Here is a 57671-nt window from a genome sequence, read left to right on the forward strand (position 1 = left end):
GCCACAGCCTGAGAAACCAGCGGGCGGCAAAGTGGTATATGTGGTGAAAAAAGGCGATAACTTGTACCGCATAGGTTTGAAATATGGTGTAGACTGGCGCAAGCTTGCGACAGCTAACCAAATCTCAAATGTGCATAACCTGAAAGTTGGACAGAAAATCGTGATTCCCGCTTCTTAAAGTTTAATAAGTTGAGGGAGACCGACAGTCATCAGACTGTCGGTCTTTTTTTCTGCAAATTTGAATATATTTGTTCCAAGAACCGTCATACAGGAAGTCATCAAAACAGTAGAGATTAATTTTAAGACCCATGATATAATATTTACAAACTTTGGGTATATACAAGTGAACATTAATGGACATGGAATCTAAATTGGCAAGGGGGGTCCTACATGAATTGCAGTGGCTGCAGTCCAATCTATCCTATAGAGGGCCAAGGTACCTTGTACTTGCGTCCCATTTCCCCCGCTTTGCTGGAAGCGCTACAAACGCCGGGAAGACTTATCGAGACGTCGGATGACATGATGTGGATGGATTTTTCGAATCTTGAGACGGTTCAGAATTTAATAAAAGAGATCGGCGAAATTGATCCGACATTACGTGATTCCCTAACCGTTCAGATTCTGCCTATTTACGAACAGGCTAATGAAGAAAGCTGGATTAGTCTAACCATGCAGGAGTCCCGTTTCAAACATGCGGAGCTTGTTTCCATTATTCTGGAGCATCAATTCAGCAGTCATATGCAACCCATCGTTGATGCATCGGAGCAGATTATCGGATATGAGTTTTTGCTTCGTCCTGCTGAGAATGGAAAATCCTTCAGTTCCTATGAATTATTTGAAGTTGCGCGTGAGACCGGACTACATTCTTTTCTGGATCGATTGGCGCGTATTACTGCTATTGAGACCAGTGCCCTTTTTCTGCCGCATGGTGTCAAACGCTTCGTAAATTTCCTGCCTTCCTCCATATACAATCCCGAATATTGTCTGACACATACGTTTGAAGCGATTGAACGCCTTTCGCTGGACCCTAAAGATTTTGTGTTTGAAGTCGTGGAAACAGAGCAGATTCAGCATATGCCTATCTTGCAGCAAATCTTTGAGGTATATCGTTCCCGTGGAATGTCGGTTGCACTGGATGATGTGGGTGCCGGATATTCGACAATAGAGTTGATGAATCGGTTAGAACCGGATTTTGTCAAAATAGATCGAAGTCTTATTGATCGTTGTGATCAGGATTCGACCAAACAAGAGAAAATTCTTCACATTGTTGAGATGTCGAGTCGATTTGGAGGGCAAGTCCTTGCCGAGGGGATCGAACGAATGGAAGAGTTTGAATTCTGTCGTTCCATAGGTATTGAGCTTGCACAGGGCTACTATTTTGGTAAACCCTCTGCGCACCCCCCAGCCGGTCCTTACTCTAATACTTCATCTAATTCATGGAATAATTAGTAACCTGTACCTTGTACAAGTCGCTTCTGATCAGAGGTGGCTTGTTTGGCGTGCCTGCACATTTTTCTCTCAAATAAATACCCTCATTTAGCCGATATATAAGATAAGCCTTTTAGATTGATCCATACATACAAAGAAAGAGGGCATTTTTACATTTTGAGGGGGAGAAAGACATGAGTGAAACTCAGGATAATAAACCAATGAAAGCAGCGAAACCTATCAAACCAAAACATAGTCAAAATAAAAAGAAGAAAAAGAAAGGTTTTGTCTGGAATATAAGGAACAAACTATTGGTCTCCTTCCTGGCTGTTCTACTCCTGCCAAGCTTGGCAGTCGGCTTAATCACACTAACGATGGCTGAAGATGGCGTACAAGGACAATTAGTGGATAGTGCCATGCAAAGTGTGAGCACTGCCAATACCATTGTAGAAAGCCAAGTGAATTACAAGATTCATGACATTAACTATTTCGCGGATGCTCTTGATCCGACCCTGATCAAAGGGGAGAACGATAGTCCCGAGCTTCAGTTGAAACTGGAGCAATATCTGGGCTTGCATCCCGATGCCATGAATATTTTTGTAGGAACAACAGACGGAGTCATGGTTCGAGGTAAACCAACAGCGAGCAGCACACGGGGAGATGCTTTTGACCCTAGAGAGCGGGAATGGTACAAACTAGCGATGGAAAAGCCAGGTACAGCTGTTGTATCAGCTGTATCTGTTAATACCGATGGTGTTGCAGTTGTGTTTATCTCCAAAACATTAAAGGATCAATCCGGTGTCATCGGTTTATCTCTGGACCTGACAGACCTGCAAGAGCAGACATCCATTAAGGTGGGCAAAGAAGGCTACGTCATTATTATGGATGCAAACAAAAACTATGTCGTATCCCCTGTAGCAGATGCAGGTACGCCGGAAACGAGTGGCTTGCTGGATGAGATGTATGAAGGTCCAGAAGGTCAATTCGATTACGTGTTCAACGATCAGCCGAAGATGATGATTTTTTCAACAAATGAAGCAACAGGCTGGAAAATTGCAGGCACGATGCTCAAGAGTGAAGTAACTAATGCAAGTAAGGATATTCGCATGGCCACATTTATTGTTATTCTGGCGGCTACGTTCCTTACACTCCTCTTTATTATATGGTTTACACGCTCCATGCTGCGTCCAATTAAACGACTGCAGGAATCTGCCAGAGCCGTGAGTAAAGGTGACTTGACCGTGAAAATGGAAACAGGGCGTAAAGATGAAGTCGGAGAACTAGCGAAGTATTTTGAACGTATGGTCGATAACCTGCGGATGATGATTCTGGGCGTACAGGAAACGACAGAGCAGGTATCTGCTTCTTCTCAAGAATTGTCTGCCAGTGCAGAACAAACTACCAAAGCGATTGAACATTCAACACTGGCCATTCAGGAACTGGCTGAAGGTGCAGAGCAGCAGGTAAACAGCGTGAAAGACGGATCGGGACAGATGAGCCGAATGGCAGAAGATGTTCGAATGATGTCGGAGCGTGTACAATCGATTACGGCAAATATGCGGCATACGTCCGGAGCGGCTTCATCTGGGAATGAGGCAGCAGGACAGGCTGTGGAGCAGATGAACAGTATCCAGGAAACGGTGGAGCAGCTGGGAACGGTGGTTCAATCTCTGAATGCCCGTTCCGTTGAGATTGGTAGCATGGTTGATGTTATTGCATCCATCTCCAAACAAACAAACTTGCTCGCATTAAATGCTTCTATTGAAGCAGCAAGAGCGGGGGATGCGGGGCGTGGGTTTGCAGTTGTAGCTGGTGAGGTACGCAAACTGGCAGAAGAATCCGGAAGTTCGGCAGCGCAGATTGGTGAGGTGGTTCATAATATCCGTCAGGACATGGATGCCGCTCTAATCGCTATGAATGCAGCTCAGACTCGGGTAGGAGAAGGAATTCAGGCCGTGAATACGTCAGGACAATCCTTTGCTCAGATTCGGGAGGCGGTGGAAGATGCTGTTCATACATTGGATGACTTGTCCGCAACAACGAAGCAACTGGAGAGCGGTGCATCGCACGTTGCCAAGGCGATGAGTGATATTTCGAATGTGACCCAGGAATCGGCTGCGAATACAGAATCCGTGTCGGCATCTTCGCAAGAACAACTGGCATCGGTAGAAGAGATTGCATCATCCTCGGCACATCTGAATAGCATGGCAGAACAATTACAAGGACTGCTTGGCATGTTCAAGATGGTGGAGGATACACCGAAGGATAAGGGTAAAGAATAAATTCTAAAATTAGGAACACCATAACTTACCACACATTTTATATTAAAAGAAAATAAAGATAGACAATATTCCTGTTGCCCTGTATAAATATATCGTCTGGTCATTCCGCGCATAGAGCGGTGTAATCTTACAGTATAAGATTGAATTAACGAAATAATATATTGATACAGGGTACAGCAGGAGGCTCTATGGTATACGTAGCAATACTGATTTTTGTAGTAACGATCACCTTGGTGATCTGGCAACCTCGTGGATTGGGTATCGGTTGGACTGCCTCTGGTGGGGCATTGCTTGCTCTGCTGTGTGGAGTTGTCAGCTTAAACGATGCCTCGGATGTAGCATCCATTGTATGGAATGCAACGCTGGCCTTTGTCGGCATTATTATGATTTCTCTCATTCTCGACGAGACGGGTTTCTTCGAATGGGCTGCCCTTCATATGGCTAGGCTGGCTGGAGGAGACGGTCGCAGACTGTTCTTCTACTCCATTCTTCTGGGAGCCGCGGTATCTGCCTTGTTCGCGAATGACGGTGCCGCGCTCATTCTGACGCCAATTGTGCTGGCAATGGTGCGTGCATTGAAGTTTGATGAGCGCATGGTGTTGGCTTTTGTGATGGCGAGTGGGTTTATTGCCGATACAACGTCGTTACCGCTGGTCGTCAGCAATCTGGTTAACATTGTTTCGGCCGATTTCTTTGGCATTACATTTGTGGAGTATGCTGTACGCATGGTTGTGCCCAATCTGTTCTCAATCGTAGCGAGTACGGGGATGTTGTTTTTGTTTTATCGCAAAAGCATACCCCTTCGCTACGACATCTCCGCGGCACGTGACCCGAAGGAAGCGATACGTGATCCACGGATGTTCCGAATCGCCTGGTTCATGCTTGGGCTGTTATTGGTTGCCTATGCATCCAGTGAGTTTCTGCCGATTCCCGTGTCGGTTATCGTTGGCTCTGTTGCGTTGCTGTTCGCTTTGTTGGCACGCAAGAGCGAGGCTGTTGATCTGAAACGGGTAATTAAGGAAGCGCCATGGTCGATTGTGGTGTTCTCGGTGGGCATGTATATCGTCGTATATGGACTGCGGAATGCAGGGTTAACGGATCATCTGAGCCGCTGGCTGGATGCCATAGCAGAGCATGGTCTGCTGGCTGCTTCGCTCGGGATGGGCATTATCGCTGCTGTATTATCATCGGTGATGAACAATCTGCCGACCGTGTTGATTAACCTGCTAGCCATCCAGGGCGCACATACTGAAGGTATCATTCAAGAAGCATTGATCTATGCCAATGTCATTGGTTCCGACCTGGGTCCCAAAATGACCCCGATTGGATCACTTGCCACATTGCTGTGGCTGCATGTGTTATCCCGTAAAGGTGTGAAGATCACATGGGGGTATTATTTCAAAGCAGGTATCATCCTGACGATCCCGACACTTTTGATCACGTTGGCCGGATTGGCGCTATGGCTATGGATTATAGGTTAGTACAATCGTAATTACATTTGGAACCAGAACAAACCGTTAAGGGCCTAGTGTAGGTAGTGTTGTAAGGATCGCGCTTATGTCATGGATGTAGTGGTACTATACACACAAACCAACCTTTTTAGAAGGTTGGTTTTTTTGTTCTGTTTTCCTTCCCAAACGATTCTTAAATAGAATACTAACTTAGAATTTAAAAAAAGTGGGTATCATAAACGAATACACGATCACTTCCTAACTATTAGGAAAGAGTATAGGCTTGGTGGATATAAAGCGCTTGCATTAGTATGTGTGTAAGGAGGAAAGCCAAATGAGAAAACGTTACATTAAGCTATTAGAGCATTTAAAACAATCTGAGCATGATTTTGTGAGTGGAAGCGAATTAGCTAATCTATTTAATGTAACGACTAGAACGATTCGCAATGACATCAAAGAAATAAATGAAAATTATTTAGATAAAGCAATGGTTATTGGCAATACTCGCAAAGGATACAAATTAGTCGGGGATTTATCCAGCCTGTATAAAAATGAAGATGATGACGAAGAAAGAGCATTTCATATTATCAAAGCACTGTTATCGCAGACTGATTTTATTACGTACGAGGATCTGGCTAGAACGCTTTATTTTTCGACTCAAACGATCCGTAAAGACGTGCAAAAATTAGTGCAAACGATTCAAGCAGAAAAGCAGAACATCGAAATTGAAGCGATTATCTTCCAAGGTATCCGGCTTAAAGGAAGCGAAGTTGAGAAACGGATTTTACTCAAAAAACTAGTCACTACCGATTGTCTCAAACACATGCCGATAGACGAAGCACTGCAATACTATTTTGGCGATTGGTTCAACGAATCTTCTATTCATTTTATCTACGCTTGTATTGAAGAAGAGGTTGCCAAGTATAATTTATTGCTAAGTTTTCAAGAATTATTCTCGATCTGTGTGAATGTTTTGATCAGTCTTAAACGAGTAAGTCTTGCACAAAAAATAACTGAACAGGATATGAGGTTGGATCATACAAGCTTTGAAGAATTAAAAATAGCCCAATCTATTCTGATCCGTCTGGCTCAAGAAATGGATATCCCTTTTGATGAATATGAGTATCAGTATTTAGGTTACCTGCTGATCGCATTGCAGATCTTACCTAAAAAAAATGAAGAAATCGGGCATGAACACGTGAATGAAATGGAACAAAAAATCAAATCAGTGATCCAAAAAGTTGGAGAGCAATATGGATTCATTAGCTACAAAAACCAAGAGTTACTTGATCGATTATTAGCTCATATTACCAAATCATTATACCCATTAAAGTATTATTTCCCTGTCGAAAATCCTTTTATTGCTCAAATAAAATCAGAATATACCAATGCTTATAATGTCGCAGTTGTGTTGGCAAAAGAATTGCAATTTTGCTTAAATATCAAAATACCCGAAAATGAAATCGGTTACTTGACGTTACACATTATGGGCATTATTGAGAACTCTCAAGATAACAGAAAACGGATTGCAATTATTTATGGCAAAAATCTATTAGTCGGCAAGCTATTGGAGCGTAAGATTAATCTCTATTTTCCGAATATTAGAATCGATAGTCTATTAGCTAATCATGAAATACATCTTCTTCCCGAAGGAATTGAAACGATTATCACAACGAGCGAGATTGCGGAACAACAGCAGTTAAATGTACAAAATATCATTCTGGTAAGTGAAATGATTACAAGTGATGATATGAAGAATATTTCGATTCAGTTAAATCGTGGACTACTCAAATATTATTTATCACCAGATGATGTTTTTTTCCTAAATGAAGACAATCCAATTGATTTGTTAAAAAAACTTACAGAACTAGGCGATATTCAGCATTTATATACCAGTATTGTGGAAAGAGAAAAAATGTCGAGTACCAATATTGGGAATTTGGTCGCGATGCCCCATCCATTTGATTGTGGAGATAACAAAAAACTACGTGTACTGGTAGCGATTAATAAGCAGAAAATGCTATGGGGTGATCAGATGGCGCAGATCATTTTTCTGTTTATTCCGCCGAAAAATCAGAAGGTGAATAACACCAAATTTTTCGAAGAAATTTACGATGTGTTTAAACAGACCAATATGACAGAAAAACTACTCCATATCACCAATTACGATGAATTTTTGGAAGTCTGGTCTTCCAAATAAATCTAGGAGGAATTCAAATGTTAATTAATATGAAAGATTTACTTAAAGTAGCGTATGAAAATAAATTTGCAGTCGGATCATTTAATGTAGCCAATAGCGAGTTCGTCAAAGTGGTCATTACAGCCGCAGAGGAGCAGAATTCGCCTGCAATTATGCAGATTCACCCGAATGAAATTGATCTAGTCACTGATGGGTTTATAGCCTATGTGCGAGAAGCGGCATCCAAGTCCAAAGTACCGTTTGTTATTCATCTGGATCATGGAGCGACGATCAAAGATATTACGCGTTCGATTCGCAATGGGTATACATCAGTCATGATGGATGCATCTCATTTACCTTTTGAGGAGAATATTGCGGCAACCAAGGAAGCGGTTGAACTGGCTCATCTGGTCGATGTATCTGTAGAAGGTGAACTAGGTACGATTGGGAGTAATGAAGGCAGCTCGGAAGGTGGGGCTGACGAGATTTTGTATACGAATCCAGAAGAAGCGGCGATTTTTGTAGAACAAACAGGTATCGATACACTTGCTGTCGCTGTAGGTACTTCACATGGTATTTATCCTCAATCCAAAGATCATTCGATCAAAATCGATCGTTTGAAACAAATTCATGAAAAAGTAAAAATTCCGTTAGTGCTGCATGGTGGATCAGATAATCCTGATGAAGAGATTAGAGAAGCAGTAAAGCATGGGATAGCGAAGATCAATTTATCAACCGATATGAAGCGAGCATTCTACAACCAATTAAGAGCGACACTCGATGCGAATCCGAAAGCATATGAACCGGATCAACTGATGCCTGAGGCGACCAAAGCGGCAACAGAACTGGTGAAGAAAAAAATGGATCTGTTCGGTTCTACAGGTAAAGCATCCCTTTATAAACTGGGAGAAATTTAAGAGGAGAGATCCATCATGAAGATTTCTAATGTCTTAAAACCAGAAAATATCATATTAGATGTCACCGCTACGACCAAAGCCGAATTAATAGATGAATTGTCGCAAAAGTTAAACGATAACGGCTATTTAAGCGATATTGAGCAATTTAAAAAAGATATCTGGGCACGTGAAGAACAGGTTCCTACAGAAGTGGGATTTGGAATAGCCATTCCACATGCCAAGTCTACTGGAGTACAGTCCCCTGCCATTATTATGGGCAGATCATTAAGCGGTATTGAATATAGTACCGAATCATGTAATTTATTTTTTATGATCGCAGTCGATCAAAGCTCTTCATCAGAGCATTTGCAAACATTATCCAAAATTTCGACCTTTTTGATGGATGAACTATTTAGAGCGAAACTTATCCTTGCTCGAGATCAAGAAGAGATTGTCCGTTTATTTGAACAGGCAGAAGAGCAAGATGCGCAGGCACTTCAACGTCCTAAAAAGTATGCTGGCAAAAAAGTGGTTGGAGTTACAGGCTGTCCTACAGGAATTGCCCATACGTTTATGGCCGCGGAAGCATTGAAAAATGCGGCCAAGGAACTCGGTGTACACATTAAAGTGCAAACCAATGGATCAACAGGTGTTGGAAATCAATTGACTCCTGAAGATATTGCTGAAGCTGATGGTATTATTGTGGCGGCAGATGTCAAAGTCGATATGGATGTTTTTGGCGATCGTCCAGTGATCAAAACCTCTGTCAAAAATGGAGTCCATCATGCACAAGAGTTAATTGAAGATGCGATTGCTGGAAAAGGTGTCGTTTTGAATCAAGGCAACAGTAATCTTAAAGAAGCAAAAGAAAAAACACGTTTAAAGCAGCCTAAAATATACAGCCATATTATGAATGGTGTATCCTTTATGATTCCTTTTGTAGTGGCAGGCGGTATATTGATTGCGCTTTCGTTTATGTTTGGTATTCATGCGGCTGACCCAAATAGCCCGGACTATAATGCTTTCGCCGCTTTTTTAAGTACAGCAGGGGGTAGTGCTGCTTTTGCATTGATGGTTCCTGTATTAGCAGGGTATATTGCGTATAGTATTGCTGACCGTCCAGGATTGGCACCTGGTATGATTGGAGGTATGCTGGCGACTATTGGAGGTTCCGGCTTTTTGGGAGGTATGCTGGCTGGATTTATCGCCGGTTATACGATCATAGCTCTGAAAAAATTAGTCAAAGGCATTCCTGACTCACTGCAAAGCCTGTCACCTGTGCTGATCTTGCCATTAGTAGGTTCATTTATAACCGCCTTGATTATGTATTTTGTCATCAACAGTCCGATGGCTTGGATCAATGAGTCGTTACAAGGTTGGCTAAATGGTTTAACAGGTTCTAATGCTATTTTATTAGGAGCACTTCTGGCAGGAATGATGGCATCTGATATGGGAGGGCCGATTAACAAAACAGCATCTGCATTTGGACTGGCGATGTTCGCCAATCAAATCTTTGAACCTTCTGCTGCTCTGATGGTTGGAGGTATGGTTCCGCCACTGGGTATTGCATTAGCTACAACATTATTTAAGAATAAATTTTCAATCGAAGAACGTAATGCAGGCAAAGCCGCTTATATTATGGGTGCATCGTTTATTACAGAAGCCGCGATTCCGTTTGCCGCAAATGATCCCTTGCGAGTTATTCCATCCAATATTGTAGGTGCAGCGATTGGTGGAGGAATGTGCATGGCTCTAGGCATTTCGTTACAAGCTCCTCACGGTGGAATCTTTGTTATTCCCATTGCGGCAAGTAATCCATTATTGTATATTGTCTGTATTTTAGTTGGTTCCATCATTACAGCTTGTATGATTGGATTGTTAAAGAAACCTGTATATCAACCAAAAAGTAATTCAAGCGACCCGTCAGATAAAAAAGCCTTAACAACTATGAAATCTGCATAAATTCTCTAACCACCTGGTGCCATGCACTGGCTGTGAGGCAGTTGATTGTTCTATATAACGGATTGATTCAATATCTACATTAAGTATTTACACAAGGCCAGCCTTTTATAGGGCTGGCCTTTTTGCCTACTTCCCAGGCAGGAGATTGAAATGCCTGAGATCCAACGAGCGCTGACACAGCGAAGGGAACGGAACGATTGTGGAAAAGCGAAGCGTTCGCCTTTATCCCCGGATGTATTCCATAGAAAAAGTAAATCATATAAATCCGGGGATAACAGCGATTGTAACAACGTCCGTTCCCGAAGTGGCACTTCAGCGCAATTTGTCTCAGATGATTTTCAATATACAGCCGATATTTTTAACATTGCGTTTACAAAACACTGATTTTAAGATGACATACCGAAACTACAATGAGTAAAGAGTTGATGGTGAACAAACAAATTCACAAAACGCCATCACTACATTGGGGGAGGAAAACAAAACATGTTTAAAAAGTTGCCGTTTATTTTGATGACCTTAACGTTCGTACTGGTACTCGCAGCATGCGGATCGAAAAATGACGCTGGTACAGAGGGTGCCGCAAGCAATGGATCAGGAGAAGCTGCTACTGAGCTTAGCGGTAACATTCTGGCAGTCGGATCGACAGCATTGCTACCTCTGGTAGAACAAGCTGGACAGAAATTTATGGCAGTTGATGAATATAAGAACGTAACGGTTCAAGTTCAAGGTGGCGGTAGTGGTACTGGTTTGACACAAGTATCTGACGGACAAGCTACAATCGGTAACTCTGATGTATTTGCAGAAGAGAAACTGGAGGACGAAGCCAAAGTAAAAGAATTGGTTGACCATCAAGTAGCAGTAGTAGCTATGGCGCCAGTTAGCAACAAAGATGCAGGTGTAGAAGATTTGACGAAGCAACAACTGATCGACATCTTCTCCGGTAAAGTAACAAACTGGAAAGACGTTGGCGGCGCGGATAAAGCAATTGTTATTGTAAACCGTCCGAGCAGTTCCGGTACTCGTGCAACTTTTGAGAAGTATGCATTGGGTGCAAAAATGGGTGATATCCAAGGTTCGATTCAAGAAGATTCTTCTGGTAACGTAAAAAAATTGGTATCTGAAACGCCAGGTGCTATTGGTTACCTCGCCTTGTCTTACTTGGATGACAGCTTGCAAGTGTTGAAATACGAAGGTGTAGAAGCAACAGTTGAGAACGTAGAAGCAGGAACTTATCCAGTATGGGCTTACGAGCACATGTACACAAAAGGTAAGCCAGATGCAGCAACACAAGCATTCCTGGACTACATCTTGAGTGACGAAATTCAACAAAACGACGTGACAGAACTGGGATACATTCCAATGTCAGGTATGAAAGTAAAACGCGATGCAGCAGGTAATGTGGTTGAGTAATCTTTGAACTTGCGCATACAGCGAAAGAGGCGGACTTAGGTCCCGCCTCTTTACGCGGTTTGCTCTAAAATAATCCCATATTTTGCATTAATTCTACTATAGAAGGATGGTTGTTATGGAACAGACCGAAGGGGGAACGGTAATGAATAACAAGTTGAAACCGCGCCGGCCCTTAAAAGAGAAACATTATTGGGAAGAGTGGACGGGACGGATCTATACGTCGATTTGTGTCGTTTTCCTGATCGTTGTCATGTTTTCCATTGTTTATTTTGTAGCGTCCAAGGGACTGTCCACATTTTTCCAAAATGGAATAAGCATCAGCGAATTCCTTGGTGGAAAAACGTGGAATCCGACCGGAGAACCTGCGTTCTACGGGGCATTACCGTTCATCACAGGTTCTTTCATTACAACCTTGCTTGCAGCATTGATCGCAAGTCCGCTTGGCCTGTGTGCAGCGCTCTTCATGACAGAGATTGTCCCGGGTAAAGGCAAAAAGATCTTGCAGCCTGCGATTGAACTCTTGTCCGGAATTCCATCCGTTGTATACGGATTTATCGGTCTGAGCGTCATCGTACCTTTGTTGCGCAGTATCTTTGGTGGAACAGGCGTCGGGATTGCAGCCGGATGTCTTGTTCTCGCGGTAATGATTCTTCCTACGGTAACAAGTATTATGGCAGATGCATTGTCCGCGTTGCCAAAAGGATTGCGTGAATCCTCCTATGCACTCGGTGCCACTCGCTGGCAAACCATCTACCGTGTCATTATTCCAACAACTTTGCCAGCTTTGTTGACAGGTGTCGTTTTGGGTATGGCCCGTGCTTTTGGTGAGGCACTTGCTGTGCAGATGGTTATTGGTAATGCACCGCATGTTCCAACATCCTTGCTCGAATCAGCTTCAACATTAACAAGTGTAATTACACTCAGCATGGGTAACACCACGATGGGTTCTGTTCATAACAATGCACTGTGGAGTATGGCGCTTGTCCTGTTGGTGATGACATTTGTCTTCGTCATTCTGGTTCGCCTGCTTGAAAGGAGAAACCGGGTATGAAAATGAAGGCAAAGACGGTAGATAAAATTGCAACATCCGTTATCGTTGTACTAGCCCTGTTCATTGTTATTCTATTGCTCGGTCTGCTTGGCTTCATCATGTATAGAGGCATTGGACATATTAGTTGGAACTTCCTTACAAGTGCACCACAGTTGCTTAAGGGTGGCGGCGGGATTGGTCCACAGCTCTTCAACTCCGTATTCTTGCTTGTTCTGACCTTGCTTGTTACCATTCCACTCGGATGGGGCGGCGGGATTTACATGGCGGAATACGCCAAACCAGGCAAGATTACCAGCTTCATTCGTCTGGTCGTTGAAGTATTGTCATCATTCCCATCCATCGTTATCGGTTTGTTTGGTCTCTTGCTGCTAGTAAATCAATTTGGTCTTGGTTTCTCCCTGATCTCGGGTGCCTTGGCTCTGGCGATCTTTAACTTGCCACTGATGGTGCGGACTACGGAGCAGGCCTTCCGTGCCGTTCCGAAGGAACAGAAAGAAGCAGGTCTGGCGCTTGGACTGTCCAAGTGGAAGATTATCACTTCGATTCTGCTACCTGTGGCATTGCCGAGTTTGATTACGGGTACGATCCTGGCATCGGGCCGGATCTTCGGTGAAGCAGCCGCGCTGATGTTCACCGCAGGTATGAGTAGTCCACCATTGGACTTTACAGATTGGAATCCGACGAGTCCACGATCACCGCTTAATCCTTTCCGTCCGGCAGAGACACTTGCTGTCCATATCTGGAAAGTAAATAGTGAAGGTATTGGGCCAGATTCCAAAGAAGTGGCAGCAGGGGCATCCGCCGTGCTTGTCATTCTCGTGCTGGCGTTCAATCTAAGTGCACGCTGGATCGGTCGGGTTGTATTCCGCCGCATGACAGCTTCGAAATAAGGAGGAACCAACATGGCCATACCTTTTGGTACGGAACAGTTAAGCATATATTATGGACATTTCCAGGCGGTCAAGCAGATTAGCCTGACGTTTCCTGAAGCAAGCGTAACGGCTCTTATTGGGCCGTCTGGTTGCGGTAAATCCACGTTCCTCCGTTCGCTGAACCGGATGAACGACGAGATTGCCGGTTCCCGTACAGAGGGACATATCTGGATGGACGGTAACGATCTGAATGAGCCTGGAACCGATGTAATCAAGCTTCGCCAGAAGATTGGCATGGTGTGGCAGAAGCCAAATCCTTTTCATAAGTCCATCTACAACAATATCGCGTTTGGCCCCCGCTACCGCGGTACGAAGAGTAAGAAGGCACTGGATGAAATTGTGGAAAAAAGCTTGCGCCGTGCTGCGCTCTGGGACGAAGTGAAAGACAGACTGCATGAGTCAGCTCTGTCTCTCTCTGGCGGACAACAGCAGCGCCTGTGTATCGCTCGCGCTTTGTCTGTTGAACCACAGATTCTGCTGCTCGATGAGCCGGCATCTGCACTTGACCCGGTATCTACGGGTAAAGTTGAAGAGTTGATTACCGAGCTCAAGAAGGAGCTGCGGATTGTTATTGTTACCCATAACATGCAGCAGGCGGCACGCATCTCGGATTATACAGCTTATTTCTATCTGGGAAGCATGATTGAGCACGGGGATACAGAGCATATTTTCACGAACCCGGACAATCGTCTGACGCAAGAATATATTATGGGTCGTTTCGGTTAATTGGATCATGGAGTGTCACATAGAGCAACAGATAGAGAGATTAAGAGATAAATAGAGATTAAAAGAAAGCACAATGCCTGGACGGTTGTTCGGGGGTTGTGCTTTTTTAATTTATAATTTTAGTGGGATTTTCTGTATGCGGGATAAACATTATGCTACGATATTTAGTGTGAAGAGAACGTTTACATGACTTCGAAGGAGATGTTGATAATCACTACGGATCAGATGTCTTACGACCATATGGCAGCTCAGATTATACAGAACTACACTATTGAGAAACCTGTCGTTTCATATATTCGTCATAATGAGAATCTGACATATCATGTCGTTGATGAAGCAAGCGGGCAGAAGTATCTGCTACGTATCCATCAAGCCGCATATGCAAGTATGACCGGCATTCAGCATACGCTTCCTGCGCTGGAGGCAGAGATGAATCTGCTTCATGAGTTAAATGCAACGACAGCATTGCGCGTGCAACATCCGGTACGCAATGCATCGGGTGAATGGGTCACGCTATGGACAAGTGAGGCAGGGAAAGAGATTTGTTGTACGGTACTGGAGTGGATTGAGGGAAGGGACATCCAGCAGGGAGAACGCCTGACAACAGAGCAGATCTATGATCTTGGGGCACAACTGCAGATGCTTCATCAATATGGGCGTGAGCAGAATCAGACAGATCGAACAAAGGTGCGTCCGGCATATGGCAATAGCCATGAGAACTTGGTCATGCTCGGGCAGCTAGAAGAAGGCGTCCGACTGGGGATTTTTACAACGGAAGACTTCGATCTGCTTCGTGAGACGTTTGAGAACATTAATGAGCAGTTAGAAACATACCCGCAGCACGCAGGGACATGGGGGATCATTCATGGGGATATTACTCGCAACAATCTGCTGATAACGGAGCAGGGGATTTCCATGATTGATTTTTGTCTACACGGTTATGGTTATTATCTTTTTGATGCCGGAGGGGCAGCACTTATGTTCAATCGGGAGGAACGTGACATATTTTTATCCGGTTATACCCAACAGATCGCACCACTGACGGATCGTGATATCCGGTTAATGGAAGGGTTTATGTTGATCTTTACACTGGGTTATTATGCCTTTCAGATGGCGAATGAGTCGAGGCACGAATGGATGAAAGATCGCATGCCGAAGCTATGCAGCAAGTATTGTAGACCCTATGTACAGAACGAGAGCATCTTCTATGAGTTATGAGGTGTTTCCTTTTCTAGGAGCTATAACTTAGGATTAAGATTGTGAATATTACCTGGGCGTCCTGAACAATCGGGGTGCTCTTTTTGCATGCATTAGATAACGATCTTAATGGACATTTATGAAGAAAGTATAAACTCTGAGGAGAGTCAACTTTTCTTAGCTACAATATAGTCATGGGAGGATGAAGCAGCGATGAGAGACAGCGAGAATATATTGCTGGTGGAGGATGATCCGGAGATTGCCCGTATTTTGAGAGATCATCTACGTCATGAGGGTTATGGGGTAACTTGGGCATCAAGCGGTTTGGAGAGCTGGGAAGACTTTAGGGAGGGAACCTATCAATTAGTCTTGTTGGATCTGATGCTACCGGAAATGGATGGGTTCACGGTATGCAAAAACATTAGACTGATCAGCGATGTTCCGCTGCTCATGATGAGTGCTCGAATCGAGGAAGAGAGCAAAGTCAGGGGGCTTGGGCTGGGAGCTGACGATTATATTACGAAGCCCTTCAGTCTAACGGAACTTACAGCTCGCATTAAATCTCATCTGAATAGGTACCGCAGATATCAGGGCGTAGAGCCGGATTCGACAGATAGACAGTATAACGATGGGTTATCGATTGATTATTTGAATCAGCGCGCACAGGTTCATGGAGAACATGTGGCACTAACCAACAAGGAATGGGCTTTGCTCATACTGCTTGCTTCTCATCCTGGCCGGGTGTTTACCAAGGCGGAATTGTATGAACATGTCTGGAGTCAGCCAGAGGCGGGGAACTCGAGTACCGTCACAGTTCATGTGAAGAGTCTTCGGGCCAAGCTTGGTGACGAGCCCCATCATCCACGCTGGATTCAGACGGTGTGGGGCAGTGGTTACCGGTTCGTGGGGGAGCCTGAGGAATGAAGTTGAAGTACTGGTTAATGCTTGCCTTCCTCATTGTAATGCTGCTGCCTGTCGCTGCTGGGTGGGCGCTGTACTCCCTGTATAACTATTACAATGATCAGCGTGCCGTAACGGAATATGTAGAGTTGTCCGGACAATTGGCTCCTATTGAACTGGCTTTATCTGACCCGGGACTGTACCAGCTGCAATCGCCTGATGCTTTCGCTGCACTCTCTGAATTGGAGAATGGTCGGGTGAACTTTGCTCTGTATTTACCAACAGGGATCCGGGTGTACACATCAGAGGGGAGTACATGGTCTGCTGGAGCTTACACCGTTGGGGGGGCGGAGCTGTATCGTAATTTGTACAACTTACAGATTCGTCATCGTACATTCTCGTTGAAGAAACCCGTATGGGAAAAAGGTGAGTTGGTAGGCATTTACGAAATCGTCATGCTGCGTGGAGATTGGCTGGAAGGCATTTCCTTGCGGACAACCTGGGTCATGGGTCTCACTGCTACTTTCTTTATCCTGTTATACGGAACAGTGCTGTGGTTGCTATCCCGAAAGCTCTTTCGGCCGATGAAATATCTCATAGAACGAATGGATGCTTTTGCACGGGGAGAGGCTGCTACGGATGTGGTACCTGTTCGTCATGATGAAATGGGCATTTTGCTCCAACAGTTCGATGCAATGCAAGACAAGATCAGACATACTCAGGCCGATGTGGAGAGGGAGCAAAAAGAAAAAGAGCTCATGATCGCCTCGTTATCCCATGATCTGAAAACACCGTTGATGTCCATTAGTGCCTATACGGAAGTACTTAACGGTGATCGTCAACTGAACCGCCTTGAAAGGCAGGAATATCAGGATGTGCTGTTCGGAAATGTGGAGCGGATGAAACAGATGATTAGTGAACTTGAGATGTATACGGCGCTGGGTTCCAATGAATCGGAGATGGCCATGGTTAAGGTGGAAGGTGGAGAGTTTTTTGATATGCTGCTTGGGAGCTATGAGGGACTTGCCGAGCGTGGCCAGATTGACGTGAAGATGGATGTCCGCACAGATCAACTGTACCGAGTTCATCCGGAACAACTGATGCGCCTGACAGATAATCTGATAAATAATGCACTACGCCACACAAGGACGAACGGTGTAATGGGACTAGGGGTTATTGCTTCAGATTGGGAGCTTCCTGAATGGATTATTCCTTCGCTTAGAGCTGAATTGGATAACTACAGGGCGGGAGCAACATTGATCATAGTACAAAACGAAGGTCCTGCTATTCCTGAAGAACAGCTCATTCGTATCTTCGAACCCTATGTTCAACACCAGAATCAGGAGGAGAAGACATATGCAGGTGGTTCGGGATTGGGATTGAGTATAGCCAAACGGGTTGCAATAAAGCACGGAGGGGATATGCGCATGTGGTCATACGAAGGATATGGAACGCTGGCAGTATGCCGATTGCCTGAACATGGAGAATGTAAACGCAGAGAGTGTGGATAAGATGATGAAAAAAGGATGGATGATGCTGGGTACTGCTGTGTTGGCAGGCGCCCTGCTTGGAGGTTGCGCGGAGAAGGATATGCTGTCTATGTCAGGAGATGAGATGATTGAGAAGGTTGTCTCAGCAGAAACAGAACCCGCCTCGTATTATGCGGAAGGTGTGATGAAGATATGGGCGGATGACAAGCTGACTAACACGATGCAAATTAAGGAATGGGTAGATGGTGAAACCGGACGAAAGCGCACGGAAACATCAGAGAATGGCAATGTCAGTTACGCAGTTAATGATGGAAAGAAGATCATCATATATGAAAAAGAAACAGGGGCAGCATATTCCATGGATGCATCATCCGTGTCACAACAACCTAATCAAACCCAGAAGCAAATATTGCTCGATCAACTAGAGCGGTTACGTACTACGCATGATGTGAATATGATGGGACAGGAGAAACTTCATGGACAGGACGTCATTCATATTGAATTGACACCAAAAGAAGAAGGCGCATTCTCCATATCTTCAGAGTATTGGGTAGATCCCAAAACGTGGATGATTGTCAAAGTAAACAGCGCGTATGGGGATGGAAAATCAGAAATGGTCTATGATCCGATTCAGTATGACCCTGAATTCACAAAGGATACTTTCGTGATTGATATCCCTAAGGAGGTCGATGTGAAGGACTTGAACGATATGATGCAGAATTCCGAAGTGACCCTAGATGAAGCGGAAAAAGCGTTGGAACAGCCGTTCCTACAGGACATGAGTGGAGAATTCGAACTATCACGGATCGAAATGTCTACATCGCGCGGTGAGCTGAGCAGAGATGAAGTAACCTTGTATTATGTAAGTAACGACAAGGTAGAAGTCAGCCTGACGGTATTCAAGATGCCGGAAGAAAATGTGGACGATACACTAATACCGGATGAAGCCGAGATTAAGGTTCGTAACACCGAGGGTTCATATATGAAGAGCATTCGGAACATATCATGGAGTGAGAATGGCTTACGGTACTCCATCATGGGTGAAAACGAAGGATGGACAAAGGCAAAGCTGCAAGCTTGGGCGGAAGAACTGACCCTTCCCAATCCGTCTAGATGAGCTAAAGAATAATAATAAGGTTGCCGCAGAAACGAAGCGGCAGCTTTTTTTGTATATTCTCCTTTTGGTGTGGTGGATATCTATTCGATCTCCTTTCAGTCCATTCCAAAAAGGCAAGAGGGCAACTTCACGTTTACAGTTCAATATGCATATTTATAGGAGACAATCTTGATTTGGTGATGGAGGCAGGAGAAGGGGGCATCGCAGGATGGCTGTTTTATCAACAGGGCCAATTGAAAATAATATAGTGGTGGGAAGCGGCGAGCGTCCTACACAGAGAATTACAGTGAAATTAGACAATCGGAGTCTCACTAGTTTCTCTACCGTTCTGGTTCAAGGCTATTATTTGAATGGCGTTCGCACACTATACGTTGAGGAATTGTTTAATGTTTTGCCTAACCAGGTTATAACAAAAGACTATTATGCAGATTTGGATGCATTTGAGTTTATATTTACCACAGGTGATGATGCGGAGGATGAAGTTCAGATTTCCGTATGGGGGAAAAACGAGAACGGTCAACTGGTAACGGCACATCGTTTGGTGTCTGAGGAATTGTTAGGAGCGAACCCCGGTCTAGTCGGGGTAACGGGTGCGACTGGAGCTACAGGGACAGCAGGGGTTGCGGGAACAACTGGTCCTACAGGGGCTACAGGTGTTACAGGACTGACAGGAGTTACTGGTCCTCCTGGAGGAACTACGGGATCGACGGGAGAGACCGGTGTCACTGGGACCACGGGGGAGACAGGATCTACCGGAGTGACAGGAGTCACGGGCGCTACTGGAAGTACGGGGACCACAGGAGAGACAGGGCTTACCGGAGTGACGGGTGTTACTGGGAGCACGGGAGAAACAGGAACGACTGGGGCTACAGGTGCGACAGGCGTAACGGGGGCGACCGGAGTTACTGGAGATACGGGAGCGACAGGACTGACGGGAACGACCGGAGTCACTGGTGTTACAGGTGCAACGGGAGTAACAGGGGTGACCGGAGTCACTGGTGTTACAGGTGCAACGGGAGTAACAGGAACGACAGGAGCCACTGGTGTTACAGGTGCGACAGGAACGACAGGAGCCACTGGTGTTACAGGTGCGACAGGGACGACCGGAGTTACTGGAGATACGGGAGTGACAGGACTGACGGGAACGACTGGAGTCACTGGTGTTACAGGTGCAACAGGCGTAACAGGAACAACAGGAGGTACTGGTGTTACAGGCGCGACAGGCGTAACGGGTGCGACCGGAGTTACAGGTGCAACAGGCGTTACAGGGACGACTGGAGTTACTGGAGATACGGGAGCGACAGGACTGACGGGAACGACCGGAGTCACTGGTGTTACAGGCACGACTGGAGGTAGCGGGGTTACAGGTGCAACAGGCGTAACAGGGGCGACTGGAGATACTGGTGTTACAGGTGCAACCGGATTGACGGGAGCAACAGGAGTCACTGGTATAACAGGTGCGACAGGCGTAACGGGGACGACGGGAGTCACTGGTATAACAGGTGCGACAGGCGTAACGGGGACGACGGGAGTCACTGGTGTTACAGGTGCGACAGGTGTAACCGGAACGACTGGAGATACTGGGGTTACAGGTGCGACAGGCGCAACGGGAACGACCGGAGTCACTGGAGCAACTGGTGCGACAGGCGTAACAGGGACAACCGGGACGGCCGGAGTAACGGGAGCAACGGGAACGACCGGAGTCACTGGAGCAACTGGTGCGACAGGCGTAACAGGGACAACCGGGACGGCCGGAGTAACGGGAGCAACGGGAGCGACCGGAGTCACTGGGGTTACAGGTGCGACAGGCGTAACGGGGACGACCGGAGTCACTGGTGCTACAGGTGCGACAGGAGTGACGGGAACAACCGGGACGGCCGGAGTAACGGGAACAACGGGAACGACCGGAGTCACTGGAGCAACTGGTGCGACAGGCGTAACAGGGACAACCGGGACGGCCGGAGTCACTGGGGCTACAGGTGCGACAGGCGTGACCGGAACAACCGGGACGGCTGGTGTAACGGGAGCAACGGGAACGACCGGAGTCACTGGGGCTACAGGTGCGACAGGTGTGACGGGAACAACCGGGACAGCCGGAGTAACGGGAGCAACGGGAACGACCGGAGTCACTGGGGCTACAGGTGCGACAGGTGTGACGGGAACAACCGGGACGGCTGGAGTAACGGGAGCAACGGGAGCGACCGGAGTCACTGGGGCTACAGGTGCGACAGGAGTGACGGGAACAACCGGGACGGCTGGTGTAACGGGAGCAACGGGAACGACCGGAGCCACTGGGGCTACAGGTGCGACCGGATCAACAGCAGCTTCTGCTCCTGCGGATTCTTCCTTGTTTGCTGATAGCCAGACCACGGCGTTGGGTCTTTCATTAGTAGCTGAAACGACGATTCAGACACTTAATGTACCTGTAGTGGCAGGTCAACGCGTGAAAATCGATAATAGTACACAAGTAGCAATAGTTGTAGGGTCTAACTGGAGTATTGCGTATAACATTAATCTGAGACGTAACGGAGTTTTAATTAATCAATTGCAACTCTCACGAACCGGTAATGCTTCGGGAACGTTGAGGTTTCTTTCCTCCAACACTTACGTGGATACATCCCCGACTACAACGACTAATGCATACACGATAAGTATCCAATTTACGACAACTAGCAACGTCACGAGTGCCTCAGCGGAAGTGAGAAATCTGAATGCTATTCGTTTCAGTTAAAATAGACATCGAACTTATGATAATTACACGTTACTTTTGTTGACATATATGATGTTGTACATTACTCTATGGGTATACTTGATCAAAAACTTAGAAATGTACCAATTCGAATCGAATTAAAATAATACAGCGGATGATAACGAGCGGGAGAGACCTGGGTTAGCCGAGCAATATGGCTAGTGTTCAGGCACCGAAGGAGCAAGCTGCTGCGCACCCGGCGCAGTGGTTAATCTCTCAGGTAAATGTACCATCGTTGGACGCAACTCTGGAGAGTGCGCGAACTGCGCCACCCAAGGGGTATATGATCAGTCAGACCGGTGAACTTGTCTGTAATCGCAGGCAATTGCACCTTGTCGTGAGACACTGCTGATCGTGAAACTCTCAGGTATCGAGGACAGAGAGAGGGCCTAAGGCCTTCTTCTGTCCTTTTTTGATGTCATCATATCTAAATAAGGGACATTGTGGATGAAACTCCTGGATCGAAATGACGAATACATTTTACAAATATGAATCATGATTAATAATGGAGGGTTACAAGTGCGATTTAAAGATGTTTTCTCAATTATTGGTCCATCGATGACGGGGCCTTCAAGTTCACATACAGCTGGTGCGGCAAGGTTAGGAAGAATTGCTCGTCAGTGGCTAGGATGTACGCCAGATCGTGCCCGGCTGACCCTGTACGGTTCATTTGCAGATACGTATCAGGGGCACGGAACAGATCTGGCACTGATCGGCGGTCTGCTGGATTATGTCACAGACGATCCGCGTATCCCGGATGCAGAGCAATACGCAGAGGAAGCGGGCATGGAGGTTGAGTTTTATACAAGTGGCCTGCCTGCTCCTCATCCAAATACGGTCAAAATTGAGTTGTGGCATGGAGAACGTGCCTGCTCCTTAATCGGTGCATCCATTGGTGGTGGAAGCGTATCCGTGCATTCGATGAATGATTTTCGTGTTCAGATTAGTGGTGAGTTTCCAACACTCGTTCTGCGACATGCGGACAAAGCAGGGGTGCTTGCATCGGTAACGTCCACGATCAGTTCATCCGGGGTTAACATCGGGTATATGCAGGTGGACCGGAAAGCCCGTGATGGCGAAGCACTTACCGCGATGGAAATGGATGGTGTGCCTAATCCTGATATGCTCAAGCGTCTAAAAGAGCTGGACCATGTGCTGGACATTCGTGTCATTGATTTGAAGAGAGGAGTTGATTCGGATGCGGTTTAAACATTTGCACGAACTGAATACGATCTGTACAGCAGAATCCAAAACCATTGCTCAGCTGATGATCGAGGAGCAGGTTCAGGAGACCAATACACCGGAAGCGGATGTTGTGAAGCAGATGTCTGAATATTATCAGGTGATGAAGGAAGCGGTACGCAAAGGGTTAACGGAAGATACGACATCACGCAGTGGATTAACCGGTGGAGACGGCAAAAAAATGGCCGAGTACATTCGCAAGGGTGAGACTTGTTCAGGAGATGCTTCCGCACTTGCCATGGCGTATGCCCTGTGTGTGTCTGAAGTGAATGCCTCCATGGGCCGGATCGTGGCAACACCAACAGCCGGTTCCTGCGGCATTATCCCGGGTGTTTTTATCAGTTCACAGGAGCGATTTGGCTGGACGGACGAACATTTGGTGAACGGGTTGTTCTGTGCGGGAGCGATTGGTTATGTTATCGCCAACAATTCATTTATCTCCGGCGCCGAGGGTGGCTGTCAGGCGGAAGTGGGTTCCGCTATCGGCATGGCTGCGGGTGCCATGGTTGAACTGCGTGGAGGTACACCGGAACAGGTCGTTCATGCCGTTGGTTTGGCGTTAAAGAATACACTGGGCCTTATCTGCGATCCGGTCGCAGGCCTTGTTGAAATCCCGTGCATCGTCCGTAATGGACTGGGTGCAGTTACGGCGCTGGCTGCGGCTGACATGGCCCTGGCCGGAGTGCGTAGTGCCATTCCGTCAGACGAAGTCATCGATGTCATGCTGGAAGTAGGCAGTGCAATGCCGAGCCGCCATCGGGAGACAGCCCAAGGTGGACTGGCCCAGACGCCAACCGGCCGCAAAATGATGCAAAAGCTGGCTAAACCGAAGGCAAAGCGTGCAGAGCCTGAGCAGGAGTCGAAACCAGCGGATTCTGACATAACTACAAGTGGGGCGGACAATGCTCAAGTGGACAAGGGTACTCAGGTTTAAGCTGAACCGGGACCACCGATATATAAATCAGTGACATTATGATGTATAACGGCGAATACAAAATTACAAAACAAGCGTCCGCGAACCCGAATCCGGGTTATGCAGGACGCTTGTTTTATGCTGCCAGATGAAGCGAAGTTAGGATACTTATATTTGACTTCAGATGAATGTGTATTATGACTCTAGTTCTGGCTCACAGCCGTACTCAGTACGGCATATCCATACGCGGGCAGTTCAATGGCGAGTATGCCATCTTCCTTGGCAGTACGATGGTTTCCACCGAATAACTCGGTCCATTCCTCGTCACCAGCCTCCAGCTCGACAATAGCCGTCTCTTCTGATCGATTGAACAGAACCAGAATGCGTTCCTCCTCATTTTGTCGCTCAAATACCAGTTGGCTGCCATCGGGACGAGCCTGCAGGAAACGAACGGTGCCTTCTGCACGCAGGGCAGGATGAGCATGACGTAGGGAGATCAGTTTCTGATAAAAGTTAAACAGCTCTCGGTCTTGCTTCGCTTCATCCCATTCCATGCATTTACGGCAGCCCGGATCATGTTCGCCGTCCATGCCAATCTCGTCTCCGTAATAGATGCACGGAGCACCCATATAACTGAACTGGAATAACGCAGCCAGCTTCATCTTGCGCTGGTCGCCTTCACACAGCGTGAGCAGCCGCGTGGTATCGTGGCTGTCCAGCAAGTTGAACGCCACTTCGCTGGCCTGAAGCGGATAACGGGATAACTGTCGCCCGATGGAGTTTGCGAACTGTTCGGCGTGCATCGTATTTTTCACAAAGAAAGCATTCACGGCATCGGTAAACGGATAGTTCATGGACGCATCGAACTGGTCGCCTTGCAGCCAGGAAGAAGACTCGTTCCATACTTCGCCCAGAATGTAGGCATCCGGATTAGCCGCTTTGACTACACGGCGGAAATCACGCCAGAATGCATCGTCCACTTCGTCTGCCACATCCAGCCGCCATCCGTCCGCGCCCACTTCCTTAATCCAGTACTCGGCAACCTCCAGCAGATAGGCCTTAACCTCGGAATTCTCCGTATTCAGCTTTGGCATGTGCGCTTCGAATCCGAAGGTCTCATACGTTGGAATGCCGTCCTTCACGTCCAACGGGTATTCGTGTACATGGAACCAGTCCTTGTATTTGGATTGTTCTCCGTTCTTCTGCACATCTACAAACGGCGCAAATGTCTTCCCGGAATGGTTGAACACAGCATCCAGAAGTACGCGAATTCCACGTGCGTGGCACAGCTCGACCAGTCGTTTCACGGTATCTGCGTCACCAAAGTGCCGGTCTACCCGCAGGTAGTCTTCTGTATCATATTTATGATTGGTAGTGGCTTCGAAGATGGGTGTGAAGTAGATCGCATTAATGCCAAGATCGCTGATGTAATCCAGATGGTCGATCACGCCCTGAAGGTCACCGCCGAAGAAATTGAAAGGTGTCGGCTCACCACCCCACGGCTCTACCTTTTCCGGACTAATATCCGGGTTGCCGTTGGCGAATCGTTCAGGGAAAATCTGATAAAACACCGCGTCCTTAACCCATGCAGGGGGTGTGAATACAGCTCCGGCATGAATATAAGGGAACTGGAACATACGGCCCGGGTCGTCTGGTTCTTTTTCCTGGAAGTCCGTCTCGGTCATCCAGATCTGTTCGTCTCCGTTTTTGAGCAGAAAAGAGTACTTCAGTCGGTGGTAGGGAGGTTTCACCTCACCCTCGTAATAATCGAACATGGAGTCAGAGGTAAACTTGGTTAAGGGAACCAGCGCTTTGGTTGCATCCCACGCATATTTATCCCCGGTCAGGGCATGTACCTCGGTCAGATCATTCTTTTTGGCACGCAGGCGCAGATGGATTGTATCTTGGTCATAGGCATAGGCCCAGTTTCGTTTCGGTTGATGATAGATGGCTTCCAGCAGCATAATGAAATTCCTCCCGTCAGGTGTAGAACTTGTATGTACTTGGTAGACTTGATTAATATGACATTCCCCACGTTAATGGATAAGCTATAATTAGCATGTGTGGTAACGTAAAGGCTTGAACATTGTTTCAATAAGACATGAATTCATATGTTATAGACAGCTTTTATCATGATGATGCTCAGATATATCATTAACCCAATGGGGGCAGAAAGGAAACGAATATTCGGATGAAAACCAAACTGTTATATATTGAAGATGATACGGAAATTGCGACTTGGGTCAGAGCCGATCTGGAGGAGCGCGGTTATGAGGTGGTATGGCTCGGCAGTGGTGAAGGTGCAGCGGAGGCTGCTGTCGGTTGTTCACTCATTATTCTTGATGTCATGCTGCCCGGGCTGGATGGATTTACGGTGGGCCAGCGGCTGAAAAAAGAACATCCCGCGGTGCCCATTGTCATGCTCTCGGCCAGAACGTCCATTGACGACAAGTTGCACGGTCTTGATTTTGCCGATGACTATGTGACCAAACCATTTCACCCCGATGAACTGGCTGCCCGGATTGAAGTACAACTGCGTAAGGCAGGAACAGCGGTCTCATCGGATACAGCCCTGAAGCTGGATCATCTCTCCATCTATGAGAAGGACAACCGGATCGTCAATGAGGAGACGGGAGATGAGATTATTTTATCGGGAAAACAGTTCCACATCTTCGCCTACCTGCTACAACATATGGGCATGATTCGAACCAAAGAGCAGATCTATGAAGCCGTCTGGAACGAGCCCTATCTGGATGGGGACAAAACCTTAATGGTACATATTCGACATCTACGCGAAAAGCTGGAGCTTGATCCGGCCAATCCAGTAGTTATTCAGACAGTCCGTGGTGTGGGATATCGTGTGAAGAAGCCATGATTCGGTGGTTCAGAGAACGGAAGATCATGAAGGGAGAACGAAGCATGGAGCAAAAGCAATCCGGGCGGCGTAAGCTTCGCTTTGGGCGGTCCTTGATGTCCAGATACATCATCCTGATCTTGGCGGCTGTATTATTTGTCCCCGTCATTCTTCCGATCATGTCCATCATATATGTTGTTGTAGTGAATAACACGAATATGAATCAAGCGGCACCTTATGGTGACGTTACCCAGATCAGTAACCTCTGGTCGCTTGAAGCGGAGAACCTGGATGGTGCTTCGGATGAAGAGATTAAGGCCCAGTTGGAGCAATTACATGGCTCGTATCCCAAAGCTTCCATGTATCGTGTGAAAGCGAGCGGTGAGACCCTCTTTATTCTCGGTAGTGAAGATGTAACGCTTCTGAATTCCACGTCGCCGGATGGCAGGACAGACACGACATTGAGATGGTCACTGGATTCCGGGCAAACGGCAGAGACCCGAATTCCAGCCGAATGGAATGCGAACAATACCGTGCAATTCATGAAAGAAGCTTCCTTTCGCGATCCGTTGACCGTAGTTTCATATATTGGCGGGGGTGAAAAGGACAGAGGACAGGGCTTCATGATCATTGAAGTGCCGAGATCACTTCTGCAAATGAATCACAGTAACGGGCTGCTGGAACTTTTGTATCTCGGCATTGTAATGACCATCATCTTTCTGAGCTTCATCATGATGTCGATTCTCTTCTTCGCACGCATTCGCAAACGACTTATTCGTTTGCAGACAGCCATGATGACCACAGGCAAGGAAGGCCTCCCGCTTCCGGTAGATATCCGCCAGTCAGACGAGATCGGTCAACTGGAAGAAGCCTTCAATCAGATGGTGCATCAACTGTCCGACAGCCGTCACCGTGAACGCGAGGAGGAACAATTGCGCAAACGTCTCATTGCGGGGCTTTCCCACGATCTGCGTACCCCGCTAACGGTGATTCGTGGACATATGCATGCCTTGCACAAGGAAGAGCTGAGCGAGCAAGGTGACCGTTCATTACATCGCATGGAAGCAAAGATGGAGGACCTCGGCGGGCTCATTGACAACATGTTATCCTACAACTTGCTCACGAGCGGGAAATATACACTGAAGCTGGAAGAGAAAGATATACTGCGGATCGTCAGGGAAACGGCGGCGGCCTGGTACCCGGTCTGGGAGAAAGAGCAATTCGAGATTGATATTGACCTCCCGGAGGAACCGCTGATCTGGCATATGGATGAACAGGGCATGCGCCGTGTACTTGATAATTTGTTCCAAAACGTGATCCGTCATGCCGCCAGCGGGAAGTATATTAGCATATCAACCCAGGAGATTCAGGGTGAGACGGCTATTGTTATTCAGGATCGGGGTCCGGGAATGCAGCAGGATTCCGACACAAAAGGCACAGGTCTGGGCTTATCCATTGTAGACCTGTTGATTCGTGAGATGAGTCTGCGCAAGCGGGTAGATAGTTCCGATGCGGGTGTACAGACATATATCTACAGTGGTAAGGGAAATAAGGAAACAACAAACCGCTGAAATAGCTTTTTAAACTAAACTTAAACTAGAGACTACTTTGGCTTTAACCTTGGAAGGTTACGATAGTTCTGAGGTGATCATACAGTGAGTGAAAATATTATTCAAACGGCTAATCTATGGAAAACATACCGGGACCGTGCAGCGGTCCGTGAACTTGATCTGCATATTAAAAAGGGAGATATCTACGGCTTCCTCGGTCCCAACGGCGCCGGCAAAACAACAACGATTCGCATGCTTCTCGGCTTGATTAAACCAACCAAAGGTGTGATCCGTGTCTTCGACAAGGATATCCGCAAGGATCGCATGGATATTTTGCGCCGTGTGGGTTCCTTGGTCGAATACCCGTCCTATTACGGCCATCTGAACGCAGTAGAGAATCTGGAAACTTTGCGCCGCATCATCAATGTACCAAAATCAAGAATTGCTGAAGTGCTGTCCATTGTAGATCTGACCAAGGATGCCAAACGTTCAGTGAAGGGGTATTCCCTTGGGATGAAGCAACGTCTGGGTATTGCCAGCGCTTTGCTGGGTGAACCGGAGCTGCTGATTCTGGACGAACCAACGAATGGGCTTGATCCTGCCGGTATTCAGGAGATTCGGGAACTGATCAAACGCATGCCGCTGGAACATGGCATTACCGTTCTGGTTTCCAGCCACTTGCTGAGTGAAGTCGAACAGATGGCAAGTCGTGTTGGTATTATCCGTGAAGGCAAGATGGTGCTTCAGGATACCATCGCAAGTCTGCATAGTCAGACGGGTAGCTCTATCCGGTTAACGGTTTCCGAGCCGGAAGAGGCTATGAAGCTGGCGAGAGAACAGGGCCAATTTGGTCAGCAACAAGGTTCTGCATTAACTTTTCCTTATATGGATAACAGTTCAGTGGCACTGCTTGTGCGCCGATTAATTGAGCAGGATCATGATGTGTATCGTGTAGAGGAACAGCGTCAGTCGCTGGAAGATCTGTTCATGCGGGTCATTGGCGAGGGGGCTTCCATATGACCGGGCGTGCATTATCGTCAGACTGGCTCAAGATTCGGGGGAAAGGGATCTGGTTTCTTGTCTTTCTGGCCCCTCTTGGATTGACAGCGATGCAGGCGCTTAATTTTGGCTTACGGCTGGACTATCTGAAAGAGCAGTATGCAGATAACCTGTGGGGCGGATTATTGGGCAATGTGGTTGTCTTTGTGCCCTTGTCTCTGATGCTGGGAGCAACCATTCTCAGCTCCATGATCGCTAATGTTGAGCATGAACAGGGATCGTGGAAACAGTTGCTCGCGATGCCCATTCCCAGACCAGCCGTGTATTTAGCCAAGTTCCTGCTTGCTTGTGTGCTGCTGGTGATCTCCTGCCTGCTCTTAACCGCAGGCATTGTAGGTCTGGGTCTGATCCTCGGATTCCATGCCAGCGAAATACCTTGGACACATGCGATCAAGCTGGGGCTATTGCCTTTGGCTGGTGCACTTCCGGTGTTGTCACTGGAGTTGTGGCTCACGATGGTTAACAAAAATCAGGCGCTTCCCGTCACGTTGGGCATCGTTCTCGCGATAACGGGTATGTTCTCACTCAGTATCTCACCAATCTTTCCGCTCGCATGGGCACAGATGGCCTGGAATGGGCCTAATCCATACCTGTATGCAGGCATGGGGGCAGGTCTAGGGTTATTAATCCTGTTGCTGGGTATGGTGCATTTTAGCCGGAAGGATGTGGCCTGATATGAGCTTTGCGACAACGTACTTCCGAATCTTGTCCGCTGAACGATTGAAAATGAGCAAATCGCCCATATGGCTCCTGATTCTGCTGAGTCCACTCATTGCGCTGCTCATCGGACTGTTGTCCACGCCATCGGGAAATTGGCAGGTATTGATGACCACGATGGTTTTCCTACACGGATTGTTATTGTTACCGATGCTGACTGGCGTGTTTACGTCCTTTGTCTGCCGTTTTGAACATGCAGGTGGAGGGTGGAAGCAGATGCTGGTTTTGCCGCTCACACGTTCAGGTGTATATGCAGGTAAACTGACGATTGTACTCATGCTTCTGGCGGGTACGCAAGCATTGTTGCTGATGTCCATTCTGCTGGCAGGCATGATTCATGGCATTACAATGCCAGTACCTTGGGGATTCTTGGTAGGAAAACTGCTGCTTGGGTTGCTGGCCTGTGTCCCCTTGGCTGCCCTGCAGATGTTCGTTTCATTAGTGTGGAGCAGCTTCGCCGCACCGCTCGCACTGAATTTTGCACTGACCATACCGAATATTCTCATTGTAAACTCGGCGACATATGGGCCGTATTATCCATGGGCACAACCGATGATTCTGATGACACCCGTGGACGGCACAGGTTTCGGAGCCTACAATGTTCCACTGGTCACAATGCTGGCGGTTGTTGGAGGCAGTGCTGTTATTTTCATTGGAATCGGCATGATGTATTTTGCAAAAAAAGAAATCTGAATAATCCGTTACACCCTTGGTTATCGTAGATCAAAATCCTCTTTAAGCAAAACATGCAAACTCCATTGTATGTAGGCTTCAGGAGGATTTTTTCTAATGTCTGACCCACCCATCATGAATGGTCAGCTCCCTAACGAACCTGAGGAGTCTTAATCAAGGATTTGAAGTGATCTCAGCAATCTAAGGAACCTGAGACATGTTATATCCAATGAAACAACCGTTTGCAGCGTATATGACAGGAGATTATGGGGATTAACGTGTCTGATGTTCCTTAAAATATAAAAAGGGCATATGTACGCCAAATAAGATGTCCTGGGTTCTTTAGAAAATTGCTTAGCCATTCGTCAGAATCAGCTGACTTGGAATTGAACTTCAAACTTGTTAGAGGCTTACATTGATCCTTGTATAAATTGTCTGCCTTTGCAGGCACCTCCTAAGTAAATCAAAATTCCAAGTATTACCTCACACATCGTGTGAATTGAATCATAGATTGCAAGCAAAATGAGACGAGAATCTGGTAAAATAAAAAAAGCTGTTTCTAGGCAGGCTTACATGGTTATTCGAGGGTAGGCCCATTTTTGTAAGGGATAATTAATCCCTGCTGTTAGATGAAGATATTGGCTGAGAAAAGAGGGGTAAGCCTTGGATATTAATAAAACGGAAACCCTGAAGCGCATTATTTCTGAGGGAAGTTCTTACCAATCACTGTTTTTCAACCATCCTGATGCCATTTATGTAATGGACATCCATGGAAACTATATTGATGCTAATCCCTCGGTAGAGCGGATATCTGGGTATACACTGGATGACTTGATTCGTATGAATCAGAGTGAGATCTGTCCTCCTGACAGTGAAAATTCACGCAAACAATACATTAAAGAGGTACTGGCTGGACGTTCAGTCAGTAATCCCATTACTTTTTATCATAAAGATGGTTCCCTGAAACAGGCAGAGATAACGTATGTGCCTATAACGGAGGGAAAAGAAGTTGTCGGAATCTATGGCATTGCCAAAGATGTTACCGATATCCTGGAAGTGCAACGTGAGCTTAAGGAGGCACAGGAGAAATATCAGGTGCTGGCTGACCATGCACAAGATCTGATTACAACTTGTGCTACGGATGGCGAGTTGTTATACGTTTCCCCTTCCGTGTACACCTTGCTGGGTTATAAGCCGGAGGAAGTCATAGGTAAGTCCTTCAAGGATTATTGTTATTCGGGAGATTATCCGGACCCTATGGATCTTTCCAAGATCGGCAATGGCTGCAAGATGCGTGTGTTGCACAAGAAGGGACATTATATCTGGATGGAGACATTGGCGAAACCTGTTGCTGGAGAGCGTGGCAAGAGTGTCCAGATTGTAAGCATCAGCAGGGATATCACCCAGCATAAGGATGCGGAAAGACGTCTTCGGGAAAGCCGTCAGCGATACAGATCGTTGTTCGAACATAACCCGGCAGCTGTGTATTCATTGAATCTGGAAGGTAAATACAGCGCAGTGAACAGCAAACTGGTGCAAATGTTGGATATTCCGCGCAATAAGCTTATTGGCCAATCTTTTTTATCCAATCTGGATAAATGCGAAGTGCAACATGGCAAACATTATTTTGACATGGTGAAGCAAGGCGAACCGCAATATTATGAGACCCGAGTCGTCAATTCAAGTGGTCGGAAGATTGAAGTATCTGTTACGAATGTGCCCATTATTGTGGATAAGGAAATGGTGGGCGTCTATGGGATCGTGTCCGATATTACCGAGCGCAAGGAATACACGGAACGGATTCAGGAGCTCAGCAAGCAACATGAGCTGATTCTCAACACGGTTACAGAAGGAATATTTGGTTTGGATGCGGATGGAATCACCATGTTTATGAATCCAGCAGCAGCTTCGATGTTCGGTTATGAGGCGAAAGAATTCATTGGCAAAAACTCACATCCCATCATCCATCACACCCGTGCAGACGGAAGTCATTTGCCACAAGAAGAATGCCCGATCCACATGACTGTGTTGGATGGACAGATACGTTCAATCAAGGAAGATGTGTTCTGGCGTAAAGATGGCAGCAGCTTTCTGGTGCAGTATCAGGTGACGCCGATTATTGAACAGGGACAGATTCAGGGCGCGGTGGTTGTATTTAATGATGTGACTGGCGAACGTGAAATTGTACGTGCCAAAGAGACAGCTGAGCTGGCAGCTCAGGCCAAGTCGGAATTTCTGTCGATGGTTAGCCATGAGATCCGGACACCGATGAACGGGATCGTGGGGATGACAGAATTGTTGATCGGTACCGATTTATCGGAAGAACAGCGTGAATATGCCGAGATTATTCGAGACAGCGGCGATGCTCTGCTGAACATCCTTAATGATATTTTGGACTTCAGTAAGCTGGAATCGGGGAAAATGGCACTGGCTTATGAACCATTTGCATTACGCAAGATGTTGGAACAGGTTGCCGAACTGTTTAAACCGCTTGCAGATGAGAAACATCTGGAGATCAGATATCGTCTCAATCCAAGCATTCCTGAGTTCATGGTCGGTGACGCCATACGTATCCGGCAGATTCTGGTGAACTTGGTTGGCAATGCGCTCAAGTTCACAGATCAGGGAAGCATTGAGGTTGCCGTGGATATTATCAAGGGTAGAAAGCCTGAAGACAGTGTTCTTGATTTTGCGGTGCAAGATACGGGAATTGGCATCCCGGCTGACAAGCTGGATCAGTTGTTTCAGTCCTTCTCTCAACTGCATCCGGTGATTAACCGGAAGTATGGTGGTACCGGACTGGGACTGGTCATCTCCAAGCGACTCGTGGAGATCATGGGAGGTAGTATCAGTGTCGAGAGCATAGAAGGGGAAGGCTCAACCTTCCGGTTTGCTGTTCCTGCGGCGAGTGTAGATGCTTCAGCAGAACAGACAGCAAGTCAGTTCCATCATGATCGCACACGTCAAAGTGATAAGGTGGCCATGCGTATTCTGGTGGCGGAGGATCATCCGGTGAACCGGAAGATTTTGCGAGAATATCTGGAGAAGCTCGGATACCACGCAGATGTATGTACTAATGGTGTGGAGGCAATTGATGCCATCTCTCAGAATGCTTATGATATTGTCCTGATGGATATTCATATGCCTGTGATGGATGGACTGAAGGCGACAGACCTGTTACACCGCCTAATTCCACAGGATCGCATACCTCCAATCATCGCAGTTACAAGCAATGCCAAACGTGAAGATAAGGAAGCTTGTCTGGAGATTGGTATGCGTGACTTTATTAGCAAACCGGTTATGCTGAGTGAGTTGAAGCGGGTGTTACAACAGTGGGGGCCAAGGGACGAACCTCAGCTTGCACCGAATTGAACAACTACTCAAATCAATTATGAAATTGATTCATCTGGCTGTGAAAAATAATAAACACAAACATGCCAATAAGACTCCTCACATGGAATGTTATTGGCATGTTTGTGTTGGCAGACTTTTGAAGTTGAACTGAAGCATACACAGTGGAGTTGTATACGAATGGCTTATACCAATGTCAGACGATTGATGTTACCTGATAGGATTTCACAGGAATTGTTGAATTTCTCACGTTCCGTTGCATCCAGATTCAATTCGATAATCTCTTGAATACCATTGCCACCGATGATTGCAGGAACACCGACGCAAACGTTGTGTTGCTCGTACTCTCCGTCCAGAATAGCCGATACGGCGATGATCTTGTGTTCGTCATTGAGGATGGAACGGGTGATATGCGCGAGGGCATTACCGATTCCGAATTGGGTAGAACCTTTACGGGTAAAGATCTCCCATCCCGCATCTTTCGTTTTGCGTGCAATATCCTCCAGATCCAGATGTTTGAAGCGCTCCTTGTGCTGATCCATGATATGCATAATCGGTTTGCCACCGATGGTCACATGGGACCAGGCTACGAACTGTGATTCTCCGTGCTCTCCGAGAGCATAACCATGCACACTGCGTGGATCGATGGAGAAGACTTCAGATAGCAGTGTTTTGAGTCGTGAAGAATCAATGGACGTGCCTGTACCGATGACGTGTTCGCGCGGGAGGCCGGATAATTTCCATACCATATAAGTTACTATGTCAACCGGATTGGCAGCGACGACAAAAATCCCGTTAAATCCACTGTTCATGATCGGGACCACGATGTCTTTGGCAATCGATTCCGCTTCCTCCAGAATATCCAGCCGTGTCTGTCCTGGCTTGGGATTTGCCCCAGCGGTTAAGATAATCACATCCATATTGCCGCAATCGGCATACGTTCCTGCATATACTTTGGTGCGGTTATGTGTGAAGTCCATACAATGGGAAAAATCCAGTGCCTGCGCTACAGCACGGTCATACGTCCGGTCCACCATCATAATTTCCCTGCATATCGATTGATTAATCATGGAATACGCACAACTCGAACCGACAAGACCCGCCCCGATCACCGCTACTTTGCCTGATTTGCCTAACACTGCCGTTCAGCCCCCATTTAGATTGATATTTATCCGTTACTAATGCGTCCTATGTTAAGTATAGTCCTTTATTTTATGCTGTAATCCACTTCTACGTTACATAAGATAACACATGGAAAAGCTGTGCAGCAATGATATCCGCTATCGCGGGAGCGTATTGGAGTAACGGAGTTAACAAAATTGACATGAATAATTCATAATCATAAGATTTGACGGCGTTTGCACCTGTGTCATTCGACATGACAGCATTCATGCTTGTTGTCGGATTGGGGGTTATTTGTGCGGATCATATACCTGACAAAACTTCTTAGGAATCCGCAGAAACAGAACAAAACCGCCAAAGGGATCTGCCGAGAAGCTGACGAATACATACGGACAAGCAAAAGATAAGCATACTTGATCCATGAGACAGGTTGCCCCGATCCGATGACGGTTCCATAAAGGAACGCTGAAGCCATAATGTTTTTATCCAAAAATCAATTTCATAACTCACTAAAGGCATTATGAAATTGATTCCCAAAAGACTTCATTCCGGGAGGGAATTAATGATGATTGAAGAAGCAGGAGCAACGACGGAAACGGCCAAGAGCCTGGGCATAGGTGCCAGTACTCTTCGTAAATATGCGGCTGCACTGGAAGAACAGGGATACCGGTTCGAACGGTCCGCCAACAAATCCAGACTATTCAAGTCCGACGACATCGAGTGCATTGAACGCCTGATGACCGAACTCAGAGAGCATAATCTACCCCTGGCTGATGCTGTGGTGACTGTATTGGCTCCAGAAGTACCTGTAGCTGTAGTAGAAGTAGATGTACCGGTGACGGGGATTGAAAGTCTGTCAGAGACGGAATGTGCAGCGACAGCCATGTCATCCGTATTCCCTGAAGAACCTGAAATAATGGGTAATCTGAGATCCTATGAAGGTCTGGGGCAACTGGTAAGTGAGGTGACTTATGGTGCCGTGGAACAACAGCAGGATGATCGGGTACAGCTGCTGCAACAGCGGGTCGATGAACTGGAGCTGACCCTTCAGCATCTGGCGGAGACACATATGGCGCTTCAGGAACAGATGGAGAAACAGCGTCTATGGATGAACGAGAAGCTGGAAGAGGAGCGGGATCGTGAACTCGTAACCAATCTGCGCAGTTTCCAGGGAAGAAAACGCAAACCCAAAGGAGTATCCCTGCGTATGTTGTTCGGGTTCCTGCCCAAGAAGCATAAGGAAGCTTGAGCAACAGGCATTTACCCATCGTGATTTTGCATTATGGGCCTGATATAATAAGCTCCATACAACATGAAGACTGGCAAAGAACTGCTCGGTATAGATAAAGACTGAGTGGATCAGGAAGCTGGCGTGGGAGGATCTGTGGAGCTGCGACGAAGTTGGCAAAGATTGCTCGGACTATGGACGGATCGTCCTCGGCGGAAAGGCACGACCATTGCTGAGCGTTATACAATACAGGAATTGCTGGGTATGGGGAGCTATGGGCTGACATACCTGTGTACAGATGACCAGAACGGCAGGGAAGTGGCATTGAAGGAGTCCAAGCCTAGCAAGGGCAGACTCTCTGCGCACCTGTTGGAGCGGGAGGCGGACGTGATGAGACGTCTGCATCATCCAGCGATCCCTGATCTATTGGATGTGTTCACATCCGGGAGACGAAGTTATATCGTTACCGAGTATATTCGTGGACAGACGCTGGAAGATTGCATATTTGAGCAAGGTCTTCGATATACGGAGCGGGAATGTGTGGAATTGGCAGGTCAACTGCTGGCTCCGGTGGCTCATGTGCATGAGCAGGGATATATTCATGGAGATGTGCGGATTCCCAATGTTATTTTACGTGAAGGGACGGTGCATCTGATTGACTTTGGCCTGGCGAGACGCTTGGGGGAGCCGTTGTTGCCGGAGCTGAAGCGACGTATGCGTGAAGTCCCTGAGCCTGAAGATGAACCGGCTACACCGGATCATGATTTGCAGGATATCGGCCACTTTCTTCTCTTTATGCTGTATTCGGCTTATGAGCCAGAGAAGGGCCGTGAACCCGCCAGCTGGCAGGAGGAACTTAAGCTTACGCCGGAATTGCACCAGATGCTGGAGCGACTCCTTGGACTCCGGCTAAGTTATGAGGGTGGGGCGACAGAGTTACAGGCAGAGATTGAGAAAGTGTTGCTGAAATTACAATGAAAATAAGCTCTATAGGCGGATCTATATTTGTTATCCGTGACCTCTTCGTATGATATCTGCAGGGGTCTTTTTCCTTTTTACTGAAAATGCACAACGTATCAAAACAGTGGGTTAAATGATATAATGGATAACAATTACACGTTGAAGGAGGCGATTCATCTTATGCTTAAAAAACTGGAAGGCGATCATGCCGAATTATTCAAAACATGGTTTCATAGCAAAAAAGACACCATTGTGGATATTGAAGGTAAGCATTATTTAATCAAGCCGCTGGAAAACGTGGTTCAGGAAGAAATAGAAAGTGATCTGGAGCTCAAAACTTTAATTATGCAAGCCAAAAAAGATATTTCTTCGGGTAGGGTCTACTCTACAGATGATATAATTGACGCAATTGAAAAAGGGAATTTATAGATGTTGATCCAGTGGACACCTTCAGCAAGAAAGGCTCTCGCTCAAATCAGAAGTGTTCGTTTCACTCAGGAAGAGACAAAGCTCTATAAGATTGAACTAGTTCGAAGAATTGAGATGAAAGTGGCTGTCATGGCGGAATCCATGCCAGCTCAGGAACCATCCTGGCAAGGGACGTACCGGATATTAGTTGATAAATTTAAAGTGTATTATTCGTTCTCCCTGGATAAGCGAATTTGCTATATTGAAGCATTAAGACATCAAAATCAGCAAAATTGATACATACTTATATAGAAACAAATAAAGGGGTGTTCTGCTGGCCGTAAGTACGGCTAGCGAACACCCCTTTATTACATATTCATTTATTGTAGCGTCTAATAAGCTGCTGGCACGATCATTGCTCTTTAAAGCAGTGGTGAAAGCCGCTTAGCTGGAGCTATATTTTCTGCTTTTGTAATACCCGGAGCCACTACGGCTATCCCGGTATTTCACATCTGAAGAAGAATAGCGCTTGTAGGAACGCTTGCCTGAGGAGCTGCTGTGACGTTTATATGAGCGCCTGTCGGAGGAGCTATGACGTTTGCGGTGAGATGAAGATTTGGAATCGATAAGTTTGCCGATAATCTTTTTGAACATGAGCTTTCACCCTTTCGACTTCAACTGTTTTAAGCATATACGCAGCTAAATCAGAAGGGGTTTCGATTTTTTCATGGATAATTGTATTCATTGGACAGGAGCTTGGCGTATAATAGGATGTTGCTGATCGCACGGAATTTTTTATTTTGAGTGTTTAGCGTTACAATAGAGGACAGGATAAGATCTTAACGGACAGGAGTAGTTGTTATGATTACAATAAAGACCAAAGAACAGATTGAATATATGAAAAAAGCCGGAGAAATTCTCGCCGCATGCCATAGAGAAATTGCAAAGATGATTCGTCCAGGCATTACGACACAGGAGATCGATCAGTTTGCAGAAGCTTTTATGAAGAAAAATGGCGCTACGCCGGAACAAAAGGGATATAACGGGTACCAATATGCGACATGTGCGTCGGTTAATGATGTGATCTGTCACGGGTTTCCGGGAAAATATGCACTGAAAGACGGCGATATCGTTACAATCGACATGGTCGTTAATCTGAATGGCTGGCTGGCGGATTCGGCTTGGTCATATGCCGTAGGTGAAGTGACTCCGGAAGCACAACATCTGCTGGATGTAACCAAAAACTCTCTGTACAAAGGCATTGAACTTGCCGTGGTGGGCAACCGGATCGGAGATATCTCCAATGCGATTCAAGTGTATGCAGAAGGTGAAGGCCTATCGGTTGTGCGTGAGTTTATCGGACACGGCATTGGTGAGAAGATGCATGAGGAACCACAAGTCCCTCACTACGGTCCGCCTCATCGGGGTCCGCGTCTCAAGGAAGGCATGGTTATTACGATCGAACCGATGCTGAATATTGGTACGTTCCGAAGTAAGCTGGATTCAGATGGATGGACTGCTCGTACTTTGGATGGAAGTCTGTCTGCCCAGTATGAACATACGATTGCGATTACGGCGGATGGTCCAGTGATTTTGACAGCACAATAATAGCCAAAAGCAGCTACAATGTGACGATATTTGCATATTTCAAGGCGGCCCACGTTTGTGAACCGCCTGTTTCGGTTTAAACTATTAAGAAGTGATAACACAGAGCCAGTGGTAAGTGATCTCAGCTGACAAGGGTTAACCTTGCGTCCACTTGGCAACAAGGAGGTAATTTTGGTGTCTTTAAATAAACAGATCGTACTTGCTTCTCGTCCCGAAGGTGCCCCATCCAGAGAGAATTTCAAATTCATTGATGCACCTCTTCCTGAACCGGAAGCTGGGCAAGTCCTGGTACGTACATTATATTTGTCGGTTGATCCATACATGCGGGGCCGCATGAAAGATACAAAATCCTATGCTGCACCGTACGCGTTAAATGAAGTGATTAAGGGTGGAGCCATTGGACAGGTTGTGGAATCTTCGGAACCGAATCTGCGCAAAGGTGACCTCGTATCCGGTATGTGGGGCTGGCAACAATATGCCGCAGTGAATACGGCTGATCTTTCGCTAATTGATACCGAAGAAGCACCAATCACGGCTTACCTGGGTGCGCTGGGCCTGACGGGTCTGACGGCTTATTTTGGTATGGAGGACATCGGCAAACCGAAGGACGGCGAAACGGTTGTTGTATCGGGAGCAGCCGGAGCGGTAGGCATGATTGCAGGTCAGATTGGTAAAATTGTGGGAGCACGCGTGGTTGGTATTGCAGGCTCTGATGAAAAATGCGCTTATTTGAAAGAAAAGCTGGGCTTCGATGTGGTGTTGAACTACAAGAAGGAGCAGGATATGTCAGCGGCCATTGAACGGGCTTGCCCGGACGGCGTAGATGTCTACTTTGACAATGTTGGCGGTGACATCTCGGATGCAGTCTTGCGCCACATCAATCGGAATGCACGTATTCCGTTATGCGGTCAGATCTCGTCTTATAATCTGGAGAAGCCGGATATCGGGATGCGACCACAGACGTTGCTGTTAACAAATACAGCATTAATGAAAGGTTTCCTGCTGGGTGACTATACGAAATCCTTCAAGGAAGGCCGCGCCAAGTTGGCGAAATGGATCAAGGAAGGTCATATCCAGTATGAAGAAAACATTGTGGACGGGTTCGAACAGACGCCGGAAGCATTCATGGGTCTCTTCTCGGGAGATAATCTGGGCAAGCAACTGGTTAAGGTTGCAGATCCTGAATAGATATTGAATGGTTTACATGTACAATTAGGTTGAAAACGAAAAGACACGTTCTGCACACCGAGGGTGCAGCAGAACGTGTCTTTTTTATCTGTAAATCTGTGCGTGGTCTATGTAGGGTGACTAGTGTTCGGCGACCAGCACTTCTTTGTAGTGTTTGTACATATATACACGCCAGCGTACAATCATGCCAAAAGCCAGCAGGAAGAACAATCCGCCTGTTTGCGGAATACTTACATATCGCTGAATGACTTCATGCAGGATCAGGCGTACGGCCAGCAATCCAAGCAAGATAAAAGCAAAGCTGCGAGAACGTGTGGCAAAAATTTCTTCACCTACTCGTTCAAACCGTGTACTGCGAATGAGGGGATAGGAGAAGAGGAACCAGCCCACCAGAAACGCAATGAATGCCCAGAGTAGAGGAACATGAGTCTCCGGTACAACAAACATGAGAAATCCTGTGCTCATGCCGAGCGGAGGAATAAGGATTTTACGAATGGTCACCGGTCTGTGACTGGCTTTCATGCGGATGAAGATGGCAAGCAGTGCCATGACAAGCATGCCCACGGTTGCTCCGATTTGCAGGTAGTACGGACTGATTTGAGCCACGTAGAACTCCCTCTTTCTGGAATAATATGTTATCCGGAGATCCGGAACCCAATACGAATTGCCGGAATTTTCAGTTCCTATTATATCACAAACGCAGAAAGCCGATAGAAAGCTTAGTGTATCATATACCCGATATGTATTCACAGGGTGTATTTGAAAATTTTGTATTATTGTGCCCGTTGTAAGGCCGTTTATTCGATTAAGGGGAAATCATGCAATGATTGGACAACAATGGATGTATATCAAGCTTATCGGCTCACATCATAGAGGGTGGCTTGCAGGTAATACAGATTGGTTAGTACATGTGGTCAGCCTCATATGTGCAAGTGTACTAGCTTTTTTGCTGGTTATCTACAGTTACATCTTATGGATGAAATATAGCAGTAGACGCAGGGAAAAGGTTAAGACGGTACTGATGCAGGAATTACTTTCCGAAGATTCGGTGTTACAGCAGTATCTGGGCCAAGGAGAAGTGAAAGCTGACTTACTGAATATGAGTGGAGATCAACAGAGCGTTTTGCAGCAGTTGTTATTGCAACGGCTCGCTCAAGGTCCGGCAGAGCATGAGATTCTGCGAATTCGTCTGTTATCCTGGCAAGTCTTTGGAAGTTCATACCGGTCGGTTCTGAAGACGGGAAAGTGGAGTGAACGGGTCAACACGTTGTTATATATTGAACAGTTTCATATGATAGAGCTTCTGCCCAGGTTAGAGGATATGCTCCGGGTTACTTCCTGTACGCCGCTTGAACGCTTCATCATATTGCGCATATATGCCAGAACCGGTTATTTCAGAATCGTGAAGGAATTGTTGCGTGAGCAATATGTATGGTCCGATTCGCAGTATCTGCAGATTCTGCTGTTGCTTACCGATTCATCCTGGACTCGTCTGAAGGATCATTTTAAGGATGTACCTTACCAGATCCAGTCTAATATCGTCCATGCCATTCGTATTCGAGATGACCAGACGGAGGGTGCCGTTGTTCTACTGGAGAAGCTCATTCTTGGAGAGGATGCGTTGCTGCGTACCCACGCTTATCAGGCATTGGCTCAAGTGAGCAGAGGTCGCGAAGAGTTGCTGAAGGGGCTATTGCTGGTATGGAACGAATCTGGTGAGGAGAGGCAACGCTCTGAAAGACTAACAGTGACCCAGCTTATGGGTACTGTTCATGCGGATGCTTTTATTCCTAGACTGAAGGTAATGATGGGTGATCCTTCTTTTCAGATCCGACAGGAAGCGGCGAACTCTCTTGCCCGGTACGAGCAGGGACTTGAAGAGCTCCGGGATACGGCTGTAAACCATCCGGATAAATATGCAAGGCAGATAGCGGAGGAAACGCTGGAAAGGATGCAGTATGGACGAAAGATGGATTGAGATGCTGCGGAGTTTTGTTTTGGCATGTTACGAGGGGATATTTATCTATCTGGTGTTAGCGATTGTGATGTGTAGTGTTCTGGTCGTTGCTGCCGCTCGCACATTGATCCGCCAGAGGGATCTGGACCCGCTGCAATATCATGAGATGTTGGATGAAGAACTGGCTCCTGCGGTATCCCTGCTTGTTCCGGTGCGGAATAGCGAGGATACGATCGTACAGCGAATCAGCTGTCTGTTGGATATGCAGTATGCACGTTATGAGGTTATTATCATTAATGATGGATCAGAGGATGAGACCATGCGGCGTCTAAAAGAAACCTATGATCTGATGCCCATTCGGAGTAAAGTTCATTATTCGGGACTCGGTCAGGAGACGGCTCAGATTAAATGTGTCTACCAATCCAGATTACATCATCGTCTGGTTGTGATCGACAAGGCGTATGGGGGACGAATGGACTCCCTGAATGCCGGTCTGAATATCTCGCAATATCCTTATATCGCCTCTGTTGGACCCAGGACAGTTCTGGAACGGGATGCATTGGTGAAGATTATGAAGCCCGTTATGGATGCTCTCCCAGGAGAAGAGGTCGTTGCTTGTAGTGGACGAGTAGATCTCATGGCCTCCAGAAATACGAATCAAACGGATTTAACCCACAACGGCGCAAGAAGGACGGGCAGTACGTTGTTTGTAATGCAGACCATTGAATACGTGCGTGCTTTTCTGATTAGCGGCGTGGGACTTGTTCGTTATAATATTAATGTGCTTTTATTTACGTCTGAAGTATTCGGTATATTCAAAAAGAACCGGGTGTTGGAAGTTGGAGGATACAAGCGCGATGACCAGGTCGCTCACATGGAACTGGTGATGCGGTTGCAGAAACATATGAAGCAGATTCGGAAACGTGGCCGTATTATATATATTCCCGATCCGATCTGCAGGGTAGAAGTACCCGGTACATGGCGTCAGCTGTGCAGACAGCGTATCGGTTGGCACATGCAGCTTGCAAGCAGTCTATGGACTCAGCGGAGCATGATCTTCAATCCGGCCTATGGCTGGATGGGTATGGTATCCATCCCTTATTTTATTTTGATCGAATTGTTGGGGCCTGTGTTGGAACTGGGAGCGATCGTGCTGTTCATTGCAGGCATAGGGCTACAGTGGGTGGATATTAACCTATGCATCATTCTCGTTCTGCTACTGACCCTCTATGGTTCCTTGTTGTCCGCAAGTGTGGTGATGTTCGAAATATGGTGTTCACGCAAGGTATATACGTCCCGAGAGGTGACACGTCTGCTGTTGTATGCATGTACGGAGACGTTCTGGTTCAGACCGCTGAATAACATATCCCGTATATATGGCATGTTGCAGGCTATGGGATTGCGGAAGGCAGAGGAAAAGGACAGCAGACATGGATTAGGGTAATCTAACGATCGATCCTGACAATACCTTGGAACAGAGCAAGGAGGAATACGCTTCATGAAAAAAAGTTACAGGCCAGCCACGATGTGGACGTTGGCTTGTTTTACAGTGGTATCGGTGGTGCTGGTTGTCCCCTGGATTATGTGGCAATCCCAGGCCCCGGTTTCACTGAACATCATGATTATTGACAAGAGCAGACCGGACTTGTCCTATCAGGGGCACAAGGGGTTGGTTTGGCTTCTGAATCAACAGAAGATTGTACAGCACACAGGGGAATACTACTCGTATGAAGAGGATTATTACGGCTATGATCTTCAGAACGGGCTTCCACGGATGAAGCAACTGCTGCCTGATGAGGTGACAGATACGGATCTGATCTATCTGACGGCGAATCGGAGTAGTCTGTCTGCACAGAAGAGTGAAGGGAAACAAGGCGGAATCTATGAAGGATTAACGATATATGATGTGCAGAAAATCCGCGAGGCTGCGTATAAAGGGGTAACGATTGTTGCCGAATACAGTGCATTGGCAAATACGGCTTCCAAGATGACAAGAGAGCAACTATACCCCATCTTGGGTGTGAACAGCAGTGGATGGCAAGGGAAATCGGTATCTAATCTGCAAAGTATAGAGGAAGTACCCCGTTGGATTCGGACGAACTATGAGCAGCAGGAGAAGAAGAAATGGTCTTATCAAGGAGCGGGTATGCTGCTGATCCATATGGATGGACAGGTTATGGTACTGGAGAAAGGTCCGGATGTGAAGACAGGCAATATACAGATTGCATTTACACCGGAAGGCAGCGATTGGAGCGGTATAACCCAGGATATACATTACAATGGCTGGTTTGATATCATTGTGCCGCAACAGAAGAATTCCATACTGGCCTGGTATAAGACGGATCTGACGGAGACAGGCGAGCAGAAGCTGGTGGATGCAGGAATTCCGGCGGAATTTGCTGCACTTGTCCGATATGACGACTATAATCGGTCGTATTACATGGCAGGGTCCTTTGGAGAGATGAAGCATTATTCCTTCTGGCGCCGAATCCGGGGATGGGAGGTCGTCCGGTCCAAGCTTACGCCAGATCAGAAAGATATTCCGGACATGTTCTACTGGAAGGTGTACGTGCCCGTGATGAAGCATATTTTGAATGAAGTGCAGGATGGACGGCAGCAATGGCCATAGATAGGCTATCGAGAACCGTTTCAATGGAAAGAGGGAAACCAGCGTCCATTCCACCTTTCGAGAGGAACGGGAGATGTACATATTAGAGAAGTGCGTAGATGTGAAAGGCAAAAGTGCGGTTGAGAGACAGGGCGTATCAAGTAAGGATCAGATTGCCAGGTGAAATGGGACTGGGACTGGGTAGATCGAATATGTTTCAGACTCTTACCGCCCTGAACAATGGGAGTTGTAGCTAGATCCAAAACAAAAATTATCCCGCTGCGGCGTACATGTAGTGTGAGCTATAAAATGATTCGTATTAGGACACGTATTAAAGTGTGCATCACGAACAGGGTAAGCTCCGTATCTAGAATCGCAACAATGTGTGCACTGAACTATAGCGTGATCTATACATGAATAGTAATAAAACATGTACTACTATGTGCATTATGATCAAGGTAAGATCCTTATCTAGCCATGTATCCGCATCCGCATGATCAATACAATTTGGAGCATGATCGCTCCGTATTTAGCTCCATAACACAATGTGTGTCTGGACTTATGCGCCAATATGATGAGTGGACGAGTGGTCTATGGCATCGTGATCTGAAGCACCGTACGTAGCACATTCTAACGAACTGAGCACATCTTTTTGGGCCTAATTTGGTACGTTGGTAAATGTAACGAATCACAGACACGTTAAATGACGGAATACACTCATTATTCCTGTCCCGCAGCCAGTTTTCTGCGAAATAGGACGTGTGGAGTTCGTTAGTTGTTGTTATTCGCTCTAATTGCCATTATAGAGTGTCCTCGGTTCGTTAGATTTTGGTCAGAGGGTACCGATCATGGCATCACGCAACCGAGGCGCCCTTTTTCTTCTGTATTAAATGAAATTATAAAGAAAGAAATTATAAAGAACACAAGCCGATGAAAGATGAATTCAAAGTGGATGTTAATTTGTTAAAAGTCATTGGCGCAACTATAACATTATTACTGCCAAATCTATGGGATGTACCAGTACAGGGCAATGTAAAAAGGACTGCAGATCCTCTGCAGTCCTTTTTCATGATGCAATGCGTGTCATACTAGTCCTGGTGAAGATGCCGGAGTCCGTGCAGGAAGGCGGATACGGTCAGACGCAGACTTTCGTCCGGATCAAAGTTCATGCCGAAGCCGCCCTGTGCCTCAATGGAGGCAAATCCATGGCAGAGGCTGCGCAAACCACGAACGGCGTGCAATGCTTCCGCTTCGGTTAGCGGGTAGGGCTGCAAGCTGTGCAGCAGCAACTCCAGCGTAGCTGTGCTGGCCGCGGCGAGCTGTGGCTCCTCGCGATCCGGGGCATGAAATGAGGCTTCGTACAGCCCGGGGTGCTCGCGGACGAAGCCAATGTATGCCGCAGCGATGGCCTGAATGGCATCATCGCCAGTGCGGTCAGCGATAGCCGCGGTTAATGCGCGGCTAAGCTGTTGCACGGACATCAGCGCCATTTCCTGGCGAAGCCCGGGAAGTCCGCTGATGTGGTTGTAGAGCGACGGCGAGCGCACATCCAGCCGCTGTGCCAACGCGGCCAGTGTCAGCGCCTGAAAGCCGTCGCTGTCAGCAAGCTGGGTGGCAGCGCTGAGCAGAGCGCCGCGATCCAGCCCTTGCCGGGGGCTCATAGTTGCCCCCCGGCAAGATCAAACCGCTGCTGTGCATCAGCGGTTGCCGCGCGCATGGCGGCCGCGGGCTGGCGCAGCATCCGTCCGTGGCCTACAGCCAGCACGGACGGTTCCAGCTCCGCCAGGCGCTTCGCGCTGGCCAGAGCCGCTTCGCGGTTCCACGTCGCCAGCGCGGGGAACGGGAAGAGCGGGCGCACGCGGCCGGATACGGCAAGGCCGCCTTGCAGCTGGTACGCGTCGCCAGCGATGAGCACGCGGCTGCGCGTATCCATGAAGGACATATGCCCCGGCGTATGTCCTGGTGAGGCAACGGCGACCAGTGAACCAATCTGGTCACCGTCATCCAGCAAGTGGTTTGGCTGGGTGCGCACCGCTTTGGGCTTAGGCACGCCGCCGCGTACCGGGGTTTGAGGCTCACCGGGAAGAAGGGAAGTATCACCCGTCAATAGACGTGCATCTCGTCTGGAGATGAAGACCTCGGCTTGGGGCAGTGCCTCTGTGAGACGATCCAACGCACCAATATGGTCGCTATGCGCGTGAGTCAGAATGATCTTGGTAATGGGCTTTCCAAGGGACTGGGCAGTTGCCAAAATCCCCTTAAGACTGACCGGTATTCCGGCATCAATCAGGGTTAAACCATCTTCCTCTTCAACCAGGTATACGTTCACAGGGAAGAGTCTTGGGAAAAACGTAACTTGAACGACATCAAATTCTCGGGTAATACGCATCGTTAAGCCCTCCTAAAAACTAATGGTATTAGTATAATAACTAATGGGATTAGTTTTAGCAATACCTGTTGTTTAATTTATTCAAATAAAAAAAATTTAAAATAATGATGCACTTTACAAAAAAAGCGTTTTCAAATTGGGGAATACCGATTATAATAATCACGTAAGCCCTTTCATATGTCTATCTTATTGGAGCCCTTCGCGTAGCGGAAGGCTCACTTTTTTGTTCTTTTTGGATTAAAATGAAGACGGGATGTTCATCCTAGCTTAATTATGTTGATGAGCTGTAAGTATTGGTATAACAGGAAAAATCACGTTTGATCTCCATGCTGGGTGAAAGTTGACAAACATAACTGTTATTCATATAATGACAGTTATACTTACCTTGAGTTGGAGTTCATCGGTGTTGTAAGCCGGGAAGGAGTAAGTTATGAACAGTGAATTTACCATAGCGGTGCATTGTCTTGTTTTTCTGTCGATGAGAGATGAGTGTATGGCCAATAGTGAAGATTTGTCCCAGAGTGTGGGTACACACCCGGCCAGAGTCCGTAAGGTACTTAGTGTTCTGCGCAAGCATGGTTACCTGACGACCAAGGAAGGTGCTCATGGTGGATACTTGCTTAGCCGTCCAAGTGAAGAGATCAAGCTGGGAGAATTGTACAGACTGGTAGCTGGTGGTTCACTCGGTCCCAACTGGTGCTCAGGGGAGTCCGGTTCATCATGCGTGGTATCTTCCAATATGCAGGATGTGATGGGGAACATTTATAATGGTGGCGAAGAGGCGCTCAGCGCTTATTTTGATCGTATATCCATTCAGGATGTGAAAGAACGCATAGGTCATGGGGAAACGTTAAACTTATCGCTGAAGGGATTATCTGCAAAGGAGAAGTCCTGACGGAGTCCACAACGAATGGTCCTCCATGAATATGGTCTTGGTTTAGTCAGGCATGGTGGACAAGTTACGGCATGGGCGTATGCTCCGGTGAAAGATCCATTGATGTTCTCAAGCGATTCCGGGCATAACCTGAACACAGATGAGGAGAGATCGTCTGCGCTGATGTTATTTTCGGAAGGAAAATCCCTGGTAGAGTAAACTTCGAGATCACCTTGCGAAAGTAAAAGAAGTATAAACAAACTAGATTCTGGGGAGTGGAACACATGTCAGGCATTGAAAAAAATGAAACACTTCGCGTTATTAGCGAACGCCATGCTGTCAAAAAGTACGAAAAAGGGTTTGAATTGCCTGAAGCTGATCTCAATGCGATTCTGACAGCAGCTGCGGAAGCACCATCTTCATGGAACCTGCAACACTGGAGATTCCTCGTGATTGAATCCGAAGCAGACAAAGCGAAATTGCTGCCAGTTGCTTACGGTCAAAGTCAGATCGTGGAAAGTTCGGTTACGATTGCTGTTCTTGGAGATTTGGAAGCAAACCGTAACACCGTAATCTACGATCAAGCTGTTGAAGCAGGCGCACTGACTGCTGAGGTTCGTGACGCATTGGTTGGACAGATCAACGGTGCTTACCAAAGCCCGCAAATCGCTCGCGATGAAGCGATCCGCAATGCATCTTTTGCTTCCCAAAATATTATGATTGCTGCACGCTCCCTGGGTTACGATACATGTCCAATCGGTGGATATAATCCACAAAAACTGATGGAAACATTCAACATTCCTGCACGATTTGTGCCAACGTTGTTGATTACAGTAGGTAAAGCTGCACAGCCAGCTCGCCCGTCAGGACGTTTACCGTTGTCTGAGGTAGTTGTTAAAGGTTCTTTCTAAGTTAGAAAGTTAAATCTGATGATTGCATCAGTGATATAGGTATAATACAAACGGCCGCACTTTCCTGTTGAGGGAAGGTGCGGCTGTTTGGCATATTGGGGTTGTATGGAAAAGGCCATTCATTGGGACCCCAATAGATCGGATTCACCACTCAAGTGAGTTCTTAGCTTCCACCATGAAATGATTACTTCTCAGGTGTTTCCGGGATTTGTGGTGCATGGAACGATTCCATGTACTCGATTGCGTTATACATCATCACTGCTGCTTCGGCGCGAGTAATCGTTTGTTTTGGATTGAAGTTTCCGTCGGCATCCAGTTCATTGATTTTGAGAACGAGTGAACGCTGAATGGCACCTTGATATTCTGGCGTAAGTTCCTTTTCGTCGGTAATGTCCACAGGTTTGATATTAATCATCGGCAGACCGCCTTTGGCCTCTATGCCTTGCATCAGGAACAGTGTGAATTGTTCACGAGTAAGCGGTTTGGACGGATCGATATTCTGTGACATCTGAATGCCATTATATTGTGCGCGGATAAATGCATCACTGTACCATACGCCATCTTTTACAGCAGAGAAGTAGTCACTTGGTACCGGCATTTTGATAAAACGAATCGTGTCCAGATTCAGATTCAGGCCGTCCGCAATCAGTTGAATGCCCTGAGCGGTATTTAACTCCAGTTCAGGTTTGAACAAGCTGTCACTCACACCTTTGATGAATCCATCTTTATGGAGAGATTCGATTTTGTCTGCTCCTGCGATACCTTGAATATCCGTGAATTGGGCCTGCGCAGCGTTGATCGGGCCTGCACTTAGAGACAGCGTGAGCAGAGCTCCCGCAGTTAATGTAGCAAGTATATTTTTTTTCATGATAGGTTCGCCTCACTTTTCCAGGGATGATCCCTTTATATAAAAGTTATTTGCCCCTATAGACGACCCTTCTGTTCAAAAGGTTGCTGGAATTTTCCAACTGAATTCATAATCATTCAGATAGGGCTAAGTAAAGGCATTGCCTCTAACCTTTGGATTTATTTCGATAATCTGTGGGTGAACGTCCCATCATTTTGCTGAACAGACGGGAGAAGTAGTAAGGGTCCTTGAATCCAAGCTCGGAGCTGATCTGCTTCACGGTCCAATCGGTAAAATCCAGATAGCGGCAGGAATGTTGAATCTTCAGCCGCAGGAAATAATCGATGGGCGAATGCCCCGTAGCTTGCTTGAATAACTGAGAGTAATGAGGGACAGACAGCCGCGCGTGAGCCGCCAGTTCCTTGAGGGTGATTCCATTCTCCAGGTGCTCCAGCATATATTGAACGGATTGTTCGGCCGCACGTTTGCTGCTCACGATCCCACCATCTGACCCTGTCGTCTCCGGTCCATAAGCGAGCATGCCCAGCATATAGCCAATAATCTGGGAGGCATACGTCATCGTCTGCATGGAGTAACCCGTCTCAAGTGCGCCGTAACATTCATGAAAAAGCTCAAGCCATTTCTGAGCCTTGGCCGGTGGCATGGTAGTAATATGATGAGTTAACAAGGGTTCTATGTAGGATAAAGCGTGTTCCCCGCGCAGATGAATCCAGAAGATGCTCCATGGTTCAGCTGCGTTGGCTCCGTACACATGGGGGACATGTGCAGGTAATATAACGAGGTTTCCCGGGCTGACATCATATGTCTTGCTGCCATCCATCGTATACCAGCCTGTGCCTTGGACACAGTACATCAGAATGTGTGATTCACAACCATTGGGACGGTCACGGTAATGATGCTCTGCCTCGTGAAAGTAACCGATATCGGTAACATATAATCCGGACGTGACCGGATAAGCTGCGGTTTCTTGCAGCAGGGAGTCCGGAAGCACAATGAGTTTTTGCATACGAAATCCGTCAGATTTACGCTGTAGGGGTGGTCTGTTGTTAGGTCTCATACTTTGTATTATGGTGAGAGGCGATAAGGGAGTCAATGACAGATATGAGAGCGCTCACCGGAGGTGTTCTCGATTTAGAAAGCCACGTTACAGGAAGTGAAGCAGTTGCCCGTGAATTGGGTAAGTACATACCAGTGGGAAGAATCAGAACAGTGAATATACAAGATAAGGGAGAGATTTAGATATGGAACCAGTCAAAAAACAGGAAACGCTTTTCTATACAGGTACGTATGCGTCAGCGGATGAACCCGGAATATTCCTATGTGCATTGAATGCGGATACAGGAGAGATGCGAATCGTCAATCACATGGATGGTGTGGATAATCCGTCTTATCTGGCGCTAAGCCCGGATGGAAACTGTCTGTATGTGGCGAGTGAGACGGACGAGGGAGAGGTGTTGGTCTATCGGAGAGATGCGGCAACGAGCGAGCTGCACCTGATGGATCGAAAACAGACCAGAGGGGCTTCTCCATGTTATGTGTCTGTCTCCAAGGATGGTCAGTGGGTGTTCTCATCCAACTATAGCAGCGGCAGTGTCAATGTATTCCCGGTTGGCGATCAGGGGACGCTTGGTGAGATGAGTGCATGGGTGGAGCACACGGGAAGTGGAATCAATGAAGAACGCCAGGAAGGGCCGCATGCACACTCCATTCAACCCGATCCGTCCGGGCAGTATGCTAACGTATGTGACCTCGGTCTGGATCAGATCATTGTGTATCGCTTGGAAGAGGGACGTCTGGTTACCCATCGTGAGATGGATCAGCCACCAGGCGCAGGGCCAAGGCATCTTGTGTTCCATCCCAACTCGAAGTGGGCTTATGTGATCAACGAATTGGACAACACGGTTACGGCATTCCTGTACGATGAGCGCAGAGGGGAGTTCACTACGGTACAGCACATTTCCACACTTCCAGAAGGGCATAAAGGAGAGGGTACGGCTGCAGACATCCGTGTATCTCCATGTGGACGTTTCCTGTATGCATCCAATCGGGGAGATGACAGCATCGTGCTCTATCATATTGATCAGGAGAGCGGTAAGTTGGAAGCTGTAGAGTGGACGTCCACGATTGGGCAGACACCGCGTAACTTTAATATTTTGCCAGGTGGGATTCTGGTCGTGGCGAATCAGGACAGCAATAACCTCGTAGGTTTCCAGATCAGTGAAGAAGACGGACGTCTGACGCATAACGGGTTCAAGCTAGAACTGCCTCGTCCGGTATGTATTGCGCCTGTGGTATAAAAGTTGTAATACGGTGAAGTAAACGTGGAATATTACATCTAAAAAGTGGTCTATAAGCTGTAAAATCATGGAGAAACACATGGTTTTACAGCTTTTTTAGGCTTTTTATGCGAACATGGGAATCGTCCCATATCCGTGAGTCAGTTGATTGCGACTCCAGTCGACTGAAGCAATTCGAAGAATGGGCAACGGCTAACCGAAGGAGAAATCCTTTGGCATTTTTCATATGCCAACCATTCAATTACTAAATCAGACCTATAGATGGAATTATATGTTTAATTTAAAATGAATATATTAAAGCGCTTACATAAAAGATGGCGCTACAAGGGCATCGGGCTTACCAAACCAATTGGGGAGGCAATTGTTTATGGGGAATCGATCATCATTGTGGAAGCGCACATTACGTACAGTAGGAGTATCGTTGTTGAGTTCCGCGTTACTGATTACTTCGCTTGGCCTTGGCAACACGTCGGTAACACATGCAGCGGGTCCAAGGCAGATGGAATATCTGGATCGCGGTGTGGTGGCTGTGAAGACCGGGACAGGTGTGTTTATCAGTTGGCGGCTTCTGGGAACGGAAGGATCGAATGTATCGTTTAACGTATATCGGGATGGAACCAAGGTGAACGCATCGCCCATAACAAACAGCACCAACCTTCAGGATGCAAGCGGGACGAGCAGTTCCAAATATACGGTTCGCGCTGTCGTCAGTGGAACGGAGCAAGCTGCTTCAGCGGCTGCAAGCGTATGGGGCAATAACTATCTATCTGTACCGCTCAGTGTACCTGCAGGTGGGACAACGCCCGATGGAGTAGCCTACACCTACAGTGCCAACGATGCCAGTGCAGGTGACCTGGATGGTGATGGTGAGTATGAATTGATCGTGAAGTGGGACCCTTCCAACTCCAAGGATAACTCCCAGAGTGGTTATACCGGGGAAGTGTTTATCGATGCCTACAAATTAAACGGAACACGCCTCTGGCGGATTAGTCTGGGCAAAAATATCCGAGCGGGTGCTCACTACACCCAGTTCATGGTGTACGATCTCGACGGTGATGGCAAAGCCGAAGTTGCGATGAAAACAGCCGATGGCACCAAGGATGGCACTGGCGTGGTCATCGGGGATGCAAGCAAGGATTACCGCAATTCTAGCGGTTATGTGTTGTCTGGTCCCGAATTCCTGACGGTTTTCAATGGGCAGACTGGCAAAGCGCTCTCCACGGTGAACTACGAACCGGCGCGTGGCAATGTATCCAGTTGGGGGGATAACTACGGCAATCGGGTGGACCGATTCCTTGCCGCCATTGCTTATCTGGATGGAGAGCGCCCAAGTCTGGTCATGGCGCGTGGGTACTACACCCGCACAGTGCTCGTGGCTTATAACTGGCGGAATGGACAGCTGACCAAACAATGGACATTTGATTCCAATACCTCCGGTAACTCGGGTTATGCCGGGCAGGGCAATCATAATCTGAGTGTGGCGGACGTAGATGGAGATGGGAAAGACGAGATCGTTTATGGTGCCATGGCAGTGGATGACAACGGCAAAGGATTGTACACAACAGGGCTTCATCATGGCGATGCCATGCATCTGAGTGACCTCGACCCGGACCGCCCTGGACTTGAGGTATTTCAGGTTCATGAGACACCGTCCAATGCCGGCGTTGAGTTCCGTGATGCAGGTACAGGCCAGTTAATCTGGGGAGTCAAAACAACAAAGGATATTGGACGTGGCATGGCGGCAGATATCGATCCAAGATATAAAGGCGCTGAAGTATGGGCAGACGGCAGTCTGTACACAGCCAAAGGGCAGAAACTCGGGACAACCTTGCCGTCCTCCACGAATTTTGGCATCTGGTGGGATGGGGATCTGCTCCGTGAACTGCTGGACAGCAACCGAATCGATAAGTGGAACTATGCTAACAGCACAACGATGAACCTGCTCACCGCTTCCGGCGTTTCTTCGAACAACGGTACCAAGTCTACGCCGAATCTGCAGGCCGATCTGTTCGGGGACTGGAGAGAGGAAGTGGTATGGCGGACGAATGACAGTTCAGCACTGCGGATCTATACCACAACAGCAGTTACGGACAAACGCATCTACACGCTGATGCATGATCCAGTGTACCGTCTTGGCGTCGCTTGGCAAAATGTAGCCTACAATCAACCGCCACACACCGGTTTTTATCTGGGAGAAGGCATGAGCACACCACCGGTACCCAATATCCGGTATGCAGGCAGATGAGGAGTGGACAAGGTGTGGCTGTCCAATTCCGTTCATGTTTCAATAGCCAGCGAAGTATGGGATTCGCTGAAGGGAGCAACGGACGCTGGTTCGTTGTTCCTCTTTTTTTACCAATAGCCCAGAAATACGGTAAAAATCGGAAAAAACGTTTGACAGGTATATAGACTGCCTTTATTATACGTATATAACTTACTAAACAGGTAGGAATAATAAAAATGAATTTGTTTTCATTGTGAAAACAGTCATTTTACAGACAGATGCAACCATGCAACCTGAACAGAATAACGTTCTCACCGTATAGACGGAGGAACACCGCAGCGCATCCTTTCCAGATGGAGCATGCACGGCCTTTAAGCCGGCATGACTTTATGGGGAGAAGTGCGCGGGGGTTCCTCCGTCTTCTTGTTTTTTACGGGGCGTTTGATCCTGTTCAGCCGGCCTGAGGTAGTCATGCAGATCTATATCGGGGGAGTGTTATTTATGAAAAAGAGAATTCATAAGGGTATTTTGGTTGGTCTGGCACTGGTATTAACAGGGGTACTGGCAGCATGCGGATCGGATAGCGGCGGGTCCAGTGCAGCAGGAACATCGGGGGGATCGGAAGGCGACACAGAAAAGGCCAAGGCCATCGAGCTGCTGAATGTTTCCTACGATCCAACGCGGGAACTCTATGAGCAATATAACAAAGCGTTTGCGGCGCATTGGTTGAAAGAGAAAGGCCAGGAAGTGACCATCAAGCAGTCCCATGGGGGATCGGGCAAACAGAGTCGTTCTGTTATTGACGGACTGGATGCAGACGTGGTGACGCTGGCATTGGGATACGATATTGATGCGATTGAAGATAAAGGTCTGATTAATGAAAGCTGGCAGGATAAATACGAGCATAACAGCTCTCCGTATACCTCTACGATTGTCTTCCTTGTACGTAAGGGTAATCCAAAGGGCATCAAGGACTGGGATGATCTGATCAAAGGGGATACCCAAGTCATCACCCCAAATCCCAAAACGTCCGGCGGGGCGCGCTGGAACTATCTGGCGGCATGGGGATATGCCCTTAAGCATAATAACAATGATGAAGAGAAGGCGAAGGAATTCGTTGGTGAATTGTTCAAACATGCGCCTGTGCTGGATTCGGGTGCTCGCGGATCTACAACGACGTTTGTTGAACGTGGCATTGGTGATGTGCTGCTTGCCTGGGAGAATGAAGCTTTTTTATCGGTAAAAGAGCTGGGTCCGGACAAATTCGACATTGTCGTGCCTTCGGTTAGTATCTTGGCAGAGCCGCCCGTTGCGATTGTGGACAAAAATGCAGACAAAAAAGGAAGCCGCGACGTGGCGGATGCCTATCTGAAATATTTGTACAGTGAAGAGGGACAGACGATTGCCGCTGAAAATTATTACCGCCCAACGCTGGACAGCGTGGAGGAAAAATTCAAAGATCAGTTCCCGGCACTTGAGCTGTTCACGTTGAAAGATGTATTTGGTACATGGCGGGATACTCAGGCCAAACATTTTAATGACGGTGGTATCTTCGACCAGATCTATGTTCCAGGCAGCTAAGGTTGCTCTGTTCAATGAACACCCGATCAATCGCGCTGTGAGCGGCCAACCAGCCTTACCGGCTGAAGGCAGAGAGGATGAACGTGCATGAGCAAGGTGATGGTGGCGCGGAGACGCACATTGCCGGGATTTGGATTAACGATGGGTTACAGTGTGTTCTACCTGAGCCTGGTTGTACTTATTCCACTGGCTGCGCTGTTATTTAACTCAACAGGGCTGACGTGGGCAACCATGATTGAGGTTGCGACCAATCCCAGGGTGCTGGCTTCCTTCCAGGTCAGCTTCCTGACCGCAGGTGCAGCGGCGCTGATTGATCTCGTGCTGGGGTTACTCCTGGCATGGGTGCTTGTTCGGTATGAATTTCCGGGCAAAAGGTTGTTTGATGCGGTCATTGATCTGCCTTTTGCCTTGCCGACAGCGGTAGCAGGGGTTGCTCTTACGGCGATCTATGCCGGCAATGGCTGGATTGGGCAGTTTGTAGAGCCTTTGGGCATCAAGCTCGCTTATTCACAGGCCGGGATTACGCTGGCGCTGATGTTTATCGGAATTCCGTTTGTAGTTCGCACGGTGCAACCGGTGCTGGAGGAGCTGGAAGCTGAGGTGGAAGAGGCGGCTGCCACACTGGGGGCAGGAAGATGGCGGATATTCCGCACGATTCTGTTGCCAGATCTGATTCCACCGTTGCTGACGGGTTTTGCTCTGGCTTTTGCCCGGGGCATTGGCGAATATGGCTCGGTTGTATTTATCTCAGGCAATATGCCGATGAAAACGGAGATTGCTCCATTGCTGATCATGGCCAAGCTGGAGCAGTTCGATTATGCAGGTGCTACAGCTGTAGCTTTGTTGCTACTTCTGGTTTCTTTCATCCTGCTGCTGATCATTAATTCCTTGCAACGTTGGAGCCGGAAGGCGGGCAGAGCATGACAATGAAGCATGATGGATTAAGGATATTAAAAGACGTCACTCACCCAAAACAAAGGAGGTGTAGCATATGACGGGGTCCGTTCCACTGAGCCCTGTTCCACCCGTAAAGACCGGGCGTGGAACTAACCGTGCAACAACAGAAGCTCCATGGGTCAAATGGTTGTTGATTGGACTGGCAAGCCTGGTACTCATATGGCTGCTTATTTTGCCACTGGCCATTGTGCTCATGGAGGCGTTGAAGCAGGGCTGGGGTGTGTACATTGCGGCTCTTACCGAGCCGGATGCCATGTCTGCACTGAAACTCACGTTATTGGTTGCGGCGATTACCGTGCCGCTGAATACGATATTTGGTGTGGCCGCTGCATGGGTCATTACCAAGTTCCAGTTCAAGGGCAA

The 57671-nt window shown here is 47.3% G+C and carries 47 protein-coding genes and 2 riboswitches (2 of these 49 only partly in view); of the genes, 40 read left to right on the forward strand and 7 right to left on the reverse strand.

Annotated elements, in window-relative coordinates; translation table 11 throughout:
• The 18 genes from NST38_RS02485 to sdaAA all read left to right on the forward strand — a co-directional run.
• On the forward strand, positions 1–178 hold the 3' end of the coding sequence (locus NST38_RS02485) for a bifunctional 2',3'-cyclic-nucleotide 2'-phosphodiesterase/3'-nucleotidase (protein WP_445933715.1). It extends 2096 nt beyond the left edge of the window; 178 of the gene's 2274 nt are visible here — the last part of the coding sequence; its start codon lies off the left edge, out of view; the stop codon is at positions 176–178.
• Positions 179–390: 212 nt separating this feature from the next.
• Complete coding sequence (locus NST38_RS02490) at positions 391–1449, forward strand: EAL domain-containing protein (protein ID WP_341343769.1); 1059 nt, start codon at positions 391–393, stop codon at positions 1447–1449.
• 173 nt (positions 1450–1622) lie between these two features.
• Positions 1623–3710 carry a methyl-accepting chemotaxis protein gene (locus NST38_RS02495; RefSeq protein ID WP_341343770.1) on the forward strand — a complete coding sequence of 696 codons (2088 nt, stop codon included), beginning with the start codon at positions 1623–1625 and terminating at the stop codon, positions 3708–3710.
• A 188-nt stretch (positions 3711–3898) separates the two neighbouring features.
• The gene (locus NST38_RS02500) at positions 3899–5191 is read left to right on the forward strand and encodes an arsenic transporter (RefSeq protein ID WP_076253862.1); all 1293 of its coding nucleotides are present in this window, start codon (positions 3899–3901) and stop codon (positions 5189–5191) included.
• A gap of 304 nt (positions 5192–5495) precedes the next feature.
• Positions 5496–7361 (forward strand): BglG family transcription antiterminator, encoded by a 1866-nt coding sequence (locus tag NST38_RS02505; RefSeq protein WP_076253861.1) that lies wholly within the window; start codon positions 5496–5498, stop codon positions 7359–7361.
• 17 nt (positions 7362–7378) lie between these two features.
• Positions 7379–8257 (forward strand): ketose-bisphosphate aldolase, encoded by an 879-nt coding sequence (locus NST38_RS02510; protein WP_036616777.1) that lies wholly within the window; start codon positions 7379–7381, stop codon positions 8255–8257.
• A 15-nt stretch (positions 8258–8272) separates the two neighbouring features.
• Positions 8273–10198: a PTS fructose transporter subunit IIABC gene (locus NST38_RS02515; RefSeq protein WP_076253860.1), complete on the forward strand. Its 1926-nt coding sequence runs from the start codon at positions 8273–8275 to the stop codon at positions 10196–10198.
• Between the two features lie 483 nt (positions 10199–10681).
• The gene (locus tag NST38_RS02520) at positions 10682–11608 is read left to right on the forward strand and encodes a phosphate ABC transporter substrate-binding protein PstS family protein (RefSeq protein ID WP_036673206.1); all 927 of its coding nucleotides are present in this window, start codon (positions 10682–10684) and stop codon (positions 11606–11608) included.
• A 115-nt stretch (positions 11609–11723) separates the two neighbouring features.
• A complete protein-coding gene (pstC, locus tag NST38_RS02525; RefSeq protein WP_017690972.1) occupies positions 11724–12659 on the forward strand; it encodes a phosphate ABC transporter permease subunit PstC in 936 nt (311 codons plus the stop codon).
• A gap of 2 nt (positions 12660–12661) precedes the next feature.
• On the forward strand, positions 12662–13549 hold the full coding sequence (pstA, locus tag NST38_RS02530) for a phosphate ABC transporter permease PstA (protein ID WP_036616846.1): 888 nt from the start codon (positions 12662–12664) through the stop codon (positions 13547–13549).
• Between the two features lie 12 nt (positions 13550–13561).
• Positions 13562–14317 (forward strand): phosphate ABC transporter ATP-binding protein PstB, encoded by a 756-nt coding sequence (gene pstB / locus NST38_RS02535; protein WP_036616781.1) that lies wholly within the window; start codon positions 13562–13564, stop codon positions 14315–14317.
• Between the two features lie 186 nt (positions 14318–14503).
• Positions 14504–15535, forward strand: coding sequence for a phosphotransferase enzyme family protein (locus tag NST38_RS02540; protein ID WP_083685021.1), 1032 nt, complete (start codon positions 14504–14506; stop codon positions 15533–15535).
• 192 nt (positions 15536–15727) lie between these two features.
• Positions 15728–16438: a response regulator transcription factor gene (locus tag NST38_RS02545; protein WP_047840351.1), complete on the forward strand. Its 711-nt coding sequence runs from the start codon at positions 15728–15730 to the stop codon at positions 16436–16438.
• Positions 16435–17925, forward strand: coding sequence for a sensor histidine kinase (locus NST38_RS02550; RefSeq protein WP_076253858.1), 1491 nt, complete (start codon positions 16435–16437; stop codon positions 17923–17925). The genes NST38_RS02545 and NST38_RS02550 overlap by 4 nt, the downstream gene beginning before the upstream one ends.
• On the forward strand, positions 17894–19021 hold the full coding sequence (locus NST38_RS02555; RefSeq protein ID WP_179087948.1) for a LolA family protein: 1128 nt from the start codon (positions 17894–17896) through the stop codon (positions 19019–19021). Before NST38_RS02550 ends, NST38_RS02555 begins: the two co-directional genes overlap by 32 nt.
• Before the next feature lie 208 nt (positions 19022–19229).
• The gene (locus NST38_RS02560) at positions 19230–21752 is read left to right on the forward strand and encodes a hypothetical protein (protein WP_341343771.1); all 2523 of its coding nucleotides are present in this window, start codon (positions 19230–19232) and stop codon (positions 21750–21752) included.
• Positions 21753–21886: 134 nt separating this feature from the next.
• A riboswitch (glycine riboswitch) is annotated at positions 21887–22011 on the forward strand.
• A 4-nt stretch (positions 22012–22015) separates the two neighbouring features.
• Positions 22016–22152, forward strand: a riboswitch (glycine riboswitch).
• A gap of 137 nt (positions 22153–22289) precedes the next feature.
• A complete protein-coding gene (gene sdaAB, locus NST38_RS02565; RefSeq protein WP_036607511.1) occupies positions 22290–22979 on the forward strand; it encodes an L-serine ammonia-lyase, iron-sulfur-dependent subunit beta in 690 nt (229 codons plus the stop codon).
• The gene (gene sdaAA, locus NST38_RS02570) at positions 22969–23946 is read left to right on the forward strand and encodes an L-serine ammonia-lyase, iron-sulfur-dependent, subunit alpha (protein ID WP_076254437.1); all 978 of its coding nucleotides are present in this window, start codon (positions 22969–22971) and stop codon (positions 23944–23946) included. Before sdaAB ends, sdaAA begins: the two co-directional genes overlap by 11 nt.
• A 182-nt stretch (positions 23947–24128) precedes the next feature.
• On the opposite strand, the gene NST38_RS02575 is transcribed toward sdaAA, so the two are convergent.
• The gene (locus NST38_RS02575) at positions 24129–25889 is read right to left on the reverse strand and encodes an alpha-glycosidase (protein ID WP_076254440.1); all 1761 of its coding nucleotides are present in this window, start codon (positions 25887–25889) and stop codon (positions 24129–24131) included.
• 227 nt (positions 25890–26116) lie between these two features.
• On the opposite strand from NST38_RS02575, the gene NST38_RS02580 reads away from it, so the two are divergent.
• The 6 genes from NST38_RS02580 to NST38_RS02605 all read left to right on the forward strand — a co-directional run bounded on the left by NST38_RS02580 (position 26117) and on the right by NST38_RS02605 (position 34149).
• On the forward strand, positions 26117–26800 hold the full coding sequence (locus NST38_RS02580) for a response regulator transcription factor (protein WP_076254442.1): 684 nt from the start codon (positions 26117–26119) through the stop codon (positions 26798–26800).
• Between the two features lie 26 nt (positions 26801–26826).
• Entirely contained in the window at positions 26827–28350 is a 1524-nt protein-coding gene (locus tag NST38_RS02585) for a sensor histidine kinase (RefSeq protein WP_076254523.1), read from the forward strand.
• Between the two features lie 84 nt (positions 28351–28434).
• Complete coding sequence (locus tag NST38_RS02590) at positions 28435–29349, forward strand: ABC transporter ATP-binding protein (RefSeq protein ID WP_036672188.1); 915 nt, start codon at positions 28435–28437, stop codon at positions 29347–29349.
• Positions 29346–30062: an ABC transporter permease gene (locus NST38_RS02595; RefSeq protein WP_036607500.1), complete on the forward strand. Its 717-nt coding sequence runs from the start codon at positions 29346–29348 to the stop codon at positions 30060–30062. The genes NST38_RS02590 and NST38_RS02595 overlap by 4 nt, the downstream gene beginning before the upstream one ends.
• A 1-nt stretch (position 30063) precedes the next feature.
• Complete coding sequence (locus tag NST38_RS02600) at positions 30064–30798, forward strand: ABC transporter permease (protein WP_076254444.1); 735 nt, start codon at positions 30064–30066, stop codon at positions 30796–30798.
• A 642-nt stretch (positions 30799–31440) separates the two neighbouring features.
• Positions 31441–34149 (forward strand): PAS domain S-box protein, encoded by a 2709-nt coding sequence (locus tag NST38_RS02605; RefSeq protein WP_076254446.1) that lies wholly within the window; start codon positions 31441–31443, stop codon positions 34147–34149.
• 164 nt (positions 34150–34313) lie between these two features.
• On the opposite strand, the gene NST38_RS02610 is transcribed toward NST38_RS02605, so the two are convergent.
• A complete protein-coding gene (locus tag NST38_RS02610) occupies positions 34314–35267 on the reverse strand; it encodes an L-lactate dehydrogenase (protein WP_036607494.1) in 954 nt (317 codons plus the stop codon).
• A 545-nt stretch (positions 35268–35812) separates the two neighbouring features.
• On the opposite strand from NST38_RS02610, the gene NST38_RS02615 reads away from it, so the two are divergent.
• The 5 genes from NST38_RS02615 to NST38_RS02635 all read left to right on the forward strand — a co-directional run bounded on the left by NST38_RS02615 (position 35813) and on the right by NST38_RS02635 (position 40642).
• The gene (locus NST38_RS02615) at positions 35813–36499 is read left to right on the forward strand and encodes a hypothetical protein (RefSeq protein ID WP_083685128.1); all 687 of its coding nucleotides are present in this window, start codon (positions 35813–35815) and stop codon (positions 36497–36499) included.
• A 105-nt stretch (positions 36500–36604) separates the two neighbouring features.
• Positions 36605–37456, forward strand: coding sequence for a serine/threonine protein kinase (locus tag NST38_RS02620; RefSeq protein ID WP_179087963.1), 852 nt, complete (start codon positions 36605–36607; stop codon positions 37454–37456).
• A gap of 162 nt (positions 37457–37618) precedes the next feature.
• A complete protein-coding gene (locus NST38_RS02625) occupies positions 37619–37867 on the forward strand; it encodes a hypothetical protein (protein WP_017690948.1) in 249 nt (82 codons plus the stop codon).
• A gap of 840 nt (positions 37868–38707) precedes the next feature.
• Positions 38708–39454, forward strand: a complete 747-nt coding sequence (gene map, locus NST38_RS02630) for a type I methionyl aminopeptidase (protein ID WP_036607489.1) — start codon at positions 38708–38710, stop codon at positions 39452–39454.
• A 174-nt stretch (positions 39455–39628) separates the two neighbouring features.
• Positions 39629–40642 carry an NADP-dependent oxidoreductase gene (locus NST38_RS02635; protein WP_036607487.1) on the forward strand — a complete coding sequence of 338 codons (1014 nt, stop codon included), beginning with the start codon at positions 39629–39631 and terminating at the stop codon, positions 40640–40642.
• Between the two features lie 120 nt (positions 40643–40762).
• Here the strand turns inward: NST38_RS02635 and NST38_RS02640 are convergent, their stop codons facing one another.
• A complete protein-coding gene (locus NST38_RS02640; RefSeq protein ID WP_176873064.1) occupies positions 40763–41248 on the reverse strand; it encodes a CcdC family protein in 486 nt (161 codons plus the stop codon).
• Positions 41249–41465: 217 nt separating this feature from the next.
• Between NST38_RS02640 and NST38_RS02645 the strand changes: the two genes are divergently transcribed.
• Genes NST38_RS02645 through NST38_RS02655 form a run of 3 tightly spaced genes read left to right on the forward strand, consistent with a single transcriptional unit; the run spans position 41466 to position 45228 of the window.
• Positions 41466–42620, forward strand: coding sequence for a HEAT repeat domain-containing protein (locus tag NST38_RS02645; protein WP_076254450.1), 1155 nt, complete (start codon positions 41466–41468; stop codon positions 42618–42620).
• On the forward strand, positions 42601–44043 hold the full coding sequence (locus NST38_RS02650) for a glycosyltransferase family 2 protein (RefSeq protein ID WP_083685134.1): 1443 nt from the start codon (positions 42601–42603) through the stop codon (positions 44041–44043). Before NST38_RS02645 ends, NST38_RS02650 begins: the two co-directional genes overlap by 20 nt.
• A 54-nt stretch (positions 44044–44097) precedes the next feature.
• A complete protein-coding gene (locus NST38_RS02655; RefSeq protein ID WP_076254452.1) occupies positions 44098–45228 on the forward strand; it encodes a hypothetical protein in 1131 nt (376 codons plus the stop codon).
• A 1067-nt stretch (positions 45229–46295) separates the two neighbouring features.
• Here NST38_RS02655 and NST38_RS02660 read toward each other — a convergent pair.
• Together NST38_RS02660 and NST38_RS02665 are read right to left on the reverse strand one after the other, a co-directional pair.
• On the reverse strand, positions 46296–46868 hold the full coding sequence (locus NST38_RS02660) for a TetR/AcrR family transcriptional regulator (RefSeq protein WP_076254454.1): 573 nt from the start codon (positions 46866–46868) through the stop codon (positions 46296–46298).
• Positions 46865–47596, reverse strand: a complete 732-nt coding sequence (locus NST38_RS02665; RefSeq protein WP_076254456.1) for an MBL fold metallo-hydrolase — start codon at positions 47594–47596, stop codon at positions 46865–46867. Before NST38_RS02665 ends, NST38_RS02660 begins: the two co-directional genes overlap by 4 nt.
• 430 nt (positions 47597–48026) lie before the next feature.
• On the opposite strand from NST38_RS02665, the gene NST38_RS02670 reads away from it, so the two are divergent.
• The 3 genes from NST38_RS02670 (at position 48027) to NST38_RS02680 (ending at position 49381) form a co-directional block, all read left to right on the forward strand.
• Positions 48027–48491: an RrF2 family transcriptional regulator gene (locus NST38_RS02670; RefSeq protein WP_047840338.1), complete on the forward strand. Its 465-nt coding sequence runs from the start codon at positions 48027–48029 to the stop codon at positions 48489–48491.
• A 15-nt stretch (positions 48492–48506) separates the two neighbouring features.
• Entirely contained in the window at positions 48507–48689 is a 183-nt protein-coding gene (locus tag NST38_RS02675) for a hypothetical protein (protein ID WP_047840337.1), read from the forward strand.
• A 65-nt stretch (positions 48690–48754) separates the two neighbouring features.
• Entirely contained in the window at positions 48755–49381 is a 627-nt protein-coding gene (locus tag NST38_RS02680; RefSeq protein ID WP_036607468.1) for a nitroreductase family protein, read from the forward strand.
• A gap of 184 nt (positions 49382–49565) precedes the next feature.
• Here the strand turns inward: NST38_RS02680 and NST38_RS02685 are convergent, their stop codons facing one another.
• Positions 49566–50249 carry an S-layer homology domain-containing protein gene (locus NST38_RS02685; RefSeq protein ID WP_076254458.1) on the reverse strand — a complete coding sequence of 228 codons (684 nt, stop codon included), beginning with the start codon at positions 50247–50249 and terminating at the stop codon, positions 49566–49568.
• A 145-nt stretch (positions 50250–50394) separates the two neighbouring features.
• Positions 50395–51255 (reverse strand): AraC family transcriptional regulator, encoded by an 861-nt coding sequence (locus NST38_RS02690; protein ID WP_179087964.1) that lies wholly within the window; start codon positions 51253–51255, stop codon positions 50395–50397.
• A gap of 235 nt (positions 51256–51490) precedes the next feature.
• On the opposite strand from NST38_RS02690, the gene NST38_RS02695 reads away from it, so the two are divergent.
• The 5 genes from NST38_RS02695 to cysW form a co-directional block, all read left to right on the forward strand.
• Positions 51491–52546, forward strand: coding sequence for a lactonase family protein (locus tag NST38_RS02695; protein ID WP_076254463.1), 1056 nt, complete (start codon positions 51491–51493; stop codon positions 52544–52546).
• A gap of 367 nt (positions 52547–52913) precedes the next feature.
• Positions 52914–54791, forward strand: coding sequence for a rhamnogalacturonan lyase (locus NST38_RS02700; RefSeq protein WP_051449820.1), 1878 nt, complete (start codon positions 52914–52916; stop codon positions 54789–54791).
• A 480-nt stretch (positions 54792–55271) separates the two neighbouring features.
• Positions 55272–56351 (forward strand): sulfate ABC transporter substrate-binding protein, encoded by a 1080-nt coding sequence (locus NST38_RS02705; protein ID WP_076254465.1) that lies wholly within the window; start codon positions 55272–55274, stop codon positions 56349–56351.
• A gap of 87 nt (positions 56352–56438) precedes the next feature.
• Positions 56439–57275 carry a sulfate ABC transporter permease subunit CysT gene (gene cysT, locus NST38_RS02710; RefSeq protein WP_017690928.1) on the forward strand — a complete coding sequence of 279 codons (837 nt, stop codon included), beginning with the start codon at positions 56439–56441 and terminating at the stop codon, positions 57273–57275.
• Between the two features lie 67 nt (positions 57276–57342).
• A protein-coding gene (gene cysW / locus NST38_RS02715) for a sulfate ABC transporter permease subunit CysW (protein WP_076254467.1) crosses the window boundary here: on the forward strand, positions 57343–57671 show its 5' end (the start). The gene runs 547 nt beyond the window's last position; the window shows 329 of its 876 coding nt (coding positions 1–329); its start codon is at positions 57343–57345; its stop codon lies beyond the right edge, outside the window.

Source organism: Paenibacillus sp. FSL H8-0104 (assembly GCF_038050215.1).
Taxonomy (GTDB): Bacteria; Bacillota; Bacilli; order Paenibacillales; family Paenibacillaceae; genus Paenibacillus; species Paenibacillus amylolyticus.

Coding starts and splice junctions, on each gene's coding strand:
- NST38_RS02690 (WP_179087964.1), bottom strand. CDS start 51,255: ATGCAAAAACTCATTGTGCTTCCGGACTCCCTGCTGCAAGAAACCGCA.
- NST38_RS02680 (WP_036607468.1), top strand. CDS start 48,755: ATGTCAGGCATTGAAAAAAATGAAACACTTCGCGTTATTAGCGAACGC.
- NST38_RS02555 (WP_179087948.1), top strand. CDS start 17,894: ATGGAGAATGTAAACGCAGAGAGTGTGGATAAGATGATGAAAAAAGGA.
- NST38_RS02540 (WP_083685021.1), top strand. CDS start 14,504: ATGACTTCGAAGGAGATGTTGATAATCACTACGGATCAGATGTCTTAC.
- NST38_RS02595 (WP_036607500.1), top strand. CDS start 29,346: ATGACCGGGCGTGCATTATCGTCAGACTGGCTCAAGATTCGGGGGAAA.
- NST38_RS02490 (WP_341343769.1), top strand. CDS start 391: ATGAATTGCAGTGGCTGCAGTCCAATCTATCCTATAGAGGGCCAAGGT.
- NST38_RS02650 (WP_083685134.1), top strand. CDS start 42,601: ATGGACGAAAGATGGATTGAGATGCTGCGGAGTTTTGTTTTGGCATGT.
- NST38_RS02600 (WP_076254444.1), top strand. CDS start 30,064: ATGAGCTTTGCGACAACGTACTTCCGAATCTTGTCCGCTGAACGATTG.
- NST38_RS02575 (WP_076254440.1), bottom strand. CDS start 25,889: ATGCTGCTGGAAGCCATCTATCATCAACCGAAACGAAACTGGGCCTAT.
- NST38_RS02495 (WP_341343770.1), top strand. CDS start 1,623: ATGAGTGAAACTCAGGATAATAAACCAATGAAAGCAGCGAAACCTATC.
- NST38_RS02500 (WP_076253862.1), top strand. CDS start 3,899: ATGGTATACGTAGCAATACTGATTTTTGTAGTAACGATCACCTTGGTG.
- NST38_RS02705 (WP_076254465.1), top strand. CDS start 55,272: ATGAAAAAGAGAATTCATAAGGGTATTTTGGTTGGTCTGGCACTGGTA.
- NST38_RS02695 (WP_076254463.1), top strand. CDS start 51,491: ATGGAACCAGTCAAAAAACAGGAAACGCTTTTCTATACAGGTACGTAT.
- cysT (WP_017690928.1), top strand. CDS start 56,439: ATGAGCAAGGTGATGGTGGCGCGGAGACGCACATTGCCGGGATTTGGA.
- sdaAA (WP_076254437.1), top strand. CDS start 22,969: ATGCGGTTTAAACATTTGCACGAACTGAATACGATCTGTACAGCAGAA.
- pstB (WP_036616781.1), top strand. CDS start 13,562: ATGGCCATACCTTTTGGTACGGAACAGTTAAGCATATATTATGGACAT.
- NST38_RS02625 (WP_017690948.1), top strand. CDS start 37,619: ATGCTTAAAAAACTGGAAGGCGATCATGCCGAATTATTCAAAACATGG.
- NST38_RS02580 (WP_076254442.1), top strand. CDS start 26,117: ATGAAAACCAAACTGTTATATATTGAAGATGATACGGAAATTGCGACT.
- NST38_RS02665 (WP_076254456.1), bottom strand. CDS start 47,596: ATGCGTATTACCCGAGAATTTGATGTCGTTCAAGTTACGTTTTTCCCA.
- NST38_RS02645 (WP_076254450.1), top strand. CDS start 41,466: ATGATTGGACAACAATGGATGTATATCAAGCTTATCGGCTCACATCAT.
- NST38_RS02515 (WP_076253860.1), top strand. CDS start 8,273: ATGAAGATTTCTAATGTCTTAAAACCAGAAAATATCATATTAGATGTC.
- NST38_RS02655 (WP_076254452.1), top strand. CDS start 44,098: ATGAAAAAAAGTTACAGGCCAGCCACGATGTGGACGTTGGCTTGTTTT.
- NST38_RS02585 (WP_076254523.1), top strand. CDS start 26,827: ATGAAGGGAGAACGAAGCATGGAGCAAAAGCAATCCGGGCGGCGTAAG.
- pstA (WP_036616846.1), top strand. CDS start 12,662: ATGAAGGCAAAGACGGTAGATAAAATTGCAACATCCGTTATCGTTGTA.
- NST38_RS02505 (WP_076253861.1), top strand. CDS start 5,496: ATGAGAAAACGTTACATTAAGCTATTAGAGCATTTAAAACAATCTGAG.
- NST38_RS02545 (WP_047840351.1), top strand. CDS start 15,728: ATGAGAGACAGCGAGAATATATTGCTGGTGGAGGATGATCCGGAGATT.
- map (WP_036607489.1), top strand. CDS start 38,708: ATGATTACAATAAAGACCAAAGAACAGATTGAATATATGAAAAAAGCC.
- NST38_RS02560 (WP_341343771.1), top strand. CDS start 19,230: ATGGCTGTTTTATCAACAGGGCCAATTGAAAATAATATAGTGGTGGGA.
- NST38_RS02700 (WP_051449820.1), top strand. CDS start 52,914: ATGGGGAATCGATCATCATTGTGGAAGCGCACATTACGTACAGTAGGA.
- NST38_RS02615 (WP_083685128.1), top strand. CDS start 35,813: ATGATGATTGAAGAAGCAGGAGCAACGACGGAAACGGCCAAGAGCCTG.
- NST38_RS02520 (WP_036673206.1), top strand. CDS start 10,682: ATGTTTAAAAAGTTGCCGTTTATTTTGATGACCTTAACGTTCGTACTG.
- NST38_RS02660 (WP_076254454.1), bottom strand. CDS start 46,868: ATGAGCCCCCGGCAAGGGCTGGATCGCGGCGCTCTGCTCAGCGCTGCC.
- NST38_RS02550 (WP_076253858.1), top strand. CDS start 16,435: ATGAAGTTGAAGTACTGGTTAATGCTTGCCTTCCTCATTGTAATGCTG.
- NST38_RS02685 (WP_076254458.1), bottom strand. CDS start 50,249: ATGAAAAAAAATATACTTGCTACATTAACTGCGGGAGCTCTGCTCACG.
- NST38_RS02675 (WP_047840337.1), top strand. CDS start 48,507: ATGGTCCTCCATGAATATGGTCTTGGTTTAGTCAGGCATGGTGGACAA.
- NST38_RS02670 (WP_047840338.1), top strand. CDS start 48,027: ATGAACAGTGAATTTACCATAGCGGTGCATTGTCTTGTTTTTCTGTCG.
- NST38_RS02510 (WP_036616777.1), top strand. CDS start 7,379: ATGTTAATTAATATGAAAGATTTACTTAAAGTAGCGTATGAAAATAAA.
- pstC (WP_017690972.1), top strand. CDS start 11,724: ATGGAACAGACCGAAGGGGGAACGGTAATGAATAACAAGTTGAAACCG.